We start from the raw sequence: 55,535 nt of genomic DNA on the forward strand, positions 1-55,535 counted from the left end.
ACCTCGTGCACCGCGGCTGGAACCGCATGAAGGTGCTGCGCAACTCCTCCTTCAGCTTCGTGCCGGGGCGCGCGCAGGAGTCGGTCGAGGAGCACGAGCGCCTGCTGCGGCTCATCGAGAGCAAGGCCGACCCGCTCGATATCGAGATGGCGGCGCGGGCCCACCGCACCGCCACCCTCGAAGCCGTGCTCGCCCACTCCGAAGAGCACAAGCACGCCCCAGACCGGCAGCCGACCCCGGCCGCCTGATCCACCCCGACAGACCCACCCAACCCCACCACCGGAGGCGAAAACATGACCCAGGAGAAGCCCGCAGGGCTGCCAGACAAGATCCGCCACTTCATCGACGGCAAGCACGTCGACTCGGTCGGCGGCGAGGAGTTCGAGGTTCTCGACCCCGTCACCAACGAGACCTACATCATGGCCGCTTCGGGCCAGAAGGCCGACATCGACCTCGCGGTCGCCGCAGCGAAGCGCGCGTTCGACGAGGGCCCCTGGCCCAAGATGCTCCCCCGCGAGCGCTCCCGCATCCTGCACAAGGTCGCCGACATCGTGGAGTCGCGCGACGAACAGCTCGCGCGCTTCGAGAGCTTCGACTCGGGCCTGCCCATCACGCAGGCGAAGGGCCAGGCCCGTCGCGCGGCAGAGAACTTCCGCTTCTTCGCCGACCTGATCGTGGCGCAGCACGACGACACCTTCAAGGTGCCCGGCCGTCAGATCAACTATGTGAACCGCAAGCCGATCGGCGTCGCGGGTCTCATCACCCCGTGGAACACGCCCTTCATGCTCGAGTCGTGGAAGCTCGGCCCTGCGCTCGCGACCGGCAACACGGTCGTGCTGAAGCCCGCCGAGTTCACCCCGCTCTCGGCGTCGCTGTGGGGCGAGATCTTCCGCGAGGCCGGCGTGCCCGACGGCGTTTTCAACCTCGTCGGCGGCTTCGGCGAGAGCGCGGGCGACTCGCTCGTGAAGCACCCCGACGTTCCGCTCATCTCGTTCACCGGCGAGAGCCGCACCGGCCAGATCATCTTCGGCAATGCCGCGCCCTACCTCAAGGGCCTCTCGATGGAGCTCGGCGGTAAGAGCCCCGCGGTCGTGTTCGCCGACGCGGATCTCGAGGCCGCCCTCGACGCCACCGTGTTCGGCGTGTTCAGCCTGAACGGCGAGCGCTGCACCGCGGGCTCGCGCATCCTCGTGCAGCGCGACATCTACGACGAGTTCGTGGAGCGCTACGCCGAGCGCGCGAAGAACGTGGTCGTGGGCCTGCCGAGCGACCCCAAGACCGAGGTCGGCGCGCTCGTGCACCCCGAGCACTACGAGAAGGTCATGAGCTACGTCGAGATCGGCAAGGGCGAGGGCCGCCTCGTCGCCGGCGGCGGCCGCCCCGAGGGCTTCCCCACGGGCAACTACGTCGCCCCGACCGTGTTCGCCGATGTGAAGCCCGACGCACGCATCTTCCAGGAGGAGATCTTCGGCCCCGTCGTCGCGATCACCCCCTTCGACACCGACGAAGAGGCGCTCGAGCTCGCCAACAACACCAAGTACGGGCTCGCTGCCTATATCTGGACCTCGAACCTGAAGCGCGCCCACAACTTCGCGCAGGCGGTCGAGGCGGGCATGGTGTGGCTCAACTCGAACAACGTTCGCGACCTGCGCACCCCGTTCGGCGGCGTGAAGGCCTCGGGCCTCGGCCACGAGGGCGGCTACCGCTCGATCGACTTCTACACCGATCAGCAGGCCGTGCACATCACGCTCAACGAGGCGCACAGCCCCAGGTTCGGCGCCGGCAAGTAACCCCCTGGGATCCGGGCCCATCCCCATGCGGGGCCCGGATCCCGCACCTCCCCCCTCCCCCACACAGCAAGGACGCTCACTCATGGCAAAACTCAACGAAAGCGATAAGACCTCCTCGGGTTTCTGGGTCACCCAGGAGGCCCCGATCGAGAGCGACAACCCGATCACCACGCCCCAGGCCGAGGCTCCCGACATCCTGCGCTGCGCCTACATGGAGCTCGTCGTCACCGACCTCGCCGCATCGCGCAAGTTCTACGTCGACGTGCTCGGCCTGTACGTGACCGACGAGGACGACGAGGTCATCTACCTCCGCTCCACCGAGGAGTTCATCCACCACAACCTCGTGCTGCGCAAGGGCCCGGTCGCGGCCGTCGCCGCGTTCTCGTACCGCGTACGCACCCCCGAGGATCTCGACAAGGCCGTCGCCTTCTACGAGGAGCTCGGCTGCGACGTGCGCCGCAACGAGAACGGCTTCGTGAAGGGCATCGGCGACTCGGTGCGCGTGGTCGATCCGCTCGGCTTCCCCTACGAGTTCTTCTACCAGACCGAGCACGTCGAGCGTCTCTCGTGGCGCTACGACCTGCAGAAGCCGGGCGAGCTCGTTCGCCTCGACCACTTCAACCAGGTCACCCCCGATGTGCCTCGCGCAGTGCGCCACTACCAGGATCTCGGCTTCCGCGTGACCGAGGACATCCAGGACAACGAGGGCACCGTCTACGCCGCTTGGCTGCGCCGCAAGCCGACCGTGCACGACACCGCCGCCACGGGCGGCGACGGCCCCCGCATGCACCACGTCGCCTTCGCCACCCACGAGAAGCACAACATCCTCGCGATCTGCGACAAGCTCGGTGCGCTGCGCCTCAGCGACCACATCGAGCGCGGCCCGGGCCGTCACGGCGTCTCGAACGCGTTCTACCTCTACCTGCGCGATCCCGACGGCCACCGCGTCGAGATCTACACCCAGGACTACTACACCGGCGACCCCGACAACCCGGTCGTCACCTGGGATGTGCACGACAACCAGCGCCGCGACTGGTGGGGCAACCCCGTCGTGCCCTCGTGGTACACCGACGCCTCGCTCGTGCTCGACCTCGACGGCAACCCGCAGCCCGTCGTGGCTCGCACCGACAACAGCGAGATGGCCGTGACCATCGGCGCCGACGGCTTCTCGTACACTCGCGAGGGCGACGACGTGAAGGGCTTCAAGCTCGGCGAGACCCTCTAAGGAGCGGTTCGCGAAGGGCCCGGGCGCACTGCGCGCCCGGGCCCTTCTACGTGCGGGGACGGGTCCGGATCCCGGCCGCCCGCACGGTGCGGCGGGGCCGGCCCGAGGGTGCGAGGGCCCGGCTCCCGCGGCGCGATCCCGAGCGCGAGCTCGGCGTAGCTGCGCACGGCCGCGCGGCACTCCTCCCGCGGCGTGCGATCACCCACGAGCGGATAGAGGTCGTAGGCGTCCTCGAGCGCGACGAGGTTGCGGGCGATGATGCCGGGCGGCGACGCGAGCGCGAACTCCCCCGTGCCCGCACCGATCTCGATGAGGGTGCGGTAGAGCATGATCTGGCGCTCGGTGAGGGCGCGGTGCGCGGGCAGGTACTCGGGGTGCTCGGCGAGAATCGGCACGCTCTCGTAGACGTAGCGCAGCTCGTCGCTGATCTCGTCGGGCACACCCGCGTCGATGAGGGCGTAGATACGGTCGGCGGCGCTCTCGGGCCGGTCGATGATGCGCTGGCGCTGCTCGCTGAACTGCTCCATCGCCCCGGCGAGCGCGGTGATCTGCAGTTCGTTGAGGCTGGAGAAGTAGTGCAGCACGTTGGCCGGGCTCATCTCGGCCTCGGCCGCGACGGCGCGCACGTTGATCGGTTTGCGCGGGCGGGAGCGGGCGACCCGCCAGAACGCACGGATGATGTCTTCGCGGCGTTCGTGGCGTCGGCGCGCGGTCGCGTTCATGGTGTCAGCCTAGCGGGAGATGAGCGCGGGACCCCCGGAGCACGACGCTCGCAGCGTCGGAGTCCGCGCCGGCCCGTCGCCCCGCGCGGGGCGACGGCCGGCGATCCCGCGCCCTATTCGGCGCCCCGGGGCACGACCTTCACCGATTCGGTGAGGCTCGCGTAGTAGGCGGGCTTGCGCTTCTTGAGCACGAGGCCCACGACGATGCCACCGATGAAGAGGATCGGGGTCGGCAGCAGCAGCACCTGATTGATCGGCCCCTCGAGCCCCGTGACGACCTCGAAGTTCGTGACGATGAGGAAGTAGCCGATGATCAGTCCGATCGCTCCGATGGCGGGGGCCGCGACGACGCGCCAGACGCTGTGGCCGCGGCGATCTCTCACGAAGTACCAGACCACGGCCACCGCGGTCACCGCCTGGGCGAAGACGAGCCCCTGCACGCCCGTGGCGTAGGTCCAGATCGCGAGCCCGAGGAACGGGTCGGCCCGCAGCAGCAGGGCGACCACGACCGCGAGCAGCGAGATCGCCGAGAGGGTGATGCTCGCGACGGCGGGAGACTGGCTGCGCGCGCTCGACCGCCCGAGGGCGCGGGGCAGCAGCCCCTCGCGGCCGAGCGAGAACAGGTAGCGGGTGCAGGCGTTGTGAAAGGCGAGCACGCAGGCGAAGAAGCTCGTCACGATGAGGATCTTCATGACGAACGCTGCCCAGGCTCCGGCGTAGTCGCCCGTGCCCTCGATGACGAGCGTCTCGAAGGCGTCGCTGCGGGCGAGCTCGATGAGGCCGTCGGCTCCGAACGCGAGGGTGAGGATCCAGAAGGTGAAGGCGTAGAAGACGCCGAGGAACGCGATCGCGATGATGGTGGCGCGGGGCACGGTGCGCTCCGGGCGCTTCGCCTCCTCGGCGTAGATCGCGGTGCTCTCGAAGCCGAGGTAGGCGCCGAAGCCGATGACGAAGAGCGCCCCCGCGCCGGGTGCGAAGAACACGTTCTGCGGGTCGAAGGAGGCGAGGCTCGCGGGCTCGGGGCCGCCGTCGACGAGCACGGCGACGGCGAGCACGAGCAGGATCGCGACCTCGAGGGTGAGCAGCACCGCGAGCACCTTCGCGCCGACGTCGACCTTGTTGTAGCCGAGCAGCCCCACGATGAGCACCGCCGCGACCGAGTAGACGCCCCAGTGCAGCTCGACGCCGAAGAGCTCGGCGAAGGTGAACTCGGCGAAGAAGCCGATGAAGCCGTAGAAGCAGACGACGAGCGCCACATAGGCGAACACCGTGACCGACGAGACCGCGAGGCCCGCCGGTTTGCCGAGGCCGCGCGAGACGTACGCGTAGAAGGCGCCGGCGTTGCGCACGCTCTGGGACATCGCCGTGAAGCCGAACGCGAAGCAGATGAGCACGGCGCCCGAGAAGAGGATCGCGCCGGGCGCGCCGATGCCGCCCATGCGGAACGAGGTGATCGCGCCGCTGACGATCACGGTGAGGGGCGCCGCGGCCGAGATGACGAAGAAGACGATGTCCCAGGTGCCGAGTCGCCCGGCCGCGAGCTCACCGCCCTTCGTCGCCGTTACGGTGGTGGACGGTGCTGACATGTCGACTCCTTCGTCATCGGGACGCGTGGCATTCTTCAAACACGGATCGAATGATCGCGCTTAGCGCCTCGAAAATGTAGTGTAATCACAAACGGAAGGATTAAACAATGTTCAATACTTCGGAGTCGGCACCCCCGCTGGGTGACCAGGGGGCCGGGGCCGCCCCTCGCACCCGCGACCTCGGCGTGCCCCTCGACGGCACGCCCGGCCCGCTCAACGCCATCACCGACGTGCCGGGCCTCGAGGTCGGCTTCGTCACGATCACCGACGACGCGCCCGTCGTCGCGCGCACCGGCGTCACCGCCATCCTTCCGCGCGGGCGCGACCGCGCGGGCCTTCCCTGCGCCGCCGGCGTCGCAGTGCTCAACGGCAATGGCGAGCTCACCGGTCGCAGCTGGATCGAGGAGTCCGGGCAGCTGCAGGCGCCCATCGCCATCACCAACTCGCACGCCGTCGGCTCGGTGCACCGCGGCGTCGACCGCTGGATGGCGGCGCACCACCCCGAGAGCGCGGCCGCGTGGATGCTGCCCGTCGTGGGCGAGACCTGGGACGGCTACCTCAACTCGATCAACGCCGACACCGTGCGCCCCGAGCACGCCGAGCAGGCCCTCGACGCGGCCTCGGGCGGCCCGCTCGCCGAGGGCAGCGTCGGCGGCGGCACCGGCATGAACTGCTACGGCTTCAAGGGCGGCACCGGCACGGCCTCGCGCACCGTGCGCATCGGCGACGAGTCGTACACGGTCGGCGTGCTGCTGCAGGCGAACTTCGGCTCCCGCGAGGAGCTCAAGATCGCGGGCCGACCCCTCGGCCGCGAGTCGCGGGCGCCCAACCCGATGGAGACGAGCGACTGGTTCGACCGCGAGCTCTCGGGAGCCCGCGCCGTTCCCGGCGCCGGCAGCGTCATCGTGGTCGTCGCCACCGACGCCCCCCTGCTGCCCGACCAGTGCGAGGCGCTCGCCCGCCGCGTACCGCTCGGCCTCGCGCGCACCGGCACCACCGGCAGCCACTTCTCGGGCGACATCTTCCTCGCGCTCTCGACCGCCAACGAGGGCTCCCTCGGATCGCGGATGGCCGCGACGGGGCCCGTGGTCGAGCAGATCGCGCACGTCGCGTGGGGACGCATCGACCCCCTCTTCGCCGGTGTCGTCGAGGCGACCGAGGAGGCGGTGCTGAACGCGCTCGTCGCCGCCCGCGACACGGTCGGCCGTGAGGGGCGCGAGAGCTTCGCGCTGCCCCACGACGAGGTGCGGGCCGCGTTCTCCGCGGCGTGAGCGTGCCGTGAACGGGCCCGGCTCGAGCCGGGCCCGACCGCCTCACTCGGGCGCGCCCGCCTCCTCCAGCTCCTCGAAGTTCTCGAGATCCCGCGAGAGGCTCTCATAGGTCTCGGGACGCTTCGACTTCAGGTATCCGGCGTAGAGCACACCTCCCACCACCGCGAGCACCAGCACCCACGGCAGCATGAGCACGTACAGGGCGCTCGATCCCGCCACGAGGTCGAAGTTCACGATCGCCATGATGCTGAAGAGCAGCAGCGCGAGGAAGCCCAGGCCGGGGGCGATCAGGGTGCTCCAGATGCGCGGATCGCGCTTGCGCCGGAAGTACACCACCACGGCGAGCGCGGCGATCGCCTGCACGATCATGATCGAGAGCGTGCCGAAGCCGAGACCCACCGGCACGAGGGTCGCCACCGGCGGCAGCGGGTTGCCCTCGGGGTCGGTCTCCACGAAGATCGCGAAGACGCCGGCGATCACGAGCGCGAAGACCAGATTCACCGCGAGACCGCGCTGGGGCGCGCCCTTCGCGTTGGTCTGCGCCAGCCAGCGGGGCAGCACGCGGGCTCGGCCGAGCGCGTAGAGGTAGCGGGCGGCCGAGTTGTGGAACGCGAGCTGCGCCGCGAACAGGCTGACCACGAGCAGCACGATGGCGACGATCCCCATCACCGGGCCGAGGTACTGGTCCATGAGCATGAGCGTCAGGTCGCCGCCGTCGAGGTGGTCGAGCGCCGTCTGCTGCGCGTCGAACACGCCGAGCGCGCTCACGATCGCCCACGCGCCGAACGCGTGGAGCCCGCCGATGAGGACGATCGCGACGTAGGTCGCGCGCGGGATCGTCTTGCGCGGCTCGCGCGCCTCCTCACCGAACAGCGCCGTGGCCTCGAACCCGACGAAGGCCGTGGCGACGAGCAGCAGCGCGATCCAGACGGAGCCGCCCACCAGGATCTCGGGGCTGAACGCGAGTGTGATCGCCTGGATGTCGAAGCCCGTCGTGAAGAGCACCGAGAACGCGAAGGCGAGGATGAGCAGGATCTCGAGCACGAGCGCGACGCCCAGCACGAGGGCGCTGACGTGGATGCCGGAGCGCGCGAGCAGGAAGACCACGACGCACAGCACGAAGCCGCACAGGTACCAGTGCAGCTCGATCCCGAAGATCATCGGCAGGGCCACCGCGCCGGTGAAGAAGCCGATCGTGCCGAGCGCACCGGCCACGAAGACGTTGTAGCCGATCGTCGCGATGATGCCGGTGGTGAGGCCGGCGGCCCTGCCGAGTCCTTTGACCGCGATGGCGTAGAAGCCGCCCGCGTTCGTGAGCTCCTTCGTCATCTGCGCGTAGCCGACCGCGAAGAGCAGCAGCGCGATCGCGACGATGACCACCGCGACGGGGGTGCCGCCGCCGTTGCCGAACGAGATCGCGAGCGGCAGCACGACGATCGCGACCGTGACGGGGGCGACCGCGGCGAGCACGAGGAACACGATCGACGAGACGCCGAGCTTGTTCCTCGCGAGTTGATTCTGAGAGGTGTGGTTCATGGGAGACTTCCTTGTGTCCGCGCTCGGGGAGAGCCTGTGTTCGGTGGGGTTCTCGTGCGTCGTCGGATGCGCGGCGCGGAATCGCCCGCGATCCGCGGAGCCGGCGGCGCGATCCTCCTCGACCGCACCGCGGGCTTCCGTGCCCTCTTCATAACACGGCTCGCCCCTCCGCGGGGATCTCGGGGCCCGGTTCGCGCTCACAGTCAAGAAAACGGCGATGATCCGCGCTGCCGCACATGCCGCTGGGCCGGAAACGGCGGGATCCGACACTATCCATTTGGACAGTCTTGCGCGCATCGTCAAGCCCCGTGCGCCCACCGCACAGCCTTGCCCTTCGCTCTCTCCCGGCCCATTCATAGACTCAACACGAGCATGCCTCCGGCGCCACCGTCGGCGCACCGGCAACGCAGCCACACCGAGAGGAAACCCCATGACCGCCCCAGCAGCACCCACCGAAGTCCCGCAGGACGCGGGGCTCAGCCGCCGCACGCTCGGCGTTCCAGCCATCACCTTCATGATCATCGCGGCCTCCGCGCCGCTCACCGTCGTCGCAGGCGGCGTCACCACGTCCTTCGCCGTGACCGGCTCGCTCGGCGTGCCCCTCGGCTTCCTGCTCATCGCCGTCATCCTGGCGGTCTTCGCCGTCGGCTACACCGCGATGGGGCGCTTCATCACCAACGCGGGCGCCTTCTACGCCTACATCTCGCGCGGCCTCGGCCGACCCCTCGGCGTGGGCGCCTCGCTCATCGCGCTCGTCGCCTACAACGCCATGCAGGTCGGCATCTACGGCCTGTTCGGCTTCCAGCTCTCCATGTTCCTCGAGGCCAAGTTCGGATTCGCCTCCCCCTGGTGGCTCTGGATCCTGCTCTGCATCGTCGTCGTCGGCGTGCTCGGCGTCAACCGCGTCGACCTCTCCGCGAAGGTGCTCGGCGTGCTCGTGGGCCTCGAGTTCCTCGTCGTCATCGTCTTCGACATCGTCTCGCTGAACGTCGCGCCCGAGGGCGTCTCCACCGCGACCCTCGACCCCTCCCAGCTCTTCGGCCCCGCACTCGGCATCATCCTCGTCTTCGGCGTCGCCGCGTTCATGGGCTTCGAGGGAGCCGCCATCTACGGCGAAGAGGCGAAGGATCCGAAGCGCACCGTCCCCCGCGCCACCTACGCGGCCGTCGCCATCATCGGCGTCTTCTACGCCCTCAGCGCGTGGGCGTTCTCCGTGGGCATCGGGCCCTCGCAGATCGTCGAGCAGTCGCAGACCTTCGGCCCCGACCTCATGTTCGTCTTCATGGGAGAGCACACGAGCGTCATCTTCGCCGACATCATGACCCTGCTGTTCATCACGAGCCTCTTCGCAGCGCTGCAGTCGTTCCACAACGCCGTCGCGCGCTACTTCTTCTCCCTCGGTCGCGAGGGCGTGCTGCCCGCGTGGTTCGCGCACACCAGCAAGCACGGCGCCCCGTGGGCCGGCTCCGTCGCGCAGACCGTCATCGCGGTCGTCGTGGTGGCCGGCTTCGCGCTCGTCGGCGACGCGTTCGGCGCCGCCGAGTCCATGTTCGGCGAGATGGCGTTCCTCTACCCGGTGCTCACCATGTTCACCTGGCTGACCAACACGGGCGCCGCCGCGCTCGTGCTGCTCATGGCGATCATCGCCGCCGCCGTCATCGGCTTCTTCCGGAAGGATCGCCGCGGCCTGAGCCTCTGGACGACGGTCATCGCACCGGTCGTCTCCGGCCTCGCCCTGCTCTGGGTGTTCGTGATGATCCTCGCCAACTTCCAGCTGATGCTCGACCAGGAGCAGCCCGACGCCACCACCTTCATCCTGCCCGGCCTCATCTTCGCCGCCGGCATCATCGGCATCGTGTGGGGCCTCGTGCTGCGCTCCAGCAAGCCCGAAGTGTACCGGCGCATCGGCCACGGCACCGAGCCCGGCGCCTACGGCACCGAGGTGCTCGAGGTGGTCGACGAGAGCTGACCGCAGTCGCGAAACGGGTGAGGGCCCGGGAGCATCGCTCCCGGGCCCTCGCTCGTTTCACTCCGTAGGCTGCCGTCGTGGGCGGCACCGCAGCCCGGCAAAACGCTGGCGCGTTGTGCTTCAGGCTGCGCCCTCGAACATGCTCGTGACCGAGCCGTCCTCGAAGACCTCGTGGATCGCCTTCGCGAGGAGCGGGGCGATCGGCAGCACGGTCAGCTTGTCGAACTGCTTGTCGGGGCCGACGGGCAGCGTGTCGGTCACGACCACCTGGTCGATGAAATCCTGCGAGAGGTGCTCGGTCGCGCGACCCGAGAAGATCGCGTGCGTGCAGGCGATCGTGACACCCTTCGCACCGTTCGCCTTCAGCGCCTCGGCCGCCTTCGCGATCGTGCCGCCCGTGTCGATCATGTCGTCGACCACCACGCACCAGCGATCCTTCACCTCGCCCACGATCTCGTGCACCGAGACCTGGTTCGGCACCAGCGGATCGCGGCGCTTGTGGATGATGGCGAGCGGCGCGTCGAGCTTGTCGCTCCACACGTCGGCGACGCGCACGCGACCCATATCGGGCGACACGACCGTGAGGTCGTCGCGGTCGATCGTGCGCTTGAAGTGGTCGAGCAGCACCGGCATCGCGAACAGGTGATCCACCGGGCCGTCGAAGAAGCCCTGGATCTGCGGTGCGTGCAGATCGACCGACATGATGCGGTCAGCGCCCGCGGCCTTGAACAGGTCGGCGACGAGACGCGCCGAGATGGGCTCGCGGCCGCGGCCCTTCTTATCCTGGCGCGAGTAGGGGTAGAAGGGCGCCACCACGGTGATGCGCTTCGCGGAGGCCCGCTTCAGCGCGTCCACCATGATGAGCTGCTCCATGAGCCACTCGTTGATGGGGTTGGTGTGCGACTGGATGACGAACGCGTCGGCGCCGCGCACGCTCTCGTCGAATCGGGCGTACAGCTCGCCGTTGGCGAAGGTGCGCGCGTCGGTCGGAACGAGCTCGGCGCCGAGCTCGGCGGCCACCTGCTCGGCGAGCTCGGGGTATGCCCGGCCCGTGATGAGGACGAGCTTCTTCTGCCCCGCCATCTCGATCTTGCTCATGGGTGCTACTTCCCGCTGTCCTTTGCTCGTTTCGATTCCTGTGCGAGCTCCGCCGCTCGGGCGGTGCTCGTGCCGGGCCGATGCTCGGCTACCCACCCCTCGATGTTGCGCTGCGGCGCCACGCTGAGCGCCAGCGACCCCGAGGGGACGTTCTTCCGCACGACCGTGCCAGCAGCCGTGTACGTGCCATCCTCAATCGTAACGGGCGCGATCAGCACGTTCTTCGAGCCGATGCGCACCCCGTCGCCCACGACCGACTGGTGCTTCTGCACGCCGTCGTAGTTCGCGAAGATCGTGCCCGCCCCCACGTTGCTGTCGTCGCCGATCACGGCGTCGCCCACGTAGCTGAGGTGCGGCACCTTGCTGCCGTCGCCGATCTTCGCGTTCTTGGTCTCGACGAACGCGCCGAGCTTGCCGCCCGCGCCCAGCTCGGTGCCGGGACGGATGTACGAGAACGGCCCCACGCTCACCGCGGGCCCGAACACCGCCAGCGTGGCCTCGCTGCGGCGGATCCGCGCGCCCTCGCCCACCTCGCAGTCGACGAGGGTGGTATCGGGGCCGATCACGGCGCCCGTCGAGATCGTCGTGGCCCCGTGCAGGAAGGTGCCCGGCAGGATCTCGGCGTCGGCCTCGATCGAGACATCGGCGTCGATCCAGGTGGTGGCCGGATCCTGGATCGTGACCCCGTTGCGCTGGTGATCGCGCACGATGCGGCGGTTGAGCTCGCGGCCGGCATCGGAGAGCTGCGCGCGGTCGTTGACGCCGGCGATGATCCACGGGTCGTCGGTGGCGACCGCCTCGACCGCTCCGCCGCCCGACAGGATGCGGGCCGCGGCGTCGGTGAGGTACTTCTCGCCCTGCGCGTTGTTCGTGTCGATCTGCGCGAGCGCCGACTCGAGCGCGCGACGCGCGAACACGTAGATGCCGCCGTTGATCTCCGTGATGCGGCGCTGCGACTCGCTCGCGTCCTTCTCCTCGACGATGCCCGTCACCGAGCCGCCCGCGTCGCGCAGGATGCGGCCGAGACCCGTCGGATTGTCGAAGATCGCCGAGAGCATCGTCATCGCACGGCCGCCCTCGAGGTGCCCGCGCACGAGGCGGTCGAGCGTGGCCGTGTCGATGAGGGGCACGTCGCCGGACAGCACCACGACCGAGCCCTCGAAGTCGTCGGGCAGGGCGGCGAGCGCCTGCTCGACGGCGCGCCCCGTTCCCGGGATCGCGTCCTGATCCACGATCACGGTGTCGGGCGCGTGATCGAGGATCGCCTCGGCCACCCGGTCCCGGTCGTGCCGCACCACGGCGAGCACCCGCTGCGGCGACAGGCCGGCCGCGGTGTCGAGCACGTGCGCGATGAGCGAGCGGCCGCCGATGCGGTGCAGCACCTTCGGCAGCGACGACTTCATGCGCGTGCCCTGCCCCGCGGCGAGGATGACGACGGCTATGTGACGGTCTGACATGTGATGGTTTCCTTACCCGGTGTCGAACTGTTCCCGGATCAGCACCCTTCGGCGCGGTTTCCGAGTGGGCCCGCTCCCCGCACGGAGAAGCTTCGCTTCACTCATCTCCGCCTGCACCGGTGAGCGCAGGCGGAGCGGGCATTCGATGCTGCGCATCGAAACCCCGCTCCGCCCCTAGGGTTCGAACCTAGACCTCACAGCTCCAAAGGCTGTCGTGCTGCCATTACACCAAGGCGGACCGCGCCGCGAACGGCACCGTACAAGTCTGCCAGATCGCCGGGGCTCCCGCGCCCGCCCCGCATTCCGGATCGGGGTCGCTTTTGGTCGCGCGACCCGGAGACACGCGACCAAAAGCGACCCCGATCTCGAAGCTCGGCGCCCGAACCCGGATAATGGAGAGATGAAGCATGAGGACGAGGTCGACCGCATCATCGCAGACTGGACCCGCGCGCGGCCGGATCTCGATCTCGCGCCGCTCGCGATCTTCTCCCGGCTGTGGCGCGTCACGAAGCACCTCGACCGGGCCCGCGCGCACGCCTTCGAGCGCTCGGGGCTCGCCTCGTGGGAGTTCGACGTGCTCGCCGTGCTGCGCCGGGGCGGCGAGCCCTTCAAGCAGAGCCCCAAGGTGCTCGTGCAGCAGACGATGGTGTCGAGCGGCACGATGACGAACCGCATCGACCGCATGGTCGAGCGCGACCTCGTGCGCCGGCTCACCGACCCGAACGACGGCCGCGGCGTGCTCGTCGAGATGACGTCCCACGGGCTCACGCTCGTCGACGCGGCCATGACCCGGCTCAGCGACGCCGAGGAGCGCCTGCTCGGCGGCCTCGCCCGCTCGGAGCGCGAGCGGCTGTCGGTGCTGCTGCGCAGACTCGCACTCAGCGTCGACCGTTTCGAACCCGTGACCGGGCCGATCACGCTCCCCCAGACCGACTAGTCGGATCGCTCGCGCGATCCTTTCGCCCCCGGCCCGCCGAACAGCACGGCGCTGCGCCCTCCCGTCGGTGGCCTCGGGGCCGCCGACTCGGGGCTCGGCGGAGTCGGAGCGTCGCGGGCTCAGCAGGCGGGCTCAGGCGCCGGGCAGCACCCGATCCTCGGGCAGCGCCGGCGTCGATGCCGGGGGCCGGCGCAGGGTGCCGGATGCTCCGCCCTCGAACGCGGCGGCGTAACCGAGCAGAGCGGGATCGCTGTAGGCGGCTCCGGCGAAGGTGAGGCCGACCGGCATACCGATGTCGCTCATCACGCCCATCGCGACGGTCACGCTCGGGATGCCGAGGTGGCGCAGCGCGTAGTTGCCGTTCGAGAAGAACACGCCGTTCGACCAGGCGTGGTCGGCGGCCTCCATGTCGCGCTCGGCGTTCTCGCGGGCGACGTCGGCGTTCGCCGGGAAGACCACTCCGTCGAAGCCGTTCTCGTCGAGCCAGCGCTCGAAGAGATCCTCGCGCAGCTGCACGAGGGCGCGCAGCCCGCCGGCGAAGTCGGCGCGCTCGCGCGGATCCGGGATGCCGCGCTTCGCGTAGGCCACGGTCTCGCGGTAGCGGTTCTCGTAGTCCTCGACCTCTTCGTAGCGGTCGGGCAGCGTGCCGGGGGGCTGCGGGAAGATCCGGTCCGGATCCACCACCGCGAGCTCGGGGATCGCAGCGTCGCCGTTCGCCTTCAGGAAGTCGTCCCACCCGAAGGCGAGGAAGTCGGTGAACTCGGTGTCCATCCATCCCTCGGGCAGCACGCCGAGCGCGCCGACATTCTCCTGCCCGGGGCGATCGCCCTCGTACTGCTCGATGAGCGGGAAGCCGGTCTCCGCGAGCTCGGCTCCGAGCGACTCGAGGCGGGCCCTCGCCCGGTCGAAGAGCTCGAGCACGGCGGGGCGCACCGCGATCGGGAAGTCCGGATCCTCGCCGAGGTACATCTTCGGCACCGCGAAGCGCTTGCCCGCGAGTGCTGCGGGGTCGGCGATGTCGAGGTACGAGGCGGGGCGGTGCTCGCTCGGCTTCGGCAGGGCGACGACGCTCTGGTTGCGCCAGAAGTCGCCCCGGGTGACGGGGTCGTCCTGCACGAGCACGTCGAGCACGCGCAGCATGTCGGGCATCGAGCGGGTGTGCGGCACCACCACGTCGCGGGCGGGGAACAGAGGCCAGTTGCCCCGGATCGAGAGCACGCCCCAGCTCGGCGTGTAGGCGCACAGTCCGTTGTTCGAGGCGGGGCTGCGGCCGCTCGACACCGTCTCCTCTCCCATGCCGAACACGGCGAGGTTGGCTGCGGTGGAGACCCCCGACCCGTTCGAGGAGCCCGAGGCGTAGGCCGCGGCGAGATAGTCGCGGTTGTAGGGGCTCTCGGCGCGGCCGTAGACCCCGCGCTGCATGCCGCCGTCGGCCATCGGGGGCATGTTCGTCTTTCCGATCAGCACCGCCCCGGCCTCGCGCAGCTTCGCGACCGAGAACGCGTCCCACTGCGCGACGAGGTGTTCGAACGCCGGCGACCCCGAGGCGACGGTGAGGCCCTCGACCATGTACGAGTCTTTCACGGTGAACGGCACGCCCTCGAGCGGGCGCGCCTCGCCCGCGGCGTACCGGCGGTCCGACTCGGCGGCCTGCTGCAGCGCCTCGGGGTTGGGCACGACGATCGCGTTCAGGCCGTCCTCGCCCCGGTCGTAGGCCTCGATGCGGGCGAGGTACCGCCCGGTGAGCCAGGTGCTCGTGATCTCGCCGCGGCGCAGCGCGCCGAGCACGTCGTCGATGCTCGCCTCGATCAGCTCGAACGCTTCGGTGCGGTCGCTCATGGATCCTCGTCTCTCTGCTGCTGCCCCGAAAGGGGGCATTGCCACGGTCGGCGGTGCGCCGTATCCTGAAAATAGTTTCAGTTCTGAGCGGCCGGGTGTCAAGTGGCCCCGTCCGCCCGCGCGGCGAAAAGGGGGCGGCATGGGGAACGACGCCCGCGAGCGCATCATCGAGGCGTGCGAGCGCGTGATCGCGCGGGGCGGGCTGCGAGGCTTCCGCATGAGCGACGTCGCGCGCGAGGCCGGGGTCTCGATCGGGCTGCTCTCGTACCACTTCGGCGACCGCGACGGGCTGCTGCAGGCCGCCCTCGATCACGTGAACGAGAGCGCGGCGCGGCGCGCGGCCGCGGGTGCGGGCGGAGCCGCGACCGCGGGGGCGGGCGCGCTCCCCGAGGGGGATGCGAGCAGCGCGGAGGATCGCCTCGCGGCACTGCTGTGCTCGGAGTTCGGCGATGAGCCGCAGGTGCGCGCAGGATCGACGGCGTGGAACGAGCTGCGGGCCGCAGCCGTCTTCGACGAGGAGCGGGCCGCGGCCGTCGCCCGATCCACCTCGGACTGGCAGCGCGCCGTGCGGCGGCTGCTCGCCGAGGCGGCGCCGCGCACCGACCCCGACGAGGCCGCGCTGATCCTGACCTCCCTCGTCGAGGGGCTCTCCGGCCGCTGGCTCACGGGCCAGCTCACGGCCGAGGAGGCCCAGCGAGCCGTCCGGGCGGCGCTGCGGCCGCTCATCGCAGCTGGCGCCCCGCCCGTCGCCGAAACCGGCTCCGCGGCCTCCGCCGCCGCCGACCCCGTCCCGCCCGCGACCGGCCCCGGCCGGGGTTAGACTCGGTCGGGCGAACCCGCCCGATGAAAGGACGACATGACCGAGACCGCCGCCCAGGCGCCGCACGAAGAGCTCCAACGAGGCCTCTCGAACCGGCATCTCCAGCTCATCGCGATCGGCGGAGCCATCGGCACCGGGCTGTTCCTCGGGTCGGGCAAGGTCATCAGCCTCACCGGGCCCTCGGTGCTCTTCATCTACGCGGTGATCGGCTGCATGATGTTCTTCCTCATGCGCGCCCTCGGCGAGCTGCTGCTGTCGAACCTGAACTACAAGACCTTCGGCGACATCGCGAAGGATCTCATCGGGCCGTGGGCCGGCTACTTCGTCTCGTGGACCTACTGGCTCACCTGGGTGGTCATCTGCGTGGCCGACATCATCGCCATCACCAGCTACGTCTCCTACATCAACGCCTCCATTCCGGCCTGGGTGCCGGCGCTCATCACCGCCGCCGTGCTCACCGTGCTCAACCTGCAGCCCGTGAGGTTCTTCGGCGAGTTCGAGTTCTGGTTCTCGATCATCAAGATCGTGGCGATCCTCGCGCTCATCGCGACGGGCATCGTGCTGCTCGTCACCGGCTTCGAGAACCCCGACACCGGCACCCGCTCGTCGCTCGCCCACCTCTGGGACCACGGCGGCCTTTTCCCCTTCGGGGCGAGCGGCTTCCTGCTCGGCTTCCAGCTCGGCATCTTCTCGTTCATCGGCGTCGAGCTCGTCGGAACGGCCGCGGCCGAGACGAAGGATCCCCACCGCAACCTGCCGCGCGCGATCAACTCCATCGTGGTGCGCGTGCTCATCTTCTACATCGGCGCACTTACCGTGATCATGGCGATCACCCCCTGGGACAAGCTCGACCCCGACCGCAGCCCCTTCGTGACGACGTTCGCCTACGCGGGCTTCGGCGCGGCGGCCTTCGCGATCAACCTCGTGGTGCTCACCTCGGCCGCGTCGAGCGCGAACTCCGGCTTCTACTCGGGCACCCGCATGATGCACGCCCTCGCCCACGACGGGCACGCGCCGTCGCGCTTCGCCCTCACCGACAGCCGGGGCGTGCCGCGGCGCGCGGTCTTCTTCTCGGCGGTGTTCGTGTTCTCGGCGGTGCCGATCCTGCTGCTCGGCGAGAGCGTGATCGAGGCGTTCACCTTCGTCACCTCGGTCGCATCGACGTTCATCCTCTTCATCTGGAGCATGATCGCCATCAGTTTCATCCAGTACCTGCGCAAGCACCCCGAGCGGCACGCGGGGTCGTCGTTCAAGACGCCGCTGCCCCGGATCGTGCCGTGGGCGGTGCTCGTCTTCTTCGCGTTCATCCTCGTCACGCTGGCGCTCGCCGAGGACACGCGTCTGCCGCTGCTGTTCACCCCGATCTGGTTCATCGTGCTCGGCGCGATGTGGAGCGTGACGAAGCGCCGCCTGATCCGGGAGGGCCGTCCGCTCACCGCCCCCGTCGAACTGCCCGAGCTCGGCGACGGCGCCCGGCACGGAGGCTGAGCGCGGTCGCCGATCCGCGCCGAGGATCAGGCGAAGGCCGAGACGCCCGTGATGTCGCGGCCGATGATGAGCGCCTGCACGGTCTCGGTGCCCTCGTAGGTGTGCAGCGCCTCGATGTCGGCGAAGTGCCGGCCCGCGCGGTTCTCGAGCAGGATGCCGTTGCCGCCCAGCAGGTCGCGCGCGTTCGCGACCATCTCGCGGGCGGTGCGGGTGGCGGTGTACTTGCCGAGCGACGCGCCGGGCCCCGACAGCTCGCCCCGCTCCTCCGCACGGGTCAGCGACATGAGCAGCGTCTGCAGCCCGGTGAGCTGCGAGAGCATCTGGGCGAGGCGCGACTGCACGATCTGCGAGGCTGCGAGGGGACGCCCGAACTGCACGCGCTGCTTCGCGTAGTGCACGGCGGTCTCGTAGACCGCCGTCGCCTGGCCGAGCGCACCCCAGGCGACGCCGAGACGGGTGGCCTGCAGCACGCGGGCCGTGTCCTTGAAGCTGCGCGCGCCGGGCAGCTTCGCCCCGGCGGGCACGCGCACGCCGTCGAGCTCGATGTGCGCCTGCCAGATGGCGCGCAGCGACATCTTGCCCTCGATGGTGGTGGCGCGGTAGCCGGGGGCGTCCTGCGGCACGATGAAGCCCTGCACCTGGCCGTCATCGCCGCGCGCCCACACGACGGCGATGCGCCCCACGCTGCCCGAGCCGATCCACTTCTTGTGGCCCGTGATGACGTAGCCGTCGTCACTCGACTCGGCGCGGGTCTCGAGGCTCACGGAGTCGGATCCGTGCGTGGGCTCCGTCAGCGCGAAGGCTCCGAGTTCGAGGCCGCGGGCCATGGGCTCGAGCCAGTGCCGCCGCTGCTCATCGGAGCCGCACTCCGCGATGGAGCGCATCGCGAGACCGCCCTGCACCCCCACGATCGTGGCGATCGACCCGTCGCCGCGCGACAGCTCCATGGTGGTGAGGCTCGCGGCGAGCAGGCTCTGCTCGGGGAAGCCCGCGACGTCGACTCCGTCGCGCAGCAGGTCGAGGTCTCCGAGACGTTTCGCGAGGTCGAGCGGGTACTCGGCGCGGTCCCAGATGCCGGCGATCACCGGGCGCACCTCGTTCTGCACGAATTCGCGCGCACGGTCGCGGTAGGCGAGGTCTTCGGCCGAGATGCCGCGGAACACTCCGGCGACATCGGGATCGAGCGGCTGCCAGAGGTCGTACTCGGGCTCCTGCGTTCCGAGCGCCACGGGCGACGTGCTGTTCTGCGACATTGCGGGTCCTCCCTGCGCCGCCGGGGTTGGGGGTCGCTGCGGAGGAGGCGACGGTACGGCGCGTGATTCGAGCATGTCTGAGACTCCGTCTCATGTCAAGATCCCATTCGCTCGATAGAGGCCTGCGCACTGGCGCCGGCTATCAGATCCATCGAATGAAACCCAGTACCAGCTCGGCGAAAACGTGATACCGTCGGCGTATGCCAGCGAAGCCCCCGCCCGCGCCAGCCGATCAGCAGAGCTCGGTCACCGCCATCCGCCGTCTCGCCGAGCAGGGCTACGAGGCGACGACGGCCGGCGACCTGGCCGACGCGGTCGGCATGAGTCGCAGCACGTTCTTCCGCCGCTTCGGCAGCAAGGACGACGTGATCTTCGCCGACCACGACCACGCGCTCGCCCAGCTCGAGGGGCACCTCGGCGCCACGGACCTCGACCCGGGCGAGGCCCTGGTCGAGGGCACGGCCGACGTGCTGCGCCTGCTGGTGCGCGACCCCGAGGCCGCCCGGCTGCGCTTCGAGCTGATGCACGACACCCCGGCGCTGCGCGACCGCGAGCTCGTGATCACGCACCGCTACGAGCGCGTCTTCGCGCGCTACATCCGCCGCGTGCAGCAGCCCGCGACCCCCGGTTGGGTGGCGCCGGCCCTGGCCGCGTCGCTCGTGGCGGTGCACAATGCGACGCTGCGCGACTGGCTTCGGGATCGGATCGCCGACGCCCCGCGGGCCGTCACCCGGGATCTGCACCGGCTCGTGGCGCTCTACGAGCGCTGGCTCTCGGACGAGGGAGATCGGCAGCGGGTGCTGGTGGCGGTCTACGACGCCTCCGGATCGGCCGACGCCGTGCTGGGCGCGGTCGCCGCGCAGCTCGATCGCGAGAGCCGCTGAGTCGAACGCGCCGACGCCTCGGGGATCTGCGGGCCCGGTCGACCGACACGACCGGCCTCCCGCCACGAGGGCCGGGGCGGGGATCCGCCGAGGCTCAGGCAGGCCGGTCCGCGCCTCAGAAGAGGGTGACGACCGCGCCGTCCGCTCGGCGCAGCTCGAGCCGATAGCCCGGCCGGTCGCCCGCGACGATCTGCGCCGCACCGTCGCCGAGGCCGAGTGCGGCCGTCGTCTCGCACAGGGGCTCGGGATCGGGCTCGACCCGCACCAGCGAGACCAGCTCGATCGACGGGATGTCGCCGAACCCCGGCTGCGGCGTCGATCCCCAGTCGATGAGGAAGGGCGTGTCGAGTCGATCCTCCCCGGTGCCCGTGAGTCGCCACTCCAGCAGTTCGCCGCCCGGGGTGCGCCGGGAGAGGTCCCGCACGTCTCCGGGGTCGTAGCCCCGGTCGCGCGCGGCGGCGACCGTCGTGTCGATGTCGTCGGGGTGCACCGAGTAGGCGCGCACCCTCGGGCTCTGCAGGGCGTCGATCCCAAACGTCGCGGGCGGAGCCTCCCCCGCGCGCGCCGGGTCGGGGCCGATGAGCTCGAGGTACTGCGGGCCGCGCGCTCCGCCGATCGTCAGCGCGACGAGCGCGTTGGCCGTGCCCGTGGGGTGGGTCCCTCCCTGCGCCGCCACGACGCCGGTGCGGTCGGCGAACCAGGAGACGAGCGAGGCGAGGTCGGGGCCGGCGATGACGACGTGGTCCAGCAGTCGAGGGATGCTCATGGGATGCCTTCCGATGCTCGGGTCGTTCCGGCCTCGGGCTTCGCTCGCGGGTGCGCTCGCGGAGTGGTCCGGATCGGAGGGCCCAGCAGGGCCCTGAGCAGAGTCCACCACAGACGCGAGGCGACCGGAACGGCCCCCGTCACACTCCGTAAAGGCTGCCGGAAGGATGCCGCAGAAGCGGCCGGCCTGAGAGGAGACCCGCGACCAGAGGATGGCCGCGGCACCGCCCGCACGGGGTGGCCTCGTCGCGGAGGCATCCTCTCGGTGGGAGAAGTGCCGGATCCCGCCTACGATGGGCGTGTGACCGCCCGCGATCCGCTCCCCCGACGATGACCGACGCCGTCGCCCTGATCCCGACGATCGCCGGGATCGCGGTGCTCGCCGCGCTCGGCGCCGTCGTGCTGCGAACCGCGGGAGTGGCCGGCTGGTGGGCTCCGGCGGTCGCGGTGCTGCGCGGCGGCGTGCAGCTCGCCGTGCTGAGCATCGTACTGACGGGCGCGATCGGCGACCCGCTCTGGGTGGCGGTCGCGCTCGCGGTGATGTTCGCCGTCGCGTCGGTGACGAGCGCCCGCCGCGTCGCGTGGGCGTGGCGCAGCTTCGGCATCATCGCCTCGGGCATGCTCGCGGGCGTGGCGACGACGCTGGTCGTCATCTTCGCGACAGGCGCGGTCGAGCTCGCGCCGCGCTACCTGCTCGCGCTGGGCGGCATCCTGATCGGCAACGCGATGACGGTGGCGACCCTCGCAGCGCGGCGCGTGCACGAGGGCGTCGACCAGCACTGGGACGAGATCGAGGGGTGGTTCGCGCTCGGCGCGGTACCGCGGCAGGCGACCGCCGGGTTCGCGAGGCGGGCCATCGGCGAGGCGCTCGTGCCGTCGACCGATCAGACGAGGACGACGGGGCTCGTCACGCTACCCGGCGCCTTCATCGGAGCGATCTTCGGGGGCCTCGACCCGATCGACGCGGGCCGGTTCCAGGTCGTCGTGCTCGCCGGGATCCTGGCGGCGGGCGCAATTACCGCGGTCATCGTGGCTCGAGGTCTCGCCCCCGTGCGGCAGCGCCCGCTGCCTCCGCGCTGATCCGATCGATTCGGCGATACCGGCGGGCCCGGCGAGCGCGTGACGGTCCCACCGGTCGGCGACGCGGCTAGGAGTCGAGCTGCTCGCCGAGCTCGAGCCAGCGCTCCTCGAGCTGCGCGACCTCGTCCTCGAACGCGGTGATCTTCGCCATCTCGACGTTGAGCAGCTGGTAGTCGGCCTGATCGAGGTCGGCGAGGCCGTCGCGCGACTTCGCGATGTCGGCCTGCAGCCGCTCCATCTTGCGCTCGACCGCCGACAGCTCTTTCTCGGCGGCGCGGCGCTCGGCACCCGAGAGGGCGGGCGCCTCCTGCCCGCGAACAGGCTCAGGGGGCGAAGCGCCGCCGGCCGAGCTCGTCGGAGCCGAGGAGCTCGCGCGATCCTGCGCAGCCCGCAGCTCGAGGTACTGATCCACCCCGCCGGGCAGGTGCCGCAGCCGACGGTCGAGGATCGCGTACTGCTGGTCGGTGACGCGCTCCAGGAAGTACCGGTCGTGCGACACCACGATCAGCGTGCCCGGCCAGGAGTCGAGCAGATCCTCCATCGCGGCCAGCATGTCGGTGTCGAGGTCGTTCGTCGGCTCGTCGAGGATCAGCACGTTCGGCTGGTCGAGCAGGATCAGCAGCAGCTGCAGCCGCCGCTTCTGCCCGCCCGACAGATCCTTCACCGGGGTCGACAGCTGCGCGCTCGTGAAGCCCATGCGCTCGAGCATCTGCCCGGGCGTGAGCTCCCGGGCCTTCGACCCGCTGCCCACGGTGAAGCTCGTGCGCAGTCGGGCGATGACCACCCGCACCGGCTCGTTCAGGTGCTCCTCGAGTTCGTCGAGGCGCTGGGTGAGCGTCGCGACCTTCACGGTCTTGCCCCGCTTCACCCGCCCGGACGTGGGCTCCACGTCTCCCGAGACGAGCCCGAGCAGCGTCGACTTGCCCGCGCCGTTCACGCCCAGGATGCCGGTGCGCTCGCCGGGCGCGAGCAGCCACTCGATGCCTTCGAGGATCACGCGGTCGCCGTAGGAGACGCCCGCGTCGAGCAGGTTCACGACCTCCTTGCCGAGGCGCTGCACCGCCATCGACTGCAGCGAGACGCGGTCGCGGATCTCGGGCACGTCGGCGATCAGCGCGTTCGCGGCGTCGATGCGGAACTTCGGCTTCGAGGTGCGCGCGGGAGCGCCCCGGCGCAGCCACGCCAACTCCTTGCGGGCGAGGTTCTGCCGTTTCTGCTCGATGGCCGCGGCCTGGCGATCCCGCTCCACCCGCTGCAGGATGTACGCGGCGTACCCGCCCTCGAACGGCTCGACGATGCGGTCGTGCACCTCCCAGGTGGCGGTGCACACCTCGTCGAGGAACCAGCGGTCGTGCGTGACGACGAGCAGCGCGCCCTGGTCTCTGGGCCAGCGGTGCTTCAGGTGATCGGCGAGCCAGGCGATGCCCTCGACGTCGAGGTGGTTGGTGGGCTCGTCGAGGAAGAGAATCTCGTAGTCGCCGACCAGCAGCCGCGCCAGGGCGACGCGGCGGCGCTGCCCGCCCGAGAGCGCGTCGAGCGGCGCCTCCCAGTCGAGGTCGCCGACGAGCCCCGCGATCACGTCGCGCGTGCGCGGGTCGCCGGCCCACTCGTATTCGGGCCGCTCCCCCACGATCGCGTGACCGACCGTCTCGCCCGCGTCGAAGACGTCGGCCTGGTCGAGCACGCCGATGGTGGTGCCGCTGCGCACGGTGACCTGGCCTCCGTCGGGCTCGCGGCGCCCCGCCAGCATCATGAGCAGGCTCGATTTGCCGTCTCCGTTTCGGCCGACGATGCCGATGCGGTCGCCCTCGGCGACGCCGAGCGTCACCGAGTCGAACACGGTCTTGGTCGGAACTTCGAGGTGCAGGGCCTCGGCCCCCAGCAGATGAGCCATAACCCGTCCAGTCTAGTGAGCGCCTCGCCGCCGGGGCTGTGCGCTGGGAACTCGGAGCCGGGACGCCGTCGCGGCCGCGCCTGAGGATCCGCTCAACATTCATCAGATGAAGGGAAGTGTTGCCTAATATTGCAGGCATGGACCCCGACGACTCCGCGACGACCGACCCCCGCACGCACGCCGAACACGATCACGGCCACCTCGACTGCGTGCTCGCAGCGGGCGACATCAGCGACCTGCCGGGGCTGCGGGCCTGGTGCGCCTCCCTGCCCCGCCACAGCTACGGCCAGATCTTCATCGAGGTCTTCACGCCGTTCCAGATCCAACCGCTCGATGCGCCGCACCACGTCGGGGTGACCTGGCTGTGCCGCGAGGAGCGCCGCCCGAGCACCCGACCCGGCATCGGCGTGCCCCGGGGTCAGACCCTCGCCGACGCCGTCGACGCGTGGCTCTCCGAGTGGATCCGCGCCGATCCGCACTCCTGGCACTTCATGCTCTGGATGGGCGCGCGCTCCAGCTCCGTCATGCGCAGCTTCTGGCGCCGCGTCGAAGCCGAGGTCGACCAGCTGTGGTCGGGCGAGATGTCCCGATAGCTGCCGCGCCGGCGGGCCGGAGCGCCCCGGGCGCCGCCCGCCGCCTCCCCTACACCGCGGACCGCGGCAGCACGATCGGCGACCCCGTGTCGGGATCCGCGATGATGCGCGACCGCAGCCCGAACACGCGCTCGACGGTCTCGACCGTCAGCAGCTCGCCCGGCGCACCCTGCGCGAGGATCGCCCCGTCCCGCATCGCGATGAGGTGGTCGGCGTAGCGCGCGGCCTGGTTGAGGTCGTGCAGCACGGCGACGATCGTGCGCCCCTCGCCCCGCAACCGCTCGAGCAGTTCGAGCACCTCGAGCTGGTGGGTGATGTCGAGGTAGGTGGTCGGCTCGTCGAGCAGCAGTAGCCCCGTCTGCTGGGCGAGCGCCATCGCGATCCAGACCCGCTGGCGCTGCCCGCCCGAGAGCTCGCTGATCTGCCGCTCGGCGAGTTCGCTCACCCGGGTGGCCGCCATCGCCCGCGCGACGGCCTCCTCGTCGCCGCGGCTCCACTGCGAGAGCAGGCTCTGGTGCGGGTGCCTCCCGCGCCCGACGAGGTCGGCGACGGTGATGCCGTCGGGAGCGATCGGCGTCTGCGGCAGCAGCCCGAGCCGGCGGGCGAGCTGCTTCGCCGAGAGGTCGCCGATGTCGGCGCCGTCGAGCAGCACCGCACCGTCCCTGGGCTTCAGCAGCCGCGCCAGCACGCGCAGCAGCGTCGACTTGCCGCAGGCGTTGGGCCCGATGATGGCGGTGAACGATCCGTCGGGGATCTCGACGTCGACGCCGTCGAGCACGATCCGGCGGGCGTAGCCGCCTCGCACGCCCGACGCGACGAGCGGGGAGGGTGATGGGTTCATGAACGACCGCTTTCGCGAAAGAGGAGCCAGACGAGGTAGCCGCCGCCGATGCAGACCGTGACGGCCCCCACCGGCAGGGTGGCGCCCGGCACCGCGTGCTGGGCGATGAGGTCGGCGCCGGCGAGCAGCAGCGAGCCGACGAGCGCGGCGCCGAGCAGGTCCGAGGAGCCGGTGCGGCCCGTGAGCCGCGCGGCGATCGGGGGCGCCGCGAGGGCGATGAACGCGACGGGTCCCGCCACCGCGGTGACGACCGCGGTCAGGCCACGCCCGCGACCACCACGAGCACCTTGCTGCGCTCGACGGCGAGACCGAGCGAGGCCGCCGCGTCGTCGCCGAGTTCGAGCTGGCGCAGGCGTCGGCCGATCGTCGGCATGAGCAGCAGCAGCGGCACCGCGGCCGCGAGCGCCGCCACGACGACCGGCCACTCGACGCCGGCGAGGCTGCCCGCGCCCCACACCGCGACCTGCACGGCGAGGCCCAGTTCGGCCTTCACGCTGAACCAGGTGTTCACCGACGACAGGATCGCCGACACCGCGATGCCCACGATGATGAGCCGGAACCCGCTCAGACCGCGCCTGAAGGCGAGCAGGTAGATGATCGCGGCCGCGCCGAGCCCCCCGAGAAGCGCGCCGCCCGCCTGCGCCGCGAAGCCCGTGCCGCCGAGCATGAGCACGGCGACGACGCCGGTGTAGGCGCCCGTGTTGAGACCGACGATGTCGGGGCTGCCGAGCGGGTTGCGGGTGAGCGACTGGAAGATCGCGCCGCTGAGCCCGAGGCACGCGCCGAAGAGCACCGCCGCGGCCGCGCGCGGGGCGCGCCACTCGACGACCACCATGCGGTCGAGGCCCTCGGCGCCGGGAGCGAGGGCGGCGAGCACCTGGCCCAGGTCGAGGGGCCGGGATCCGACGGCGAGCGCGGTGAGCCCGCAGGCGGTCACGAGCGCGAGGAGCAGGGCTCGCACGGCGACGGCGCGGACCGTGGTGCGCCGTGTGAGGGGCCCGGCCCGCAGCACCAGTTCGCGGTTCACAGCGCGCCCACCCGGGTGCGGCGCACGAGCGCGATCAGCACCGGAGCGCCGATGAAGGCGGTGACCACCCCGACCTGCAGCTCGGCGGGCCAGACGATGAGGCGGCCGAGGATGTCGGAGGCGAGCACGAGGACGGGCCCGAGCGTCAGGGAGAAGGGCAGGATCCACCGCTGGTCGGGGCCGGTGACGAAGCGCACGGCGTGCGGGATCATGAGCCCCACGAAGCCGATGGGGCCGGCCGCCGCGGTCGCCGCGCCGCAGAGCAGGGTGATGGCGACGAGCCCGGCGCCCCGCGTGACCTCGATGCGGGTGCCGACGGAGCGCGCGAGGTCGTCGCCGAGGGCGAGCGCGTTCATGCCGCGCGCGGTGGTGCAGGCGAGCAGCAGGCCGATCACGATCACCGGCCAGATCGTCTCGATGGTGCCCGCGGGCCGGTCGGCGATGGTGCCGGCGCCCCAGAACCGCATCCGGTCGAAGGTCTGCGTGCTGAGCAGCGCGAGCGTCTGCGACACCCCCATGAAGACGGCCCCCAGCGCGATGCCGACGAGCGTGAGCCTGACGGGGGTCGCTCCCCCGGCGCCGCGCGAGGCGATGCCGTAGACGAGGGCGGCGGCGACGACGGCGCCGACGAACCCGAGCCAGAGGTAGTCCTGGATGCGCGTGACCCCGAGCACGGCCACGCCCACCGAGATCGCGAACCCGGCCACCGCGTTGACGCCGAGGATGCCGGGATCGGCGAGCGGGTTGCGGGTGAGCCCCTGGATGAGCGCGCCCGAGACCGCGAGCGCCGCGCCGACGAGCACGCCCAGCACCGTGCGGGGCACCCGCAGCGTCACGATCGTGACGTGGTCGATGCTGCCGTCGGGAACCGTGAGCGCCTCCCACACCGTGGCGGGCGAGAGCTGCGCCGAGCCGACGGCGAGGCTCGCGATGCAGGTCGCCGCGAGCAGCAGCAGCGACGCCGCGAGCCACAGGGGGCGACTGCGGCGCCGGGCCGGAGCGGCGCCGCACGCGAGCGGCGCGGGTGCGAGCGCGCGGGTCACGATTCGCGGTCGGGGCCGGGTGTGCCCGGGTGGGGACCGGCGCCCCGCGCGGACTCGGCCCCGCCCCAGTCGGGCGACGGCTCCGTTCCGACGAGTTCGACGGCTTCGATGCCCCAGCCGAGCTTGCGGCGGGCGGCGACGCGCCAGCCGGCCTCGGCTGCGAGGTTCAGCACCGTCTCGGCCGTGCGGGGCGGATCACCGAGTGTGCCGAGATCGACCAGGGCGCCGTGGGCGCGGCTCGCAGGGCTGAGGCCGTCGGGCGTGAGCTGCTCGACGAGCACGGCCGCGGGCGCCGCCTCGCGCAGCTGTGCGAGCAGCTCGCGCGCCTCTCCGTCGGTGCGGTGGGCGAGCGCGAACACGGCGACGGCCAGCTCGTGCCCGTCCCAGCTCGCGGAGAAGGTCATGTCGGGATCCTCGCCCGCGGCCTCCCGCAGCACCCCGAGCGGGCCGGGTTCCTCGACCACGGTGAGCGGGGTGTCGACGGCCGCTCGCAGCGCTTCGGCGACCGCGAGCGCGCCCGGGCCGGTCACGGCGATGCGTCGGGGCCCGCGCCACACGGGCGAAGCGGGCAGGCCGGAGAACACCGACGCCGCGCCCTCGGCGTGCTCGACGAGCTCCGCGTACTCGTCGGCATCGGCCACGACCGTCTGTCGCAGAGTGCTGCGGTGCGCGATCCGCCAGGCGGGGCCGCCCCCGGTCATGGCCTCGGGCAGCGCGGCGAGCGCGAGCACCTGATCCGCGGCCATCCCGTCGAACCGCTCGCGCGCGTGCTCGTTCTCCACAAGCTCCTCCCCGAGCCGGCCGAGCCCGATCCTCGCCTCCTCACCGGCGCCGGCCGTTTCACCGTCTTCGGACCCGCCCGCGGTTCCCTCTCCGCCCTCGATCGCGAGGATCCCGCCGGCGGTCAGCGCGTCGGCGAGCACCCGCAGCGATGCGGCCCCGACACCGAGCCGGGCGGCGAGCGCGCCGATCCCGAGCGCGCCGTCGGCGACCGCGTCGAGGAGCCCGAGGCGCAGCGCGGCGCGCACGGCGAACCACTCGACGGGCGGCGAGGGCAGCCCGACGGAGACGCCGGGCGCACCCGCGGCGGCGCGGCCGGGCGCGGCGTCGCCGCCGCGAGCCTCCTCGTCGCGCAGATGCCAGTACCCGGTGATGTTGACGTGGCTCTTCGGGGCCCCGAGCGCACGCGCGCGGCGGCGTACGGCGAGCAGCGATCGGCTCTCGGCGGCGGCCCAGACGTAGGGAGTGCCGGGCAGCGGCTCGACCCGCCCGACGGCCGCGGCGAGCGCGGTCTCGTCGCCCGCGTCCGCGACCACCCACTCCACCGCGTCCGCCTGGCCGACTGCGAGCTCCTGCCTGGCCTCGGGGTCGCTCACCGCGACGACGGCGCGCACGGGCGCGGCGACCGGGCGCTCCTCGAAGAAGCGGGCGATCGCCGGCAGCGCGGTCTCGTCGCCCGCCAACAGCACCCAGTCGACGTCGGCGGGAACGACCGTCGACGATTTCGGCCCGGCGAACCAGAGTTCGTCGCCGGGCCGGGCGCCGCGCGCCCAGGAGGCGGCCGGCCCCTCGCCGTGCAGCACGAAGTCGAGATCGAGCTCACGGATTCCGGGGTCGTAGCGCCGGGGCGTGTAGTCGCGCCCCTGCCGCGTCTCCGAGGGCTCCCACTCGATGCCGTGGGGCAGCTGCAACGGCAGCACGGAGCGCACGTCGCCGTCTGACGCGAAGATCAGTTTGACGTGGTCGTCGAACGCCGGGCTCGCGAACGCGGGCAGTTCGACGCCTTCGGATGTGAAGGCGCCGAGCTGCTCGCCGGTCAGGGTGACGCGGCGCATGCGCGGGGTGACGTCGACCACCCGCTCGACCCGCGCCTGGCGCAGGACGAGCGGGTGGACCACCAGGGTGTGGTGTGCCATCGGGAGCCTCGGATCAGGAGAACTGCTGCTCGATGATGTCGAGCAGGGCCATGGCCTCGTCGTAGTCGCCGCGCACCGTCCAGTACGGCAGGTCGTAGGCGTTGCCGGTCGAGAACGCCGTGGTGCCGGCCCAGATCGGCTGCTGCAGCGTGGCGACGTCGGTGGTGTCGGAGTTGAAGCCGGTGATGAAGAGCGCGGGTACGTCGGCGAGGATCTGCCCGGCCTGCTCGGTCGACAGCTCGGCCATGTCGCCACCCGGGTTGTACGGTTCGAGGCTGTGCTGCTCGACGAGCGGAGCCGGGGTGAAGCCCAGCTCGCCGAGGGTATGGGGCAGCCCGCTGTCTTCGAAGAGCAGGTACGGCGCGCCCTCGGCCGTGACGGTGAGCACCGCGACGGGGGCGACGGGAACGGTGATGGCGCCCTTCACCTCGGCGACGCGCTCGTCGTACTCTGCGACGGCGCGGTCGTAGTCGTCTTCGCGGCCGAGCACGTCGCCCGCGATGAACGAGTACTGCTGCTGCCAGGTGTCGAGGTCCTTGCCGACGATGACGGTGGGCGCGATCTGCGAGAGCTGGTCGTAGGCCTTCGTCGCGAGACCGTTGGGCAGGCCGAGCCCGCCTGCGAGGATGAGGTCGGGTTCCAGTCCGAGGATCGCCTCGAGGTCGAAGCCGTCCATGCCCCAGGTGATGAACTCGGTTCCGTGCTGCTCGGGGGCGTCGCCCCAGAGCTCGGAGAACGCGGGATCGTAGTCGAAGTCCTCGGAGGTGGTCGCGACGACGGGCACGTCGAGGTCGTAGAGGTAGCCCGCGAGGGCGTAGTTGAGCACGACGACCCGCTGGGGGTCGGCCGGCACGGTGACCTCGCCCTGCTCGGTCTGCACCACCCGGTCCTGTGCGCCCTGCTCCTCGGAGGCGGCCGCCGACGGTGCGTCCGCCGTGCCCGACGAGCAGCCGGTGAGCGCCAGCGAGGCGCCGATGAACAGCGTGGCGAGGACGGAGAGGGAGGCGGAGGTTCGGGACCGCAGTGGCATGGAGGCTCTCTTCAAGGGCGCGGGGATCCCTCGCCGCGACGATCGCGGCGCAGATCCGATGTACGGTAAAATTCTGACTTGGTAAGGCAACACTTACCTTAATCAGACTATTGGGGCTCCCGTCGAACGGCGAGCACCAACCCGACACCGCAGCCGCACCGAGACGACATGAATGGTCGGAAGACAGAGGGGGATCGCATGCCGCACACCCGGCTCTTCGATGTGGTGCCCGAGAACTCCGTGCGATTCCTCGGCCACGACACCCACACGCACCCGGTGCCGCACCTCATCCACGTCGTGAGCGGCACCGCCGACCTTGTCGTCGACGGCGCCCCCGTGCACCTCGACGCCAAGGAGAACCTCTGGCTCGCGGCCGACGTACCCCACTCCGCGCAGTACGCCCCCGACAGCGTGGTGCTCGGGCCATTCCTCTCCCCCGGCACGACGCCACCCGTGCCGATGCGCGTGCTCGGCGTGGTGCCGCGGCTCACCGAGATCGCGCGCATGATCCTCGGGGCCTCCCCCCGCACCGACGCCCAGATCCGCGTCTTCCGCGACGCGCTCGACGAGGTGCTGCTCGACCTCGACGCCCCCTACTTCGTCCTGCGCATGCCCGCCCACCCCGTCGCCCGCGACGTGGCCCGCGCGGCCGTCGCGAGCGATCTGACGCTCGAACGCCTCGCCGCGAGGCGGCGGCACGAGCGTGCGCCACGTGCAACGCCTGTTCCGAGACGAGACCGAGCTGCCGTTCACGAACTGGCGGGCGCGGGCCAAACTCAACGTCGCTATCAGCAGACTGCGCGCGGGCGACAGCCTGCCGGCCGCCGCGCACTACGCCGGCTACGCCTCCCGGGCGAGCCTGCTGAAGTCGCTGAGCCGGGAGTCGGGAGTGCCGCAGCGCCTGCTGGCGGCCGCCCCGCTCGCCGCGCTCGAGACCCGCGCAACCGGAGGATGATCCGCTTCTCCCGCGACGGCGACACCTGTGCCAGAGTAGGTCCATGACCTCCTCTGAGTCGCACGCGGGCACGCCCCTCCGCATCATGCTCGGCCTCGGCTCGGTGCTCGCGGGCGCCGCCCTGTTCCTCGCACCGCTGTCGCCCCAGGCGCTCGCCGTCGTCACGGGGGTCGCACTGGTGATCACCGGGGTGTCGCTGCTGCTGCGCACCCGGCAGGATCGCGCCGCAGGGTCCGGCCGCGTCCCGCGCGCAGGTCTCGCCCTCGGCGCCCTAGTCATCGCGCTCGGTGCCATCATCGCGGTCTGGCCGGCCGGAGGCGCACCGGGCCTCGCCTTCCTCATCGGCGCCGCGATCATCGCGCACGGCCTGTTCTCGGCGGTGCGCGCGCTCCGTTCGGATGCGCCCGACCGGGCCTCCGATCTCATCGCCGCCGTCGCCACCGCGGCGTTCGGCGCGCTCACGTTCACCTGGCCGGTGCTCACCCTCGCGGTGTTCCGCTACGGGGTGGGCGCCTGGTTCGTGTTCTTCGGGCTGCGCACGCTGATCGAGCTGATCCCCCGCCGCCGTTCCCGCCGGGGCGCGGCGGATCGCGAGGCCGTGGACGGGCCGGGCGACGCCGTCTCGGGCCCCTCACGCGCGCGCCGCTGGGCGCGCGCCGTCGGCTCGGTCGCAGCGCTCGCGCTCGCGCTGCTGCTCGCCTACGGCAGCGGCGCGATCCTCGGCGGGGCTCCCCTCCCCGAGCCCGGCCGCTTCTACACCGCCCCCGCCGACGCGCCGAACGAGCCCGGACGCCTGCTGCGATCCGAGCCCCTCACGACCGGTGTGCCCGCGGGAGCACAGGCGTGGCGGATCCTCTACACGACCACGCACCCGGACGGATCGCCGGCCGTGTCGAGCGGCACCGTCATTGCTCCGAAGCAGCTCGGCGACGAGCCGCTTCCACTGCTCACCGTCGCGCATGGCACCACCGGCGTCGTGCCGAAGTGCGCACCATCGCTGAGCGCCGCCCCCTTCGCCGACGGCGCGGGCACCGCTCTCGCCGAGATGGTCACGCAGCACGGCTGGGTCGCCGTCACCTCCGACTACATCGGGCTCGGCACCCAGGGCACCCACCCCTACCTGATCGGCGACGCAGAGGCCCGTAACGTGCTCGACGCGTCGCGGGCCGTGCAGCAGTTCGATCCGCTCGAGACCACCACCGACACGGTCGTCTGGGGCCACTCGCAGGGCGGGCAGGGCGCACTGTGGACGGGCCAGATCGCGGGCGACTACGCCCCCGAGCTCACCGTGAAGGGCGTTGCCGCGTTCGCGCCGGCCGCCGACCTCTACGGCCTCGCCGAGGCCGACAAGACCGACGCTGCGGGCAAGACCGTGTCCGCCTACATCGCGGCCACCTGGGACCGCATCTACCCCGAGCTCGAGCTCGAGCGGCACCTCACCCCCGGCTCGGCCGGCGGTGTCGAGAAGATCGAGGACCTCTGCTTCAACGGCGACGACGTGCTCGCCGCCATCCTGCAGGGCTCGCAGGTGCCGAATCAGATCTTCCCCGACAGCGTCCTCGCCGGCGAGTTCGGCGACCGGCTCAAGGCCCAGGATCCCACGGGCCCCTTCCCCGCACCCGTCATGGTCGCGCAGGGGCTCGCCGATCCGCTCGTGAAGCCCGACATGCAGCACGACTGGGTCGCCGCGCGCTGCAAGGCGGGCGAGCAGATCGACTACCGCACCTTCCCGGGGCTCAGCCACAACACGCTCGTCGCCGCCGACTCGCCGCTCACCCCGCAGATCGTGCAGTGGACGCTCGACCGCTGGAGCGACGCCCCGGCCACCTCCAACTGCGACGACCTGCCGAGGTGATGCGGCAGTCCCGCAGAAAGGCCGGAGGGGCCGACCCTCGCGTGCGAATGGGGGATGCCCGCGTGGATCGGCCCCTCCTGGCCCGCCTCGAAGCGGGGCGGGCCATGCGCCTCGACGCGCTGTAGGGGGACGCATCGAGGAGTTCGGAACGGGATCCCGCGGGGCGTACGCGCGGGATCCCGTTCGGCATTACACCCGCTTGAACCGGCGGATGCCGAGTAGGGTCGCGCCCGCGGCGAGCAGCGCCGCAGCCGCGCCTCCGACGAGCGGCATCAGCCAGTCGCCCGTCGAAGCGAGCGACTTGCCCGCACCGGGATTCTGCGGTGCCGGAGCGGTCGGATCCACAGGGTGCTCGGTCGCTCCCGGAGGCGGCGTGATCCGCGACCCGCTCGGAGGCGTCGCATCGCCGGTCACCACGTTGCGCAGGGTCTGACCCGCGGCGCCCCGGTCCACGGTCACGGAGTACGTGATCGTGACCGTCGCACCCGGCGGCAGTGCACCGGTCCAGGTGAGTGTGTCCCCGTTCCTGACCGGAGCAGCCGCAGCCGCGCCGGAGACCGTGGCCGTCGCGTCACCGCGGTACTCCGCGTACTTCAGAACGCCGCTCAGATCGTCCACGATGTTCACCGGGTCGAGTACGGTGTCACCGGTGTTGACGCCGGTGAGCGTGTAGGCGATCGTCTCGCCCGGCTGCACCTTCGTGCCCGGGGCGGGGTCGGCGGTCTTCGTGACGTCGAAGCTGGGGCGGGGGTCGACCGCGGGCGGTACCGGATGCTCGGTCTCCTCCTGCGGCGGCACGATCGGCTCGCCCGGGATGGGAGGTCCGGTGGGGTTCTCGGGGTCCGGCGTCTGCGGGGTGGCGATGCCGGTGAGCAGGTTGTGGATGGAGACGTCGGAGGCATCCGCGTTCACGGTCACCGAATAGGTGATCGTGACGGTCTCGCCGGGCTGCATCGCACCCGTCCAGACGAGCGTGTCGTCGGTGCGGGTCGGAGCGACGACGGGATCGCCGTCGATGTCGGCTGCGGCGTCGTCGTTGTATGCGGCGTGGGCGACGACCTCGGAGAGGTCGTCGGTGAGGGTCGCGGGATCCAGCATCGTCGCTCCGGCGTTGGTGCCGGTGACGGTGTAGGTGATGGTCTGGCCGGGGGCGACCTCCGTGTCCGCAGCGGGATCCGCGCCCTTCGAGATGACGAATCCGGGTACCGGGTGCTCGGTGATGACGGCCGGTGGTTCGATCGGCGGGAGTCCGGGAGGGGTGCCGGATGCGGACACCCGGTTCTCGAGGGTTTCCCCCTCGACGCCCTCGTTGACGATGACGGCGTAGGAGATCTCAACGAGGTCTCCGGGCTGCAGCACCCCGGCCCAGGCGAGCTGGTCGTCGTCGAGCTGAGCCGCCGAGGTGGCGTCGATGCGGGCGTCGTCGGCGGTGATCACCGTTGCCGTCAGGCTATCCGCCTCATAGCTGGCGGAATCGAGCACCTTCGAGAGGTCGTCGGCGATCTCGGCCGGATCGAGCACCGTGCTGCCGGTGTTGGTGCCGGTGACGGTGTAGACGACGCGGTCGCCCGCCTGCACAGCCGTGCCCGAGGCCGGATCCGCGCTCTTCGTCAGCTCGAAGCCTGGCTGAGGGATCGCGATGTCGGGCGAGAAGCACGACGCCAGATCGACGAGATCGCCCGAGACCGGGCTCATCGTGGCCGGGACGCCGAGCGGAATGAAGTCGTTCGCGTCGCGCATGACGTTGATCGAGCCGCGCTGGGTGATCAGCTGGCCGTCGTGGGTGAAGGCGATGCCGTTCATCGCGGGCGCCGAGTCGTCGGCCACGGTCACGAAGCTCTGGCCGACGATCCGCGTGGGGACCTTCAGCGGATCGCTCGCGCTGCCCCGCGCGCCGTCGGTGGATCCGTCGGGGAAGACGCGGCCCGTCTGGCGGCCGGGCTCATCGGCGAAGAGGCCGCGGTTCACCTGCACGCGTTGAGCGTTGCCGTCGTTGTCCGCGATCACCATCTGGAGGTTGCCGTCGGAGTCGAAGGCGAGATCGCCGTTGAGCTGCATGTAGCTGTCGCTGAAACGCTCGTCGACCGGGAAGTCGACGTGCACGACCTCTCCCGCATCCGGCTCCATCTGCCCGAGCGTCGAGACGACCGCGCGGTAGAGGTGCAGCCGGCGGGTCTCCTGTCCCGCCGGCTTGTCCTCCGCGGGCGTGTCGCTGAAGTAGCCGAAGTAGTAGTGCCCGCTCATCTGGTCGACTCCGCCGCCCACGACGTAACCGCCGGTGGGGCTGTTCAGCGACATCGCCGGGAAGGCGAGGTGCAGCGGGGCGAGGCCGTCGTGGCCTTCGCTGTAGTGGTACACGTCGACCATCGGATTCGAGACGCCGGCCTGGCCGTAGATGCCTCGCTGATCGATGAACCAGACGTCGCCGTTCTCGGCCACGCCCAGGGCGTTCAGGTAGTGCGTGTTCGGTGCGGCGTTGCCGTTGACATCGGCGGTGCCGCCGAGCCCCGCGACGTCGAGGGGCTGCGCGCCGTCGATCGGGGTGAGCTCGGGATTGATGGTGCCGTCGTCGTTGTAGGTGGCCTTCTTGACCGAGACGCCGGTTCCGGCGGCTGCCAAGCGGTCCATCGTGTAGTAGGTGTTCGCCTCGCACATGCCCGCGAGTGCAAACGGAGTCACGCCGGGAGCGGCCGTGACGTCCTCGGCGGACTCGCCGCCGGCCGGGGCCACGGCGTCGGCGGACGGCTCCGCGGCGGACGGCGTGTCGACCGCGGGTCGCTCGATCTGAGCTTGGGCATCCTCGGCCCACGCCGGCTCAGTGGTCAGCAGCAGGCTCATCCCGCTGCCCGCCACCGCCAGCGAAAGGGCCAACGCGGTCATCGCGCGCGGTCTCCTCCGCAAGTAGTGTCTCGTTGTCATTCTCGCCTTCCATTCTTCGGAGCTGAGACGCCCGCGCGACGCTGAACAGGCGCGGCGTCTCCGGTTCGTCGGTCCTTCACCGGGAGGGACCGTCGCTTCGAGGTCGGCGCCGCCTGGATGAGCGCTGCGCTGTCGAAGATGTCTTGCACGTCGATGTCCAGAACCGCCGCGATCCATTCCAACTCGGAGACGTCGAAGGGCACCGAGGCGTCGAGCCGCCGCTCCAACGCCTCCGGACTCAGCCGGGCTGCCCGGGCGATCCTCGGCAGGTCCGCGTGACGGCGCACGAGCGCGAGACGGGTCGCCTCCGCGACCGCCGAGATCCAGCGCCCTCTGTGAACATTTGCGTGCACGTCAGCATCATCGCACACATTTGTAAGCCGCAGAATTATAGGGTGAGAAATGATCACCCTCGTTTTCACCCCGGAGCCGGTTCCGATGTTCCTGCCGAGGCCGAAGAGTTCGGCGAGGCCGACGGCTTCGCCCCGCTGGAAGTGTCGTCCTCACGAAGCCGTCGCGCTCGAGGGTTTCTCGCGATTCAGGGCGCTCTCGGCCGCATCGTTCGCCCGAGTACGCTTGACGCATGGCAGAACCTGGCAAGCGTCGCTCGATCCTCGTGCCGACGCCCTTCGCGCGGCATCTCGGGCAGTACCTGTGGTACCTCGTCGACGCCGAGCAGGGAGATCGCTCCGGTCGTTGGCTCGCGGCACGCACCGATCGCTCCAACGGCTACTGGGAGAAGATCCTCAACGTCAAACAAGCCATGACCACCAACGACATCGAGCTCGTCGCCGAGGTGTTCGGGGTGAGCCCCTACCAATTCGTGCGGGACGCCCGGGAATGGGTCGATGAGGCGGCCGAATCCGGAGCGGGAGTCGTTCCGCTCTCCCCCGGGGCGGCCTCCCGGAATGTCAGGGGCACCGCTCATACTGAGCAGCACAGTGACCGCGAACTCCGCGTCGCGTTCCGTGACGACGCCGGTTCCGGAGAACTCGTCGACGAATAGGAGTCACCGTGCATCGCCTCGACCGCTACGCGCAGCATCTCGGAGTGACGGTCGAGCGCACGCCCGATCTCGACCCGCGATTCCCGGGCGACTACTCGCATCGCAGCCGCCACGTGCGTGTGCTCGACGGCATGACCCAGGTGAAGACCCGCTCCGTGCTCGCGCACGAGCTCGGCCATGCCAGCTACGGCGATGAGCCGATCCAGTGCCCGCGCGCCGCCGAGCGAATGGAACGCCGCGCCGATGAGTGGGCCGCGCACTTCCTCATCGACACGACCGAATACCGTCTCGCCGAGCAGCGCTACGGAGAGAACCTCGAGTGGCTCGCGCACGAACTCGGCGTGTTGCCGCGCTTGGTTCGCGCTTACCGGCGCACTCTTCGCCGCGTGGGCGGCACCGTATGCGTCGAACCCGACCCGAGTTCACTGATCGAGCATCTGTGCTTCGACGCGGATCCGTGACTCTCCGACGGGCGCGTGCCGCCGCGCGGGTTGCACCGCGACCCGACGCCGCGATCCCTCGATCCGATCAGAGGGTCGGAGGATCAGGCGCAGCAGCTCCCGCCGCAGCAGGCGCCGCCCGATTCGCCGTCGCCCAGCAGATTGAGGATCTCGCGCGACTCCGCGTCGGCGAAGCCCGCCGCGCCCTGCAGACCGGCGTTCGGGTCGAGCCCCGCTCGGATCTCGGCCTCCACGTCCTCCGCCGCGACCACCGCTGCTTCCCGATTCTCGCTCATCTTCGTTCCTTTCAACCCTGGTCGCCGTGCTCGTCGTCATGCTCGTCGGCGCCCGCCGCGCCGCCATCGCCGGCGCGGAAGCCGAGCACCTGCTCGAACGCCCCCGCGAAGGCCTCGGCGCTCTGCGCGCCCGAGATGCCGTACTTCTGATCCAGCAGGAAGAACGGCACGCCGTTCACCCCGAGCATACGCGCACGGGTGATGTCCCGTTGCACCGCTTCGCCGTAGCCGTCGTCGTCGAGCGCGGCGAGCACGGCGTCGCCATCGAGACCGACCTCCGCCCCGAGGCGCGCCAGGGTGTGCGGATCGGACATGTCCTCCCCCTCCGAGAAGTAGGCCCGGAAGAGCCGGTCCTGCATCGCCGACTGTGCACCCGACTCGGCGGCGAGGTGCAGGATCCGGTGCGCCCGAGCGGTGTTCGCGTGCCTCACGCTCGAGAAGTCGAACTCGATGCCGTCGGCCGCCGCCAGCTCCGTCATCTGCGCGAGCATCTGCTCCACCTGCGCAGCCGGCATCCCCTTGTGGCGCACGAGGAAGTCGACCTCGCTGCCCGAGAAGTCGAGCGGGGTGTCGGGCGCCAACTCGAAGCTGTGGCCCTCGACCTCGAAGTCGACGTCGGGCCGCTGCTCGCGGAACGCCGCGACGCCCGCCTCGAAGCGGCGCTTGCCGATGTAGCACCAGGGACAGGCGATGTCGGACCAGATGTCGACCTTGATGGTTTCCGTCATGGTCGGTGCAACCGCGGCGCGGCCCGCACTATTCCGCGGCGGCCCGATTCCCGGGAGACGGGCGGGGTGCGCGATCGGATCAGAGGATCCGCGCCCCCGCCACCGGCCCGGTCACCGTGAGCGCGCGCACCCCCGCGCGGCTCAGCACGCTGCGCAGCTCGGCCGCCTCCTGGGCGTCGCCGACCAGGAACGCCACGGTCGGCCCCGACCCGGACACGATCCCCGCGCGTGCGCCCCGCGACTCCCCCAGTTCCAGCAGCTCGGTCAGCTCGGGAGCGAGCTTGAGGGCCGCGACCTGCAGGTCGTTGTGCATCGCATCGGCCAGCGAGTCGGCGTCGCCCACCCGCACCGCCTGCAGCACGGCCGTGTCGACCTTCACCTGATCGGGCTGCCGGCCGAGATCTCGCAGGTGCGCGTCGCGATGGCGATCGAGCGCCCGGTACACCACGGGCGTGCTGAGGCCGGCCTCCGAGAGCGCGAGCACCCAGTGGAACGTGCCCTTCGCGAGCGCGGGGCTGAGCTCATCGCCCCGCCCCGTGCCCACCGCGGTGCCGCCCTCGAGTGCGAACGGCACGTCGGCGCCGAGCTCTGCGGCGAGCGGCAGCAGGCCCGAGCGGCCGAGCTCGGTGCCCCACAGCTCGTCGCAGGCCACGAGCGTCGCTGCGGCGTCGGCCGACCCGCCGCCCATGCCACCGGCGATCGGCACCCGTTTGAACACCGTCAGGTCGACGCCGCCCGCGTATCCCGTGCGCTCGGCCAGCAGCCGTGCAGCGCGGATCGCGAGGTTCGTGTCGTCGGTCGGCAGCGCGCCGCCGTCGATCGGACCGGTGAATCGCACCGAGAAGCCGTCGGACGGCGCAGCCGTCACCTCCTCGAACAGCGACACCGCCTGATACAGCGACGCCACGTCGTGGTATCCGTCGCTCTGCAGCGCGCCCACGCGGAAGAACACGTTGATCTTGCCCGGCGCCCGCACCGTGATCGATCGCCCCCGAATCGCGCTCATGGTTACACGCTAGCGCACCCCGGAGCGCCCCAGATGCACGCGGGCGATCGCGAGGAACTCGTCGATGCGGAGCTGCTCGGCGCGTGCGGTCGGGGCCGCCCCCGCCGCCTCGATCGTCTCGACCGCGACGTCGAGCGGGCCGAGCACGGGCTGCAGCGCCTGGCGCAGCATCTTGCGCCGCTGCGCGAACGCCGCGTTCACCAGCTCGAAGGTGCGAGCGCGCTCCCGCTCGTCGCCCCGCGGCTCGGCGAAGCGCTCGTACCCGACGAGCACCGAGTCGACGCCCGGCACCGGCCAGAAGATGCGGCGGCTCACGGTGCCCGCGATCCGCCACTCCCCGTACCAGGCGGCCTTCGCGCTCGGGGCGCCGTACTCCTTCGAACCGGGGCCCGCCGCGATGCGGTACCCCACCTCGGCCTGCACCATCACGAGGCCCCGGCGCAGGCCCGGCACCAGCTCGAGCAGGTGCATGAGGATCGGCACCGACACGTTGTAGGGCAGATTCGCGACCAGCACCTCGGGGGGCGCCGGGGCGGCCCCGAGCATCTCGGCGCTCAGCTCGAGAGCGTCGGTGTGGATGACGCGCAGGCGCGGGGCCGCGGCGTCCGCGAAGACCTCCGGCTGCATCTGCCGCGCCGTGTTCAGCAGCTCGGCCGCGAGACGCCGGTCGATCTCGATCGCCGTGACGTCGGCGCCCGCCTCGGTGAGACCGAGGGTGAGCGACCCGAGGCCCGGCCCGATCTCGATGACTCGGTCGCCCGCCTCGACTCCGGCGAGGCGCACGATCTTGCGCACCGTGTTGGGATCGATGACGAAGTTCTGCCCCAGCTTCTTGGTGGGCGAGACGCCGAAGCGCTCGGCGAGGTCGCGCACCTCGTTCGGCCCGAGCAGGCGCGCGGCGCTCGCGTCCGGCTCCGGGGGCAGCGGCGGCTCAGTCATCGTCGTCCGCGTCCCACGCGCCGTACACGCGCTCGGTGTTCACCGCGAGGCGCGCGCAGACGTCGTCGAGGGGCTCATCCAGCGTCTCGGCCATGCGGCGCACGGTGTGCGGCAGCAGGTAGGGCGCGTTGGGCCTGCCGCGGAACGGCTCGGGCGTGAGGAACGGCGCGTCGGTCTCGGCGAGCACGAGCTCGGGCCGCGCCACCGTGAGCGCCTCGCGCAGCGCCGGCGCGTTCTTGAAGGTCGAGGTGCCCGAGAACGACATGTACCATCCGTGCTCGTTGCAGACGCGCGCGAGCCTCGCGTCGCCCGAGAAGCAGTGGAACACCGTGCGCTCGGGCGCACCCACGCGCAGCAGCGTCGCCACGACCTCGTCGTGCGCGTCGCGATCGTGGATCTGCAGGGCGATGCCGTTGGCCTTCGCGATCTCGATGTGCGTCTCGAACGACTCGATCTGCGCCGCGCGGCCGTCCTCGCCGGTGCGGTAGAAATCGAGGCCGGTCTCGCCGACCGCCCGTACCCGGGGCTTCGCGGCGAGGCGCGCGATCTCGGAGAGGTGCGAGCTCAGCAGCCCCTCCGCGAAGAGGCGGGGCGCCTCGTTGGGGTGCAGTGCGACCGCGGCGAGCACCCGCGGGTCGCTCGCCGCGAGCTGCGCGCTCCAGCGGCTCGTCTCGAGGTCGGTGCCGACCTGCACGATGCCGCGCACGCCCGCCGATTCCGCCCGCGCCAGCGAGTCGAGCGGATCGAGCTGGTCGACCCCGTCTTCGAACTCGAGGTGGGCGTGGTTGTCGTAGACCGGGATCGGCAGCGGCTCGGGGGTCTCGGGGCGGGTCAGGTCGCGCGTCTGCGAGCCCGTCCCCGTGCCCCCGGTCGCCTGGGGCGCCGCCCGCTTGCTCAGGCCGCCCACCGGCACCTCGGCGCCGGTCACTTGCCCTCGCCCTCCGTCTCGATGCGCGGGAACAGCGCGGCGAGCGCCTGCTGCTCGGTGCCCGCGGCGAGCCGACCCCAGCGCCCGGCCTCTCGGATCGGCTGCTCGGCGAGCGCGCCCAGCTGCTGCTCGGCGCCCAGCGCGGTCCACAGCTTCGCGGCGGCCTGCGGGATGACCGGGGCGAGCAGCTCGGCCAGCACGCGCAGCCCCTCGGTGGTCGTGTAGAGCACGGCGGCGAGGCGGTCGCGCTGCTCGGGATCCTTCGCCAGAGCCCACGGCTCCTGCTCGGTGATGTAGCCGTTGAGGGCGTCGACCAGCTCCCAGACCGCCGCGATCGCCTCGTGGATCGCGAAGGCCGAGATGCGCTCGTCGGCGCGGGAGGTCACGTCGGCGGCGAGCTCGCGGATCGCGGCGTCGGCGGGCTGCTCGTCGGCCGAGACCGCCGCGGCCGGCACGCGGCCCTCGAAGTACTTCTTGTTCATCGCGAGCACGCGGCTGGCGAGGTTGCCGAAACCGTTGGCGAGCTCTGCCTGATAGCGGGCCGACAGGTCTTCCCAGCTGAAGGAGCCGTCGTGGCCGAACGAGATCGCGCGCATGAAGTAGTAGCGGAACGCGTCGGAGCCGAAGGTGTCGGTGATCTCGTTGGGCGCGATGCCGGTGAGCTTCGACTTCGACATCTTCTCGCCGCCCACCAGCAGCCAACCGTGCGCGAACACGTTGCGCGGCACCTCGAGCCCCGCCGCCATCAGCATGGCGGGCCAGATCACGGCGTGGAAGCGCAGGATGTCCTTGCCCACGATGTGGGTCGCGGGCCAGCGTCGCTCGAACTGCTCGGTATCGGATCCGTAGCCCGTGGCGGTGACGTAGTTGAGCAGCGCGTCGAACCACACGTAGGTGACGTGCGACGAGTCCCACGGAATCGGGATGCCCCAGTCGAACGAGGTGCGCGAGATCGACAGGTCTTCGAGGCCCTGCTGCACGAAGGCGATGACCTCGTTGCGCGCGCTCGCGGGCTGCACGAAGTCTGGGCGCTCCTCGTAGAGCGCGAGCAGGCGCTCCTGGAAGGCGCTCATCTTGAAGAAGTAGTTCTTCTCCTGCAGCAGCTCGAGCGGCTTCGAGTGGATCGCGCACACCTTCTCGCCCTCGAAGGCGCCCTCGCCGTCGACGATCTCGCTCTTCGGCTTGAACTCCTCGCAGCCCACGCAGTACAGCGCCTCGAACTCGCCGGCGTAGACGTGGCCGTCGTCGTGCAGCTTCTGCAGGAACTTCGCGACGCCCTCCTCGTGCCGGGCGTCGGTGGTGCGGATGAAGTCGTCGTTCGAGAGGTCGATCGTGCCGAGCAGCGGCTTCCATGCCGACTCGACCAGGCGATCCGCCCACTCCTTCGGCGCGACGCCGTTCGCGGTGGCGGTGCGCAGGATCTTCTGACCGTGCTCGTCGGTGCCCGTGAGGAACCAGGTGTCGTCGCCCGACTGTCGGTGCCACCGCGCCAGCACGTCAGCCGCCACCTCGGTGTACGCGTGCCCGATGTGGGGCGCGTCGTTCACGTAGAAGATGGGGGTGGTGATGAAGAACGAGGAGGGCTGTGCCTGCTGGTCGAGTGCCATGGGTTCCATTCTATTGGGAACCGCGGACACGCTCGTCCGTGTTACGCCCCCGCCGCGACCAGGGTCTCGGGCTCGTGCCGCACCGGGAAGTTCACGGAGTTCGCGATGAAGCACACCTTCCGGGCCTCGGCGTGCGCCGCGCGGGCGGCCTCGACCATCGAGGCGTCGGCGACCGTGACCCGCGGCCTCAGCAGCACCTCGGCGAAGGCGCCGCCCAGCCCCTCCTGCCGCATCGTGCCGACCGCGTCGTCGGTGTAGGCCGTGACCACCACTCCCGCGCGCACCGCCATGTGCAGGTACGACAGCATGTGGCACTGCGCGAGCGCGGTGACGAGCAGCTCCTCGGGATTCCAGCGGTCGGCGTCGCCGTGGAAGGCGCGATCCGCCGACCCCTCGAGCTCGGCCTTGCCCGCGGCCCGGATCAGCAGCTGCCTGCCGTACTCGCGGTAGCCGCTCGTGCCCGTGCCCCGGTTGCCCGTCCACTCGATCTCGACCCGGTACTCGTGCAGATCCTTCACGCCCTCAGCCTAACCCCGCGGCGTCTCCCCCGCCGCCCCGTCCGGCAGCCTCCGGACGCTCCCCGGCCCCCTCCGGCGACTCCTGTCCGCCCCGGGCGCCCCGGCCCCGGCGCACGGCCGTCCCAGTCCGGCGAGAGTAAGATCGTGTGCATGAGCGAAGAAGCGACCGTCATCGAATCGTCCGTCCCCCAGCAGCGTCTCGTCGTCACCGAGATCCCGGGTCCCCGCTCACGAGAGATCCACGAGCGCCGCCGCGCGGTCGTGCCGCCCGGCGTGCACAGCGTGCTGCCCGTCTACATCGAGCGCTCGCACGACTCGATCCTGGTCGACGTCGACGGCAATCACCTCGTCGACGTCTGCGGCGGCATCGGCGTGACCACCATCGGTCACACCGACGGGGCCGTCGTCGCGGCCGCCGCCGAGCAGTTGAACAAGGTCACCCACACCCTGTTCACCATGACCCCCTACGAGCCGTACGTGCAGGTCGCCGAGCACCTCGCCAAGCACGTGCCCGGGTCCACCCCCGAGAACCCCTACAAGACCCTGCTCATGAACTCGGGCGCGGAGGCCGTCGAGAACGGCGTCAAGATCGCCCGCAAGCACACCGGTCGCCCGGGTGTCGCCGTGCTCGAGCACGCCTACCACGGCCGCACCATGCTCACGAGCAGCATGAACCACAAGGCGGCGCCCTACGCGCTCGGCTACGGTCCGCGCGCGGGCGACATCTACAAGGCCCCCAACTCGTACCCGCTGCACGACGGGCTGAGCGGCGCCGAGGCCGCGGCGCGCACGATCGCCCACCTCGAGAAGGTGGCCGGGGCCGATGATCTCGCCTGCCTCGTCGTCGAGCCGATCCAGGGCGAAGGCGGCTTCATCGTTCCCGCCGACGGCTACCTGCCGGCGCTCGCCGAGTGGTGCCGGGCGAACGGCATCGTGTTCATCGCCGACGAGGTGCAGTCGGGTATGGCGCGCACCGGCACCGTCTTCTCGATCGAGCAGTTCGGCGTCGAGCCCGACATCGTGCTCTCGGCCAAGGGCATCGCGGGCGGCCTGCCCCTCGCGGGCATCACCGGCCGCGCCGAGATCATGGACGGCTCGCAGCCCGGCGGCCTCGGCGGCACCTTCGGGGGCAACCCGGTGTCGTGCGCCGCCGCCGTCGCCGTCTTCGAGCAGATCGAGCGCGAGAACCTGCTGGGCGAGGCGAAACGCATCGAGGCCTCCTTCACGGCCGGCCTGAACCGGCTCGCCGAGAAGTACGACAGCATCGCCGAGGTGCGCGGCCGCGGAGCGATGCTCGCCATCGAGGTGGTCAAGCCGGGCACGCTCGAGCCCGATTCGAAGCTCGTGGCGCAGGTGATCGACTTCGCAGCCTCGCAGGGTGTGGTGCTGCTGAGCACCGGCATCCACAACCAGGGCATCCGCTTTCTGCCGTCGCTCAAGATGAGCGACGAGCTCATCGACGACGTCATCGGTGTGCTCGACGAAGCCTTCGCGGCCGCGTAGCCGATCGCCGCGCGCCCCGTCTCGTCGCGTGGCTTCCCGTAGCGCCGCATCCCGTAGCGCCGCGTCCCGCTGCGCCGCCGAGCGCATCGAACCCCGCCGCCTCATCGCGAGGCGGCGGGGTTCCGCGTTTCAATCCCGCGAGACGGCGCCCCCGCGTGCTCCGCACCCCGTACCGTGCCCTCGCCCGCGCATCCCAAGCGTGGCGAAAGGCGGATTTCGCATGGATCCGCCCCGTCTCGGGTGCGATACCCGCCTTTCGAGGCCATCGAGAATGGCGGGCGAAGCGCGAGCCAAGCGCGGGCGCGCCGCAGGCGCGAAGCGCGGCCTAGCCGGTGATCTCGAGGCCCGACGCCTCGAAGCTGCCGGTGTCGACCACGTCTCCGACGGCGTGCACGTCGATCACGATGACCGTCACGTTGTCGCGGCCGGCGTTGTCGAGCGCCTGCTGCACGAGCGTGCGCGCCGCCTCCTCGGCGGTCGGCTGCGAGGCCAGGTAGTGCTGGATGCCGATGTCGGTGAGCTCCTTCGTGAGCCCGTCGGAGCAGATGAGCAGGCGCTGGCCTGGGATGAGGGCGAGCGACGTGTAGTCGGGGATGGGCGCCTCGTTGAACCCGACCGCGCGTGTGATCACGTTGGCGTGGGGGTGCACCTCGGCTTCCTCCTCGCTGATGGCACCGGTGTCGATGAGGTGCTGCACCACGGAGTGGTCGACGGTGATCTGGCTGAGCGCTCCCTTGAAGTACTGGTAGACGCGGGAGTCCCCGATATTGAAGACGCGCCACGTGGGCTCGTCCTCGGCGGTCAGGCACACGCCCGTGACAGTGGTACCGGCGCCGAGCTCGGTCTCCCCCGCGTCGAGCTCGATGTCGTCGACGGCGTCGCCGAGCAGCTCGTCGATGTCGCGCTCGGTCACGTTCTCGGTGCCGCCCAGTTCGGCGAGCCGGCGCACGACGGCAGCCGATGCGATCTCGCCGGCCGAGTGGCCGCCCATGCCGTCGGCGACCGCGAAAATCGGGGGGATCGTGACGTAGCTGTCCTGGTTGGTGTCGCGTCGCCGCCCGACGTCGGTCAGCCCGAACCATGAGAGCTCGATCTCGAGGTCGGAGTCTTTGCGGTAGCGCAGACGTCGCCGCGACGCGTTCTCACCGCGCGCGGTCACTGCTTCCACCTCCGAGACACCCGAGTATCCTACCGCGCCGCGGTGCGCGCCGCCGATTCGGCGGCCGGCGCACCCAGCTCGGTGACGAGGGTGACGGTGCGCTCGCCGTCGTCGAGGCTCAGCTCGAGGCCCTCGCGCGCGGCCCAGTCGAGCAGCTGGCGGGGGCTGTCGACGCGGGTGCCGGATCGGGCCAGACGACGCACCAGGTCGCCCTTCGCGGCCTTGTTGAAGTGGTTGAGCGCTCGCACCTCGCCGTCGTCGCCGCGCTGGGCGACGTGCAGGAAGTAGCCGACGCCCGAGGGCAGCGGGGCGAGCGCGCCGTAGTCCTTGGAGCGCAGATCGAGCACGAGGCCGGCCTGCGACCAGTCGAGCGCGGCGTGCGCTTCACTCCAGACGCGCTTGAGCGGGGAGCCGAGGCTCGGCAGGCGAGAGCCTGCTGAGAGCCGGTAGGCGGGGATGCGGTCGCCCGCGCCGACGAGCCCGAGCAGCGCCGACTGCACGAGCACGTGGTCGGCGAGCCAGGCCCGCTCGGGGGCGCCGAGCGACACCACGTCGAGGGCGTCGTAGAGCACACCCGTGTACCGCTCGATCGCGGGCAGCACGCCGCTGTCTCCGAGTCGCAGGTTGTGTTGCAGCTCGCCGCGATTCTTGACCCCGAGCTTCAGCGCCTTCGCGGCGGCCTCTTCATCGCCCGCGCTCAGCTGCTCGAGGGCGGCCCGTACGCGGCCGCGGGCATCGTGCAGCTGCTCGTGCCCGCGCAGCTCGGCCGGCTGCAGCGTTCCGTCACCGCCGGTGCGTTTGGTCTCGGAGGGTGGCAGCAGGATCAGCATGGTGCCTCCAGCCTAGTACGCCCGGCAATGGAAAGACCTCGGGGCCGGGACCACCAAAGGTGTTCCGGGCCCCGAGGTCGGGAGCCGACTGACGAGCCTCAGGCCGCGATGCTCGCGCGACCGGCGACGATCGTCACCGTGTCGTGGTCGACCGAGAGGAAGCCCCCCTCGGCGTCGACCGCCACCTTCTCGCCGCCGGCGGTGGTCACGCGCACCTCGCCCTGCGCGAGCAGGGCGAGCAGCGGCTCGTGACCACTGAGAATGCCGATCTCGCCCTCGACCGTCTTCGCGACGACCTGAGCGGCCTCACCCGTCCAGACCTCGCGGTCGGCCGAGACGACACTCACGTTGAGCGCCATGGCTTAGGCCAGATCTTTCTGCATCTTGGCCCAGTTCTCCTCAACGTCCGAGATGCCGCCGACGTTGAAGAAGGCCTGCTCTGCGACGTGGTCGAACTCGCCCTTGCAGATCGCGTCGAACGACTCGATGGTCTCCGCGAGGGGAACCGTGGAGCCCTCGACACCGGTGAACTTCTTCGCCATGTAGGTGTTCTGCGAGAGGAACTGCTGGATGCGGCGCGCGCGGGCGACGGTGATCTTGTCCTCTTCGGAGAGCTCGTCGACGCCGAGGATCGCGATGATCTCCTGCAGCTCCTTGTTCTTCTGCAGGATCTGCTTGACGGTGGTCGCCACGCGGTAGTGGTCCTCGCCCAAGTAACGGGGATCCATGATGCGGCTGGTCGAGGTCAGCGGATCGATCGCGGGGTAGAGACCCTTCGATGCGATCTCGCGCGAGAGCTCGGTGGTCGCGTCGAGGTGCGCGAAGGTGGTCGCCGGGGCCGGGTCGGTGTAGTCGTCGGCGGGCACGTAGATGGCCTGCAGCGAGGTGATCGAGTGACCGCGGGTCGAGGTGATGCGCTCCTGGAGCACACCCATCTCGTCGGCGAGGTTCGGCTGGTAGCCCACGGCGGAGGGCATGCGGCCGAGCAGCGTCGACACCTCGGAGCCCGCCTGCGTGAAGCGGAAGATGTTGTCGATGAAGAGCAGCACGTCCTGCTTCTGCACATCGCGGAAGTACTCCGCCATGGTCAGGGCCGACAGGGCGACGCGCAGACGGGTCCCCGGGGGCTCGTCCATCTGGCCGAACACGAGAGCGGTCTTGTCGAAGACGCCGGCCTCGTCCATCTCGTGGATGAGGTCGTTGCCCTCACGGGTACGCTCGCCGACGCCGGCGAACACCGAGACGCCGCCGTGGTCCTGGGCCACGCGCTGGATCATCTCCTGGATCAGAACAGTCTTGCCCACGCCGGCGCCGCCGAACAGGCCGATCTTGCCGCCCTGCACGTAGGGGGTGAGGAGGTCGATCGACTTGATGCCGGTCTCGAAGAGCTGGGTCTTCGACTCGAGCTGGTCGAACGCCGGGGGGGTGCGGTGGATGCTCCAGCGCTCGCTCACCTCGATGGTCTCGCCCTCGGGGAGGTTGAGCACGTTGCCCGCGACGTCGAACACCTTGCCCTTGGTGACGTCGCCAACGGGGACGGTGATCGAGTCACCGGTGTCGACGACCTCCTGGCCGCGCACGAGGCCGTCGGTGGGCTTCAGTGCGATGGCGCGGACGAGGTTGTCGCCGAGGTGCTGCGCGACCTCGAGCACGAGCTTGAAGGGCTCGGCGCCCTCGCCCATGTCGACGGTGGTCTCGAGAGCGTTGTAGACGCCGGGGATCGCGTCGTGCGGGAACTCGATGTCGACGACGGGGCCGGTCACTCGAGCGATCCGCCCGACAACCTTCGTTGCGGCCTCAGTCGCCACTGCGGCGGTTTCGGTCATGTTTCTCTCTCTTCGTGCTTTCTAGCTCGACAGCGCGTCGGCGCCGCCTACGATCTCGGAAATCTGCTGGGTGATCTCGGCCTGGCGAGCGTTGTTCGCGAGGCGCGTGTAGTCGCGGATCAGCGCGTCGGCGTTGTCGCTCGCCGACTTCATCGCCTTCTGCGTCGCGGCGTGCTTCGCCGCGGCCGACTCCAGCATGGCGTTGAAGATGCGCGACTCGATGTAGGCCGGCAGCAGCTGGTCGAGCACCGTGTCGGCGTCGGGCTCGAACTCGTACAGCGCCTCGGGGGCCTGGGTCGCCTCGGCGACGCCCTCGACGACCTGCAGCGGGAGCAGGCGGTGCACCTCGGGAACCTGGCTCACCATGCTGATGAGGCGGTTGTAGACGAGGTGGATCTCCTGCGCACCGCCCTCGGCTGCGGGGCGGCCGAAGATCTCGAGCAGAGCCTCGGCGACCTCCTTCGCCGTCTCGAAGGCGGGGTTCTCGGTGTCACCGGTCCACACGCGCTCCGAGGCCCGACGGCGGAAGGAGAAGTACCCCTGGGCCTTACGGCCGATCAGGTAGTACACGATCTCCTTGCCCTCGTCGTGGAGCAGCTCGCTGAGCTCCTCCGCTTCGCGCAGCACCTGCGAGTTGAAGGCGCCCGCGAGGCCGCGGTCGGAGGTGAAGATCACCACTGCCGCCCGCTCGACCTTGTCGGCCTCGACGAGCAGCGGGTGTGCGTTGTTCGAGTGCGTGGCGACGGCGGACACCGCGCGGGTGATCGCGGTGGCGTACGGCGTCGACGCTGCGACGCGGGCCTTCGCCTTCTGAATGCGAGAGGCTGCGATCAGCTCCATCGCACGGGTGATCTTCTTGGTCGTCTGGGCAGAACGAATCTTCTGCCGGTAGACCCGAAGTTGCGCTCCCATGTCTCTCCTGTACTGGTCGGGGCTGGCTGGTCGAGGTGGTTCGGGATCGGCGGGGGCTCGCTTTTCGAAGGATTTTTGACGGGTGCGCCNCCGCACGCCCGAAAAAGTGTTTCGAAAAGCCCCCGCCGGGATCCGTCACTACTTCTTGACGACCAGCTGCTCCTGCTTGATCTCTGCCTCGTCGAGCGCGTCGAACTGCTCGTTCAGGCTCTTGCCGGACGAGGTGCGGAACTCGCTCTTGAACTTCTCGATCTGCGCGGTAATCTCGGCGACGGTGTCGTCGTCGAGCACGTTGGTCGAGCGGAGCGTGTTCAGCGCCTCGGAGTTGCGGCCGAGGTAGTCGAGGAACTCGCGCTCGAAGCGGAGGATGTCCTCGACCGGCACCTCATCGAGGAAGCCGTTGGTACCGGCCCAGATGGAGACGGTCTGCTCCTCGACGGGGTACGGCGTGTACTGCGGCTGCTTGAGCAGCTCGGTGAGGCGTGCACCGCGCTCGAGCTGCTTGCGGCTGGCTGCGTCGAGATCCGAGGCGAACATCGCGAACGCTTCGAGAGCACGGTACTGGGCGAGCTCGAGCTTGAGGGTGCCGGAGACCTTCTTGATCGACTTCACCTGCGCGTCGCCGCCGACTCGCGAGACCGAGATGCCCACGTCGACCGCGGGGCGCTGGTTGGCGTTGAAGAGGTCGGACTGCAGGAAGATCTGGCCGTCGGTGATCGAGATCACGTTGGTCGGGATGTAGGCCGACACGTCGTTCGCCTTGGTCTCGATGATCGGCAGGCCGGTCATCGAGCCGGCGCCCAGCTCGTCCGAGAGCTTCGCGCAGCGCTCGAGCAGGCGGGAGTGCAGGTAGAACACGTCGCCCGGGTAGGCCTCGCGCCCCGGCGGGCGGCGCAGCAGCAGCGACACGGCGCGGTAGGCCTCGGCCTGCTTCGACAGGTCGTCGAAGATGATGAGCACGTGCTTGCCTGCGTACATCCAGTGCTGGCCGATGGCCGAGCCGGTGTAGGGCGCCAGGTACTTGAAGCCGGCGGGATCCGAGGCGGGCGAGGCGACGATGGTGGTGTACTCCATCGCGCCGGCGTCCTCGAGCGCGCCCTTCACCGAGGCGATGGTCGAGCCCTTCTGACCGATGGCGACGTAGATGCAACGCACCTGCTTCGTGGTGTCGCCCGACTCCCAGTTGGCCTTCTGGTTGATGATCGTGTCGATCGCGATCGCGGTCTTGCCGGTCTGGCGGTCGCCGATGATGAGCTGGCGCTGGCCGCGGCCGACGGGGATCATCGCGTCGATCGCCTTGATGCCGGTCTGCAGCGGCTCGTGCACCGACTTGCGCTGCATGACGCCGGGGGCCTGCAGCTCGAGGGCGCGACGGCCCTCGACGCCGGCGATCTCGCCGAGGCCGTCGATCGGGTTGCCGAGGGGATCGACCACGCGGCCGAGGTAGCCCTCGCCCACGGGCACCGAGAGCACCTCGCCGGTGCGGGTGACCTGCTGGCCTTCCTCGATGCCGGTGAACTCGCCGAGCACGACGACACCGATCTCGTTCTCCTCGAGGTTCTGCGCGAGGCCGAGGGTGCCGTCCGCGAAGCGCACCAGCTCGTTCGCCATCACGCCGGGGAGGCCCTCGACGTGGGCGATGCCGTCAGCGGCGTCGACCACGGTGCCGACCTCGGTCTTCTCCGCCTGGGCCGGCTCGTACGACGCTGCGAAGTCATTCAGCGCGTCGCGGATCTCGTCCGGGCTGATTGAGAGTTCTGCCATTTCGTTTCCTCTGTCTGATCCGGAAGCGCCGCCCCCGGGGTGAAAAGTTGTGCCCTATGCTGCGAGCTGCTGTCGGAGGTCATCGAGGCGGGCGCGAACGCTGCCGTCGATCACGTCGTCGGCGATCTGGATGCGCACGCCGCCGATGAGCTCGGGGTCGATGACCGTCGTGATCTTCACCGGACGGCCTGCCGACTGCTCGAGCGCGCGGGCGAGCCGCTCCTGCTGAGCCGCCGAGAGCGGGGCCGCCACAGTGACGGTCGCGAGATCGCTGCCGTTCTGGTCGGCGGCGATACGAGCGGCGCTGCGGAGCGAGGCGTCGAGCCTGCGACCGCGCGGGTTCGCGACGAGGTGGCTCACGACCGCGACCGTGGAGGCCGAGGCCTTGCCCTCGAGCAGACGCTGCACGAGCCGAACCTTGCCGGCCGGATCGGCGAGCTTGCTGCCGAGGCTGAGCTGGAGCTCGTGGTTGCGGTCGACCAGATCGGCGACCGCGAGCAGATCGTCGGAGAGCGCCGGGTTGGCGAGGCCCTCGGCTCGCAGGCCGAGCTCCTCGACACCGGCGACGAACTCGTCGACGTTCGACCAGCGCGCCTCGACGGCGGCGGTGAGCACGGAGCGCGCGTCAGCGGTGAGCCCGCCGAAGAGCCGTGCCACGACCTGCCCCTTCGCCTCAGCGCTCGCCGAGGCGTCGCCGAGTGCCGAGGCAAGCGCGGGGCTCTCGGCGATCCGATCCGCGACCTGCAGCAGTTCGCCGCCGGTCGCCGGGTCGATTCCCGCCCGCAGCGCGGTGCGCGCCTGGGCCAGTGCTTCGCGTGACGCGCTTCCCATCAGTTCGCCGCCTTCTCGGATGCCTCGAGATCGGCGAGGAAGCGATCGACGAGCGCCGACGCCTTCTGGTCGTCGGTGAGGGTCTCACCGACCACGCTCGAAGCGAGGCCGAGGGCCAGCGAGCCGACGTCCTTGCGCAGCGAGACCACGGCGCTCTGGCGCTCGGCCTCGATCTGCGCCTGGGCGGCCTGCGCGATGCGGGCCTGCTCGGCGTGAGCCTCTTCGCGGGCCTTCGCGCGGATCTTGTCACCGTCGGCGCGGGCGTCCTCGCGGATCACGCCGGCCTCTTCGCGAGCGCTGGCGAGCTGCGCGGTGTACTCCTGCAGCGCGGCCTCCGCCTTCGCCTGGGCCTCGTCGGCCTTGGCGATGTTGCCCTCGATGGCCTCGGCGCGAGCGTCGAGCATCGCCTGCATCTTGGGAAGGAAGACCTTCCAGAATGCGATGAGCAGGATGACGAAGATGACTGCCGACCATACGATGTCGTACGTCGCGGGGAGCAGCGGGTTGTGGTCCGCGGTCTCAGCAGCAACAACGATTGTGTTGATCATCGCTGCCTCCTCTCATGTCAGGTTACGAAACGTTGTGTAAGGGGAACGTTTCTTAGTAGCCGAACATGTAGGCGGTACCGATGCCCACGAACGCGAGGGCCTCGGTGAAGGCGATACCGATCCACATCAGCACCTGCAGACGACCGGCGAGCTCGGGCTGACGAGCGACGCCCTCGATCGTCTTGCCGACGACGATGCCCACGCCGATGGCGGGGCCGATGGCGGCGAGACCGTAACCGACGGTGGCGATGCTACCCGAAACTTGAGCGAGAACAGACACAGTATGTGTTTCCTTCCGTGTGTTGAGTGCGGCGGTTGCCGAACCCGGGTTGGTTTAGTGCTCTTCAGCCAGCGCGAGCTGGATGTAGACAGCGGTGAGAAGCGTGAAGACGTAGGCCTGCAGCACGGCGACGAGGATCTCGAAGAGCGTGAAGGCGAAGCCGAAGCCGAAGGTGAAGACGCCGAGCACCGGGAAGAACCCGCCGGCGTACAGGATGAAGAAGTTGGTCGCCGCGAAGAAGAGCACGAGCAGCATGTGGCCGACCATCATGTTCATCAGCAGACGGAGCGTGAGCGTGACGGGCCGGATCACGAAGGTCGAGATGAACTCGATGGGCGTGACGATGATGTAGATCGGCTTGGGCACGCCGGCCGGGAAGAGCGAGTTCTTGAAGAAGTTCTTCGGGCTCTTCTTGATGCCCGCGTAGATGAAGGTGAAGTACGAGACCACGGCGAGCACGAGCGGCGTGCCGATCACCGCGGTGCCGGCGACGTTGAGGCCGGGCACGATGCCCGTGACGTTGAACGCCAGGATCATGAAGAACATCGCGCTCAGGATCGGCAGGAAGCGACGTCCGTCGACCTTGCCGAGCAGATCCTCGGCGATGTTGACGCGCACGAAGTCGAGCGCCATCTCGGTGAGGGACTGGCCGCGGGTCGGGATCACGCGCATCTTGCGGGTGCCGAGCCAGAAGAGCAGCAGCACGAGAAGCGCCATCACCACGCGGATGATCATGATGCGGTTCATCTCGAAGGGGGTGCCTTCGAACAGCACGGCATCGGGGAAGAACTCCGCGATCGACGGCGGGTGGAATTCACCCTCTTCCGCGGTAAAGACAATAGGGGCCACGAGTTGCACAGCGTTAGCGAACAGCGCCATTCTCCTGATTCGGGGTGCAGGTCAGAACTGCACAACGGCGAACGATGGTCGTGCCCCCAGTGCTCACAGGCATACGCATAGCGCGTCCCGGCTGGGAACTCTTCAATCCTAGCAAGGTTTTCTACTCAGATGAAACCGAACGGAGCGGGCGGGGTCTCGGATCACACCGAGCCGGAGATGATCGGGATGCGCGACCGCGTCACCACGATCACGTCGAGCACGAGCGAGACGAGGATGCTCGCCATCAGCCCGAAGAACAGGATCTGGGTGTCGAGCCACGGCTGGCCGCGCAGCAGCACGACCGAGACGATGAACGCCACGAACTTCAGCAGCCAGCAGCCGAGCACGATGCCGAAGAAGACGCCGATGTACGAGGGGCTCTCGACGAAGCGGTTCGCGAAGGCGATGCTGCCGACCGTGAGCAGCAGGAAGAAGCCGCCCATGGCGGTGCCGATGAGGCCGCCGACGACGCCCTCGGCGCCCGACACCAGCCAGCCGATGCCAGCGAACGCGGCCATGAGCACGACCGTCGCGATGATCCCCCACCGCAGCGCGCGAAGCAGCACCGGCTGCGACGCAGGCATGGGCCGGGGGCCCTGATCGGGCGTCTCCTGCGGCTCTGGCTGGGTTGCGTCGCTCACTCGGGGATCCTTTCATTCGATTCGCTCCCGGCCGTGCGCTCGGCGCTCGGGGCGTCGACGGGTGATCCCCGCCTCGTCAACGGTACCAACCCCCGCTGGGCGAAGCGTGCGCGCACGCGCACCGCGGGGAAGAGCAGCAGCAGCACGCAGGCCGCCCCGCCCGCCACGAGCACCACGACCGGCAGCACCCAGCTCTGCATCGTGAAGACGAGCAGCACCGCCACCGACAGCACCGCGGTGCCGAGGTAGAAGATGAGCACCGCCTGCAGCGGCGAGTGGCCCATGTCGAGCAGGCGGTGATGCAGGTGCTGGCGATCCGCCGTGAATGGGCTCTTGCCCGCCTTCAGCCGCCGCACCACCGCCAGCGAGAAGTCCGCGAGCGGCAGAGCGAGCACCGCGATGGGCAGGATGATCGGGATGTAGCTCGCGAGCACCAGCTTCTGGTCGAGCGCGGCCGGGTTGAGCTGACCCGTGACCGAGACCGTCGAAGTCGCCATGAGCAGCCCCACCAGCAGCGCGCCCGTGTCGCCCATGAACATGCGGGCTCGATGCCAGTTGAAGGGCAGGAAGCCGACGCAGATCCCCACGACCACGATGCCGATGAAGCTCGCGAACACGACCGAGTCGACCCGGCCGATCTGTTCGTTCAGCAGGCGGGTGTAGATGAAGAAGAGCGAGTTCGCGATAATCGCGACACCCGCGACGAGGCCGTCGAGGCCGTCGACGAAGTTGACCGCGTTCATCACGAGCGTGATGAGGAACACCGTGATCACGAAGTTGACCGCGGGCGAGCCGACGATCAGGGTGTCGCCGAACGGCAGCGAGACGATCTGCACCCCGTTCCACGCGAGCAGGCCCGCCGCCGCGAGCTGCGCGGCGAGCTTCACCATCCAGTCGAGGTCGAGCAGGTCGTCGAGGATCCCGACCACCGCGATCATGGCGCACGCCCCGAGCAGCGCCCACATCTCGGGGCCGCGCGCGAACAGCGGCGAGAACTCCGGCTGCGCGCCCGCCACCGCGAACGCCGCGAGCACCCCCGCGAACATGGCGATGCCGCCGAGCCGCGGCGTCGGCGTGCGGTGCACGTCGCGGTCGCGCACC

At 70.4% G+C, this 55,535-nt stretch carries 53 protein-coding genes and 1 tRNA gene (2 of these 54 only partly in view); 16 read left to right on the plus strand and 38 right to left on the minus strand.

Annotated elements, in window-relative coordinates; genetic code table 11:
- The 3 genes from H490_RS20620 to hpaD form a co-directional block, all read left to right on the plus strand.
- On the plus strand, positions 1-248 hold the end of the coding sequence (locus H490_RS20620; RefSeq protein WP_017883324.1) for a GntR family transcriptional regulator. 439 nt of this gene lie to the left of the window's left edge; 248 of the gene's 687 nt are visible here — the last part of the coding sequence; the start codon falls outside the window, past its left edge; its stop codon occupies positions 246-248.
- A 45-nt stretch (positions 249-293) separates the two neighbouring features.
- On the plus strand, positions 294-1,790 hold the full coding sequence (gene hpaE, locus H490_RS20625) for a 5-carboxymethyl-2-hydroxymuconate semialdehyde dehydrogenase (protein WP_017883325.1): 1,497 nt from the start codon (positions 294-296) through the stop codon (positions 1,788-1,790).
- 82 nt (positions 1,791-1,872) lie between these two features.
- The gene (gene hpaD, locus H490_RS20630) at positions 1,873-3,015 is read left to right on the plus strand and encodes a 3,4-dihydroxyphenylacetate 2,3-dioxygenase (RefSeq protein ID WP_017883326.1); all 1,143 of its coding nucleotides are present in this window, start codon (positions 1,873-1,875) and stop codon (positions 3,013-3,015) included.
- On the opposite strand, the gene H490_RS20635 is transcribed toward hpaD, so the two are convergent.
- Complete coding sequence (locus H490_RS20635; protein WP_017883327.1) at positions 3,012-3,737, minus strand: hypothetical protein; 726 nt, start codon at positions 3,735-3,737, stop codon at positions 3,012-3,014. The genes hpaD and H490_RS20635 overlap by 4 nt on opposite strands.
- Before the next feature lie 113 nt (positions 3,738-3,850).
- On the minus strand, positions 3,851-5,323 hold the full coding sequence (locus H490_RS20640; protein WP_017883328.1) for an APC family permease: 1,473 nt from the start codon (positions 5,321-5,323) through the stop codon (positions 3,851-3,853).
- A gap of 107 nt (positions 5,324-5,430) precedes the next feature.
- Between H490_RS20640 and H490_RS20645 the strand changes: the two genes are divergently transcribed.
- Complete coding sequence (locus H490_RS20645; RefSeq protein WP_017883329.1) at positions 5,431-6,594, plus strand: P1 family peptidase; 1,164 nt, start codon at positions 5,431-5,433, stop codon at positions 6,592-6,594.
- 42 nt (positions 6,595-6,636) lie between these two features.
- Here H490_RS20645 and H490_RS20650 read toward each other — a convergent pair whose 3' ends face one another.
- Complete coding sequence (locus H490_RS20650) at positions 6,637-8,130, minus strand: APC family permease (protein WP_017883330.1); 1,494 nt, start codon at positions 8,128-8,130, stop codon at positions 6,637-6,639.
- A 430-nt stretch (positions 8,131-8,560) separates the two neighbouring features.
- Between H490_RS20650 and H490_RS20655 the strand changes: the two genes are divergently transcribed.
- Positions 8,561-10,099, plus strand: coding sequence for an APC family permease (locus H490_RS20655; RefSeq protein WP_017883331.1), 1,539 nt, complete (start codon positions 8,561-8,563; stop codon positions 10,097-10,099).
- Between the two features lie 120 nt (positions 10,100-10,219).
- On the opposite strand, the gene H490_RS20660 is transcribed toward H490_RS20655, so the two are convergent.
- From H490_RS20660 to H490_RS20670, 3 genes are all read right to left on the minus strand, one after another.
- Positions 10,220-11,197 carry a ribose-phosphate diphosphokinase gene (locus H490_RS20660; protein WP_017883332.1) on the minus strand — a complete coding sequence of 326 codons (978 nt, stop codon included), beginning with the start codon at positions 11,195-11,197 and terminating at the stop codon, positions 10,220-10,222.
- Positions 11,198-11,202: 5 nt separating this feature from the next.
- A complete protein-coding gene (glmU, locus tag H490_RS20665; RefSeq protein ID WP_017883333.1) occupies positions 11,203-12,654 on the minus strand; it encodes a bifunctional UDP-N-acetylglucosamine diphosphorylase/glucosamine-1-phosphate N-acetyltransferase GlmU in 1,452 nt (483 codons plus the stop codon).
- A gap of 166 nt (positions 12,655-12,820) precedes the next feature.
- Positions 12,821-12,892, minus strand: a tRNA-Gln gene (locus tag H490_RS20670).
- A 162-nt stretch (positions 12,893-13,054) separates the two neighbouring features.
- On the opposite strand from H490_RS20670, the gene H490_RS20675 reads away from it, so the two are divergent.
- Entirely contained in the window at positions 13,055-13,591 is a 537-nt protein-coding gene (locus tag H490_RS20675; protein ID WP_017883334.1) for a MarR family winged helix-turn-helix transcriptional regulator, read from the plus strand.
- 132 nt (positions 13,592-13,723) lie between these two features.
- Here the strand turns inward: H490_RS20675 and H490_RS20680 are convergent, their stop codons facing one another.
- A complete protein-coding gene (locus H490_RS20680) occupies positions 13,724-15,430 on the minus strand; it encodes an amidase (protein ID WP_017883335.1) in 1,707 nt (568 codons plus the stop codon).
- A gap of 139 nt (positions 15,431-15,569) precedes the next feature.
- Here H490_RS20680 and H490_RS20685 point away from each other — a divergent pair, with 139 nt between their 5' ends.
- Together H490_RS20685 and H490_RS20690 are read left to right on the plus strand one after the other, a co-directional pair.
- Positions 15,570-16,250, plus strand: coding sequence for a TetR/AcrR family transcriptional regulator (locus H490_RS20685; protein ID WP_017883336.1), 681 nt, complete (start codon positions 15,570-15,572; stop codon positions 16,248-16,250).
- Between the two features lie 36 nt (positions 16,251-16,286).
- Positions 16,287-17,738, plus strand: coding sequence for an amino acid permease (locus H490_RS20690; RefSeq protein ID WP_017883337.1), 1,452 nt, complete (start codon positions 16,287-16,289; stop codon positions 17,736-17,738).
- Between the two features lie 26 nt (positions 17,739-17,764).
- Here H490_RS20690 and H490_RS20695 read toward each other — a convergent pair whose 3' ends face one another.
- Complete coding sequence (locus H490_RS20695) at positions 17,765-18,991, minus strand: acyl-CoA dehydrogenase family protein (protein ID WP_017883338.1); 1,227 nt, start codon at positions 18,989-18,991, stop codon at positions 17,765-17,767.
- A gap of 200 nt (positions 18,992-19,191) precedes the next feature.
- On the opposite strand from H490_RS20695, the gene H490_RS20700 reads away from it, so the two are divergent.
- On the plus strand, positions 19,192-19,875 hold the full coding sequence (locus H490_RS20700) for a TetR/AcrR family transcriptional regulator (protein WP_017883339.1): 684 nt from the start codon (positions 19,192-19,194) through the stop codon (positions 19,873-19,875).
- Positions 19,876-19,990: 115 nt separating this feature from the next.
- On the opposite strand, the gene H490_RS20705 is transcribed toward H490_RS20700, so the two are convergent.
- Positions 19,991-20,641 carry a VOC family protein gene (locus H490_RS20705; protein WP_017883340.1) on the minus strand — a complete coding sequence of 217 codons (651 nt, stop codon included), beginning with the start codon at positions 20,639-20,641 and terminating at the stop codon, positions 19,991-19,993.
- A gap of 329 nt (positions 20,642-20,970) precedes the next feature.
- On the opposite strand from H490_RS20705, the gene H490_RS20710 reads away from it, so the two are divergent.
- On the plus strand, positions 20,971-21,720 hold the full coding sequence (locus H490_RS20710) for an ABC transporter permease (RefSeq protein ID WP_017883341.1): 750 nt from the start codon (positions 20,971-20,973) through the stop codon (positions 21,718-21,720).
- A 67-nt stretch (positions 21,721-21,787) separates the two neighbouring features.
- On the opposite strand, the gene H490_RS20715 is transcribed toward H490_RS20710, so the two are convergent.
- Positions 21,788-23,614 carry an ABC-F family ATP-binding cassette domain-containing protein gene (locus tag H490_RS20715; RefSeq protein WP_017883342.1) on the minus strand — a complete coding sequence of 609 codons (1,827 nt, stop codon included), beginning with the start codon at positions 23,612-23,614 and terminating at the stop codon, positions 21,788-21,790.
- Positions 23,615-23,751: 137 nt separating this feature from the next.
- On the opposite strand from H490_RS20715, the gene H490_RS31045 reads away from it, so the two are divergent.
- On the plus strand, positions 23,752-24,207 hold the full coding sequence (locus H490_RS31045) for an SIP domain-containing protein (RefSeq protein WP_017883343.1): 456 nt from the start codon (positions 23,752-23,754) through the stop codon (positions 24,205-24,207).
- A gap of 49 nt (positions 24,208-24,256) precedes the next feature.
- On the opposite strand, the gene H490_RS20720 is transcribed toward H490_RS31045, so the two are convergent.
- From H490_RS20720 to H490_RS33050, 7 genes are all read right to left on the minus strand, one after another.
- A complete protein-coding gene (locus H490_RS20720) occupies positions 24,257-25,048 on the minus strand; it encodes an ABC transporter ATP-binding protein (RefSeq protein WP_051066146.1) in 792 nt (263 codons plus the stop codon).
- Positions 25,045-25,287, minus strand: coding sequence for an iron chelate uptake ABC transporter family permease subunit (locus tag H490_RS32810; RefSeq protein WP_017883345.1), 243 nt, complete (start codon positions 25,285-25,287; stop codon positions 25,045-25,047). The genes H490_RS20720 and H490_RS32810 overlap by 4 nt, the downstream gene beginning before the upstream one ends.
- Positions 25,288-25,304: 17 nt before the next feature.
- On the minus strand, positions 25,305-26,075 hold the full coding sequence (locus H490_RS32815; RefSeq protein ID WP_017883346.1) for a FecCD family ABC transporter permease: 771 nt from the start codon (positions 26,073-26,075) through the stop codon (positions 25,305-25,307).
- Positions 26,072-27,118, minus strand: a complete 1,047-nt coding sequence (locus H490_RS20730) for a FecCD family ABC transporter permease (RefSeq protein WP_017883347.1) — start codon at positions 27,116-27,118, stop codon at positions 26,072-26,074. The genes H490_RS32815 and H490_RS20730 overlap by 4 nt, the downstream gene beginning before the upstream one ends.
- Positions 27,115-29,034, minus strand: a complete 1,920-nt coding sequence (locus tag H490_RS20735; protein WP_017883348.1) for a siderophore-interacting protein — start codon at positions 29,032-29,034, stop codon at positions 27,115-27,117. Before H490_RS20735 ends, H490_RS20730 begins: the two co-directional genes overlap by 4 nt.
- A 13-nt stretch (positions 29,035-29,047) precedes the next feature.
- Entirely contained in the window at positions 29,048-30,064 is a 1,017-nt protein-coding gene (locus tag H490_RS20740) for an ABC transporter substrate-binding protein (RefSeq protein WP_017883349.1), read from the minus strand.
- 102 nt (positions 30,065-30,166) lie between these two features.
- Entirely contained in the window at positions 30,167-30,763 is a 597-nt protein-coding gene (locus tag H490_RS33050; protein WP_202950824.1) for a hypothetical protein, read from the minus strand.
- Between the two features lie 13 nt (positions 30,764-30,776).
- Here H490_RS33050 and H490_RS33055 point away from each other — a divergent pair, with 13 nt between their 5' ends.
- Together H490_RS33055 and H490_RS20750 are read left to right on the plus strand one after the other, a co-directional pair.
- Positions 30,777-31,019, plus strand: coding sequence for a hypothetical protein (locus tag H490_RS33055; protein WP_202950825.1), 243 nt, complete (start codon positions 30,777-30,779; stop codon positions 31,017-31,019).
- Between the two features lie 43 nt (positions 31,020-31,062).
- Entirely contained in the window at positions 31,063-32,874 is a 1,812-nt protein-coding gene (locus tag H490_RS20750) for a lipase family protein (RefSeq protein ID WP_017883350.1), read from the plus strand.
- Between the two features lie 189 nt (positions 32,875-33,063).
- Here H490_RS20750 and H490_RS20755 read toward each other — a convergent pair whose 3' ends face one another.
- Both H490_RS20755 and H490_RS32285 read right to left on the minus strand, forming a co-directional pair.
- Positions 33,064-35,754, minus strand: coding sequence for a DUF11 domain-containing protein (locus H490_RS20755; RefSeq protein ID WP_020381101.1), 2,691 nt, complete (start codon positions 35,752-35,754; stop codon positions 33,064-33,066).
- Between the two features lie 35 nt (positions 35,755-35,789).
- Entirely contained in the window at positions 35,790-36,203 is a 414-nt protein-coding gene (locus H490_RS32285; RefSeq protein WP_193743384.1) for a hypothetical protein, read from the minus strand.
- Between the two features lie 173 nt (positions 36,204-36,376).
- Here H490_RS32285 and H490_RS20765 point away from each other — a divergent pair, with 173 nt between their 5' ends.
- On the plus strand, positions 36,377-36,799 hold the full coding sequence (locus H490_RS20765) for a hypothetical protein (protein WP_017883352.1): 423 nt from the start codon (positions 36,377-36,379) through the stop codon (positions 36,797-36,799).
- 8 nt (positions 36,800-36,807) lie between these two features.
- Positions 36,808-37,260: an ImmA/IrrE family metallo-endopeptidase gene (locus H490_RS20770; protein WP_017883353.1), complete on the plus strand. Its 453-nt coding sequence runs from the start codon at positions 36,808-36,810 to the stop codon at positions 37,258-37,260.
- Between the two features lie 83 nt (positions 37,261-37,343).
- On the opposite strand, the gene H490_RS20775 is transcribed toward H490_RS20770, so the two are convergent.
- The 7 genes from H490_RS20775 to H490_RS20805 all read right to left on the minus strand — a co-directional run bounded on the left by H490_RS20775 (position 37,344) and on the right by H490_RS20805 (position 43,261).
- Positions 37,344-37,535: a hypothetical protein gene (locus H490_RS20775; RefSeq protein ID WP_017883354.1), complete on the minus strand. Its 192-nt coding sequence runs from the start codon at positions 37,533-37,535 to the stop codon at positions 37,344-37,346.
- A gap of 11 nt (positions 37,536-37,546) precedes the next feature.
- Positions 37,547-38,263, minus strand: a complete 717-nt coding sequence (locus H490_RS20780) for a DsbA family oxidoreductase (protein WP_017883355.1) — start codon at positions 38,261-38,263, stop codon at positions 37,547-37,549.
- Between the two features lie 79 nt (positions 38,264-38,342).
- The gene (locus H490_RS20785; RefSeq protein ID WP_031289785.1) at positions 38,343-39,269 is read right to left on the minus strand and encodes a 4-(cytidine 5'-diphospho)-2-C-methyl-D-erythritol kinase; all 927 of its coding nucleotides are present in this window, start codon (positions 39,267-39,269) and stop codon (positions 38,343-38,345) included.
- 9 nt (positions 39,270-39,278) lie between these two features.
- The gene (gene rsmA / locus H490_RS20790) at positions 39,279-40,208 is read right to left on the minus strand and encodes a 16S rRNA (adenine(1518)-N(6)/adenine(1519)-N(6))-dimethyltransferase RsmA (RefSeq protein ID WP_017883357.1); all 930 of its coding nucleotides are present in this window, start codon (positions 40,206-40,208) and stop codon (positions 39,279-39,281) included.
- Entirely contained in the window at positions 40,201-41,136 is a 936-nt protein-coding gene (locus tag H490_RS20795; RefSeq protein WP_017883358.1) for a TatD family hydrolase, read from the minus strand. Before H490_RS20795 ends, rsmA begins: the two co-directional genes overlap by 8 nt.
- Entirely contained in the window at positions 41,133-42,743 is a 1,611-nt protein-coding gene (metG, locus tag H490_RS20800; protein WP_017883359.1) for a methionine--tRNA ligase, read from the minus strand. Before metG ends, H490_RS20795 begins: the two co-directional genes overlap by 4 nt.
- 41 nt (positions 42,744-42,784) lie before the next feature.
- The gene (locus H490_RS20805) at positions 42,785-43,261 is read right to left on the minus strand and encodes an OsmC family protein (RefSeq protein WP_017883360.1); all 477 of its coding nucleotides are present in this window, start codon (positions 43,259-43,261) and stop codon (positions 42,785-42,787) included.
- A 150-nt stretch (positions 43,262-43,411) separates the two neighbouring features.
- On the opposite strand from H490_RS20805, the gene H490_RS20810 reads away from it, so the two are divergent.
- The gene (locus H490_RS20810; protein WP_017883361.1) at positions 43,412-44,764 is read left to right on the plus strand and encodes an aminotransferase class III-fold pyridoxal phosphate-dependent enzyme; all 1,353 of its coding nucleotides are present in this window, start codon (positions 43,412-43,414) and stop codon (positions 44,762-44,764) included.
- A 325-nt stretch (positions 44,765-45,089) separates the two neighbouring features.
- Here the strand turns inward: H490_RS20810 and H490_RS20815 are convergent, their stop codons facing one another.
- From H490_RS20815 to H490_RS20870, 12 genes are all read right to left on the minus strand, one after another.
- Entirely contained in the window at positions 45,090-45,923 is an 834-nt protein-coding gene (locus H490_RS20815; RefSeq protein WP_017883362.1) for a PP2C family protein-serine/threonine phosphatase, read from the minus strand.
- A gap of 29 nt (positions 45,924-45,952) precedes the next feature.
- Positions 45,953-46,753, minus strand: a complete 801-nt coding sequence (locus H490_RS20820; protein ID WP_017883363.1) for a YaaA family protein — start codon at positions 46,751-46,753, stop codon at positions 45,953-45,955.
- Positions 46,754-46,851: 98 nt separating this feature from the next.
- Positions 46,852-47,112 carry a F0F1 ATP synthase subunit epsilon gene (locus H490_RS20825; protein ID WP_017883364.1) on the minus strand — a complete coding sequence of 87 codons (261 nt, stop codon included), beginning with the start codon at positions 47,110-47,112 and terminating at the stop codon, positions 46,852-46,854.
- Positions 47,113-47,115: 3 nt separating this feature from the next.
- The gene (gene atpD / locus H490_RS20830; RefSeq protein WP_031289786.1) at positions 47,116-48,579 is read right to left on the minus strand and encodes a F0F1 ATP synthase subunit beta; all 1,464 of its coding nucleotides are present in this window, start codon (positions 48,577-48,579) and stop codon (positions 47,116-47,118) included.
- A gap of 21 nt (positions 48,580-48,600) precedes the next feature.
- Positions 48,601-49,491, minus strand: a complete 891-nt coding sequence (locus H490_RS20835) for a F0F1 ATP synthase subunit gamma (protein WP_017883366.1) — start codon at positions 49,489-49,491, stop codon at positions 48,601-48,603.
- A gap of 138 nt (positions 49,492-49,629) precedes the next feature.
- Complete coding sequence (atpA, locus tag H490_RS20840) at positions 49,630-51,255, minus strand: F0F1 ATP synthase subunit alpha (protein WP_017883367.1); 1,626 nt, start codon at positions 51,253-51,255, stop codon at positions 49,630-49,632.
- A 54-nt stretch (positions 51,256-51,309) separates the two neighbouring features.
- Positions 51,310-52,086, minus strand: coding sequence for a F0F1 ATP synthase subunit delta (locus tag H490_RS20845; RefSeq protein WP_017883368.1), 777 nt, complete (start codon positions 52,084-52,086; stop codon positions 51,310-51,312).
- Complete coding sequence (locus tag H490_RS20850; protein WP_017883369.1) at positions 52,086-52,634, minus strand: F0F1 ATP synthase subunit B; 549 nt, start codon at positions 52,632-52,634, stop codon at positions 52,086-52,088. Before H490_RS20850 ends, H490_RS20845 begins: the two co-directional genes overlap by 1 nt.
- Positions 52,635-52,686: 52 nt before the next feature.
- A complete protein-coding gene (atpE, locus tag H490_RS20855) occupies positions 52,687-52,914 on the minus strand; it encodes an ATP synthase F0 subunit C (RefSeq protein WP_017883370.1) in 228 nt (75 codons plus the stop codon).
- Between the two features lie 54 nt (positions 52,915-52,968).
- Positions 52,969-53,793 (minus strand): F0F1 ATP synthase subunit A, encoded by an 825-nt coding sequence (gene atpB / locus H490_RS20860; protein WP_017883371.1) that lies wholly within the window; start codon positions 53,791-53,793, stop codon positions 52,969-52,971.
- A gap of 161 nt (positions 53,794-53,954) precedes the next feature.
- Positions 53,955-54,434 carry a hypothetical protein gene (locus tag H490_RS20865; protein WP_017883372.1) on the minus strand — a complete coding sequence of 160 codons (480 nt, stop codon included), beginning with the start codon at positions 54,432-54,434 and terminating at the stop codon, positions 53,955-53,957.
- On the minus strand, positions 54,431-55,535 hold the 3' portion of the coding sequence (locus H490_RS20870) for an MraY family glycosyltransferase (RefSeq protein WP_017883373.1). Its footprint extends 101 nt past the window's final position; the window shows 1,105 of its 1,206 coding nt (coding positions 102-1,206); the start codon falls outside the window, past its right edge — the gene reads right to left on this strand; its stop codon occupies positions 54,431-54,433. Before H490_RS20870 ends, H490_RS20865 begins: the two co-directional genes overlap by 4 nt.

It is taken from the genome of Leucobacter sp. UCD-THU (genome assembly GCF_000349545.1).
In the GTDB taxonomy this organism is placed as follows: Bacteria; Actinomycetota; Actinomycetes; order Actinomycetales; family Microbacteriaceae; genus Leucobacter; species Leucobacter muris.

Coding starts and splice junctions, on each gene's coding strand:
- H490_RS20735 (WP_017883348.1), bottom strand. CDS start 29,034: ATGGCACACCACACCCTGGTGGTCCACCCGCTCGTCCTGCGCCAGGCG.
- hpaE (WP_017883325.1), top strand. CDS start 294: ATGACCCAGGAGAAGCCCGCAGGGCTGCCAGACAAGATCCGCCACTTC.
- H490_RS20780 (WP_017883355.1), bottom strand. CDS start 38,263: ATGACGGAAACCATCAAGGTCGACATCTGGTCCGACATCGCCTGTCCC.
- atpB (WP_017883371.1), bottom strand. CDS start 53,793: ATGGCGCTGTTCGCTAACGCTGTGCAACTCGTGGCCCCTATTGTCTTT.
- H490_RS20720 (WP_051066146.1), bottom strand. CDS start 25,048: ATGAACCCATCACCCTCCCCGCTCGTCGCGTCGGGCGTGCGAGGCGGC.
- H490_RS20690 (WP_017883337.1), top strand. CDS start 16,287: ATGACCGAGACCGCCGCCCAGGCGCCGCACGAAGAGCTCCAACGAGGC.
- H490_RS20755 (WP_020381101.1), bottom strand. CDS start 35,754: ATGACCGCGTTGGCCCTTTCGCTGGCGGTGGCGGGCAGCGGGATGAGC.
- H490_RS20785 (WP_031289785.1), bottom strand. CDS start 39,269: ATGAGCGCGATTCGGGGGCGATCGATCACGGTGCGGGCGCCGGGCAAG.
- H490_RS20710 (WP_017883341.1), top strand. CDS start 20,971: ATGACCGACGCCGTCGCCCTGATCCCGACGATCGCCGGGATCGCGGTG.
- atpA (WP_017883367.1), bottom strand. CDS start 51,255: ATGGCAGAACTCTCAATCAGCCCGGACGAGATCCGCGACGCGCTGAAT.
- H490_RS20645 (WP_017883329.1), top strand. CDS start 5,431: ATGTTCAATACTTCGGAGTCGGCACCCCCGCTGGGTGACCAGGGGGCC.
- H490_RS20695 (WP_017883338.1), bottom strand. CDS start 18,991: ATGTCGCAGAACAGCACGTCGCCCGTGGCGCTCGGAACGCAGGAGCCC.
- H490_RS20825 (WP_017883364.1), bottom strand. CDS start 47,112: ATGGCGCTCAACGTGAGTGTCGTCTCGGCCGACCGCGAGGTCTGGACG.
- H490_RS20775 (WP_017883354.1), bottom strand. CDS start 37,535: ATGAGCGAGAATCGGGAAGCAGCGGTGGTCGCGGCGGAGGACGTGGAG.
- metG (WP_017883359.1), bottom strand. CDS start 42,743: ATGGCACTCGACCAGCAGGCACAGCCCTCCTCGTTCTTCATCACCACC.
- H490_RS20680 (WP_017883335.1), bottom strand. CDS start 15,430: ATGAGCGACCGCACCGAAGCGTTCGAGCTGATCGAGGCGAGCATCGAC.
- H490_RS20715 (WP_017883342.1), bottom strand. CDS start 23,614: ATGGCTCATCTGCTGGGGGCCGAGGCCCTGCACCTCGAAGTTCCGACC.
- H490_RS20845 (WP_017883368.1), bottom strand. CDS start 52,086: ATGGGAAGCGCGTCACGCGAAGCACTGGCCCAGGCGCGCACCGCGCTG.
- rsmA (WP_017883357.1), bottom strand. CDS start 40,208: ATGACTGAGCCGCCGCTGCCCCCGGAGCCGGACGCGAGCGCCGCGCGC.
- H490_RS20750 (WP_017883350.1), top strand. CDS start 31,063: ATGACCTCCTCTGAGTCGCACGCGGGCACGCCCCTCCGCATCATGCTC.
- H490_RS20700 (WP_017883339.1), top strand. CDS start 19,192: ATGCCAGCGAAGCCCCCGCCCGCGCCAGCCGATCAGCAGAGCTCGGTC.
- glmU (WP_017883333.1), bottom strand. CDS start 12,654: ATGTCAGACCGTCACATAGCCGTCGTCATCCTCGCCGCGGGGCAGGGC.
- H490_RS20640 (WP_017883328.1), bottom strand. CDS start 5,323: ATGTCAGCACCGTCCACCACCGTAACGGCGACGAAGGGCGGTGAGCTC.
- H490_RS20850 (WP_017883369.1), bottom strand. CDS start 52,634: ATGATCAACACAATCGTTGTTGCTGCTGAGACCGCGGACCACAACCCG.
- H490_RS20810 (WP_017883361.1), top strand. CDS start 43,412: ATGAGCGAAGAAGCGACCGTCATCGAATCGTCCGTCCCCCAGCAGCGT.
- H490_RS31045 (WP_017883343.1), top strand. CDS start 23,752: ATGGACCCCGACGACTCCGCGACGACCGACCCCCGCACGCACGCCGAA.
- H490_RS20675 (WP_017883334.1), top strand. CDS start 13,055: ATGAAGCATGAGGACGAGGTCGACCGCATCATCGCAGACTGGACCCGC.
- H490_RS20655 (WP_017883331.1), top strand. CDS start 8,561: ATGACCGCCCCAGCAGCACCCACCGAAGTCCCGCAGGACGCGGGGCTC.
- atpD (WP_031289786.1), bottom strand. CDS start 48,579: ATGACCGAAACCGCCGCAGTGGCGACTGAGGCCGCAACGAAGGTTGTC.
- H490_RS20635 (WP_017883327.1), bottom strand. CDS start 3,737: ATGAACGCGACCGCGCGCCGACGCCACGAACGCCGCGAAGACATCATC.
- H490_RS20705 (WP_017883340.1), bottom strand. CDS start 20,641: ATGAGCATCCCTCGACTGCTGGACCACGTCGTCATCGCCGGCCCCGAC.
- hpaD (WP_017883326.1), top strand. CDS start 1,873: ATGGCAAAACTCAACGAAAGCGATAAGACCTCCTCGGGTTTCTGGGTC.
- H490_RS20740 (WP_017883349.1), bottom strand. CDS start 30,064: ATGCCACTGCGGTCCCGAACCTCCGCCTCCCTCTCCGTCCTCGCCACG.
- H490_RS20820 (WP_017883363.1), bottom strand. CDS start 46,753: ATGCTGATCCTGCTGCCACCCTCCGAGACCAAACGCACCGGCGGTGAC.
- H490_RS20765 (WP_017883352.1), top strand. CDS start 36,377: ATGGCAGAACCTGGCAAGCGTCGCTCGATCCTCGTGCCGACGCCCTTC.
- H490_RS20660 (WP_017883332.1), bottom strand. CDS start 11,197: ATGAGCAAGATCGAGATGGCGGGGCAGAAGAAGCTCGTCCTCATCACG.
- H490_RS20650 (WP_017883330.1), bottom strand. CDS start 8,130: ATGAACCACACCTCTCAGAATCAACTCGCGAGGAACAAGCTCGGCGTC.
- H490_RS20835 (WP_017883366.1), bottom strand. CDS start 49,491: ATGGGAGCGCAACTTCGGGTCTACCGGCAGAAGATTCGTTCTGCCCAG.
- H490_RS20685 (WP_017883336.1), top strand. CDS start 15,570: ATGGGGAACGACGCCCGCGAGCGCATCATCGAGGCGTGCGAGCGCGTG.